Below are 55,106 nucleotides of genomic sequence, written 5' to 3' on the forward strand. Positions count from 1 at the left end.
CGGCGAGGCGGTGCGGGGCCTCGAAGTAGACCAGGGTGCGCTTCTCCGCGGCGGCCTCGCCCAGCCTGGCCCGTCGCTCGCCGGCCTTGCGGGGCGGGAAGCCCTCGAAGCAGAAGCGGTCGACGGGCAGGCCGCTGAGGGCGAGCGCGGTCAGCACGGCGGACGGCCCGGGGACGGCCGTCACCCGGATGTCGCGCTCCACGGCCGCCGCGACCAGCCGGTAGCCGGGGTCGGACACCGAGGGCATCCCGGCGTCGGTGACGAGCAGCACCCGGGCGCCCTCCTCCAGGGCCTCCACCAGTTCCGGGGTGCGGGCCGACTCGTTGCCCTCGAAGTACGACACGACCCGGGCGGTGGTGGTCACGCCCAGGGCCTGGGTGAGCCTGCGCAGCCGCCGGGTGTCCTCGGCGGCGATCACGTCGGCCCCGGCCAGCTCTGCGGAGAGCCGGGGCGGGGCGTCGGCGACGTCGCCGATGGGGGTCCCTGCGAGTACGAGTACGCCTGCGGCCGGTCCTGCGGAGTTGGTCACCGCCCCAGTCTCCCACCCGCGGCGGTCACCCGGCCGGGTGCGCGGACTGTCGTACGGTGCGGGGCGACCGGGCCCCGGCGGGTACTCCGGCCGCCCCGCACGTACCCCCGGTTGGCCCGGTCCTCAGCACATACACATGCGGCTTCCCTACGATGGCCCGGTGACGAGTGACACCGCGACGCACGCGCACCGGGTCGAGGACGTCCCCGAGGCGGCGGAGCAGAGCCCCTGGCAGCGGCAGCTGCGCCGCTTCGGCTACGCCGACCGCCCGCGTTCCGATGTGCGCGAGCGCCTGGTCCCCCCGTTCCCCGAGCCGGGGACGCGGGCCTGGGCGGCGCTCGGCATGGGCCCGGCGTCGGCGTACCGGCTGGCCCGCTGGACGGGCTGGGGCGGTCCACTGCTGGTGGCGCTCTTCGCGGGCCTGCTCCGGTTCTGGAACCTGGGCAGCCCGCACGCGGTGATATTCGACGAGACGTACTACGCCAAGGACGCCTGGTCGCTCCTGCAGTACGGCTACGAGGGCAGCTGGCCGGACAAGGCGAACGACCTGATCCTCGCCACCCCGCCGTCCATCCCGCTCTCGGAGGCGCCCTCCTACGTCGTGCACCCCCCGGTCGGCAAGTGGGTGATCGCCGCCGGCGAGTGGATCTTCGGGCTGAACCCCTTCGGCTGGCGCTTCGCGATGGCGGTGCTCGGCACGCTGTCGGTGCTGATGCTCTGCCGGATCGGTCGCCGGCTCTTCCGCTCCACGGCGCTGGGCTGCCTGGCGGGCGGCCTCATGGCCGTCGACGGCCTGCACTTCGTGATGAGCCGCGTCGCCCTGCTCGACCTGGTCGTCATGTTCTGGGTGCTGGCGGCCTTCGGCTGCCTGCTGATCGACCGCGACAAGGCCCGGGCCCGCCTCGCGGCCGCCCTGCCCGAGGGGCGCCCGGACGACCACGTCGCCTCCTTCACGTGGCTGGGCGTCCGTCCGTGGCGGATCGCGGCCGGGATCTGCCTGGGCCTGGCGATCGGCACCAAGTGGAACGGCCTGTACGTGCTGGCCGCCTTCGGCATCCTCACCGTGCTGTGGGACGCCGGTGCCCGCCGGGTCGCCGGTGCCCGCTACCCCCGCCTGACGGCGTTCTGGCTGGACGGGCTGTGGGCGGGCCTGTGCATGGTGGGCACCGCCGTTGTCATCTACCTGCTCTCCTGGCTCGGCTGGTTCACCACCGACAAGGGCTACGACCGCGCCTGGGCCAAGGGCGACGGCGGTTTCCTCTCCGACTCCTGGGCGGCGCTGCGCAGCCTGTGGCACTACGAGTCGCAGGTCTACGACTTCCACGTCAACCTGCACTCCCCGCACACCTACCAGTCCAACCCGTGGAGCTGGCTGGTCCTGGGCCGCCCGGTCTCGTACTTCTACGAGTCGCCCAAGCTCGGCGAGGACGGCTGCACCGCGGCCGGCGGCTGCGCCCGCGAGGTCCTGGGCATCGGCACCCCACTGCTCTGGTGGGCCGGGTGCTTCGCCCTGCTGTACGTCCTGTACCGCTGGGCCTTCCGCCGCGACTGGCGCGCCGGTGCGATCGCCTGCGGCATCGCCGCCGGCTACCTCCCCTGGTTCCTCTACCAGGACCGGACGATCTTCCTCTTCTACGCGGTCGTCTTCCTGCCCTTCCTCTGCCTCGCCCTCGCGATGATGATCGGCGCGATCCTCGGCCCACCGGGGGCGAGCGAACGCCGCCGCATGTGGGGCGCGGTCGGCGCGGGCACCCTCGTCCTGCTGATCGTCTGGAACTTCATCTACTTCTGGCCGCTGTACACCGGCCAGACGATCCCGATGGACGCCTGGCGCGACCGGATGTGGCTCGACACCTGGATCTGACCGGTCCCTTCCGGCGGGCTCCCGGCCCGGTGACCGTTTGCGGAGGTCAGGGCGCAGCCCTAGCGTGGGAGGTCCCGAGGGAAGCCACGTATGTCCGCCCCCGATCGAATCAACGCCGCCCAGGCGTCGGCGCTCGACCGCTCCGGCGCGGCACTGGCGGTGGTGGACGCGGAGGGCACGGTCACCCGGTGGACGGAGGTGGCCCGGCGGCTGCTGGGGTACGCGCCGCAGGACGTCCTCGGCAGGCCGGCGTCGACCCTGCTGGAGCCCGGGGAGGAACCGGACGGCTTCACCGCTGAGTGGGCCGGGTCGGCCGCGCTGCGGCACCGGGACGGCCACCGGCTGACCGTGAACCTGCGGGTGTCCGGGCTGCCGGGGCCGGCGGGGACGGTCGACTGGCTCGTGGCGACGGCCGGGATCGCGCCTTCCGTGCTGGAGTCGGCGGCGGAGCTGAGCCCCTTCCCGATGGCGATCTGGGACGGCGACCTGCGCACCGCCTGGCTGAACCAGGCCCTGGCCGACCTCTTCGGCCTCTCCCGCGAGGAACGCCTCGGCCGGCACCTGGACGAGTCACCGCTCTACGAGAGCGCCGCCCAGGTCAAGGAAGTGCTGCGCGAGGTCCTGGAGAGCGGCGTCCCGGTGGTCGACCGGGAGCTGAGCCAGCTGGACCGGCTGCGTCACCGGGCGTACACGCTCTCCGCCTTCCGGATCGAGGACGTCAGCGACGGCCGGCCCGGCGTCTGCTCGGTCAATGTGGACGTCACCGAGAGCCGCCGGACCAGGGACCGCATGACGGTGCTCGGCCGGGCGGCCACCCGCATCGGGACCCATCTGGACGTGCTGCAGACCGCGCAGGACCTCGCCGACCTGCTGGTGCCGTTGCTCGCGGACTACGCGACGGTCGACCTCGCGGAGTCGGTCCGGCTCGGGGACGCGCCGCTCGCGCGTCTGGGCCCGATGGCGAGCGGCAACGTCCCGGTCTTCCACCGGGCGGGGATGGCCTCGGTCCACGACGACTTCCGGGAGTCGATCTACGCGCGCGGCAGCCCGGTCTTCGTCCCCCCGCGCTCACCGTTCGTCGAGGTGCTGTCCTCCGGCCGGACGTACATGGAGCCGCACCTGAAGTCGGAGTCCGGCAAGTGGCTGGAGGCGGACCCGGAGCGGCTGGAGCGGGTCCGCGCGCTCGGCATGCACAGCCTGCTCGTCCTTCCGGTCCACGCGCGCGACGAGATCCTCGGCGTCGTCGTGCTCGTCCGCAGCAGGAACCCCCTGCCGTTCGACGAGAACGACCGGACGCTCGCGGAGGACCTGGTCAGCCGGGCGGCGCTGAGCCTGGACAACGCCCGGCGCTACACACGCGAGCACACGATGGCCCTGACGCTCCAGCGCAATCTGCTCCCCCGCAATCCGAGCGCCGGGTTCTCCCTGGAGACGATCTGGCGCTACCTCCCGGCGGACACCCAGGACGGCGTGGGCGGCGACTGGTTCGACGTGATCCTGCTGTCCGGCGCCCGGGTGGCCCTGGTCGTCGGGGACGTCGTGGGGCACGGGCTCAACGCCGCGGCGGCCATGGGGCGGATCCGTACGGCCGTGAGCACCCTGGCGGGCCTGGAACTGCCCCCCGACCGGTTGCTCTCCGCCCTGGACGACCTGGTCGTCCGGCTGGGTTCCGAGGACTCCGACGAGGTGTCGCCTGCCACCGGGATCCTCGGCGCGACCTGTCTGTACGCGGTCTACGACCCCACCTGCGGGCACCTCACCGCGGCCCGGGCCGGACATCCGCCGCCGGCGATCGTCGCCCCGGACGGCACGGTCACCTTCCCCGACGTCCCCTCCGGTGCCCCGCTCGGCGTGGGGCTGCGGTCCTTCGCCTCGGTCGACCTGCTGCTGCCCCCGGGGAGCGTGATCGCGCTGTACACCGACGGGCTCGTCGAGACCCGGGACGGTGACATCGACGACGGGCTGGAGCGCCTGCGGTGCGCGCTCACCCGGCCGCCGGGCACCTCACTGGAGGACCTGTGCGCCGCGGTGGTCGACCTGCTGCCCAAGAGCGGACAGGACGACGACGTCGCACTGCTGCTCGCCAGGACCTGCCGGCTGAGCCCCGACCGCGTGTTCGGCCGCGAGATGCCCGCCGATCCGGCCGCGGTCGCGGGCGTGCGCGCCGAGGCGGCCCGGCAGCTGTCCGAGTGGGGCCTCGGCCGGGTGCGGGCGGCCGCCGAGCAGATCGTCGGGGAGCTGCTGGCCAACGCCGTCCGGTACGGGAACGGGCCCGTCCGGCTAAGGCTGATCCGGCACATGAAGCTGGCCTGCGAGGTCTTCGACACCAGCCCGGGGCCGCCGTTGCCGCGCCACCCGGAAGCGACCGACGAGGGCGGCCGCGGACTCGTGCTCGTCGCGGAGCTGTGCACCCGGTGGGGCGTCCGCCGGACCGGGGACGGCAAGATCGTCTGGGCGGAGCTGGCCCTCCTGGACTCGGAGCGGCTCCCGCCCGGGCCGGAGAAGTGACCCCGCCGCACCGGACGGTTGCGAGAGATCTCGACCAGCGCGCATTCCCCGTCGATGGGAAGCGCGTTCCGAAGCTGTGACCCGATAGAGCACCTGTGTCTTTCCCCGTCCCGTAGAGTGCGCTTGCAGGACCATTTTTTGAACGCGTTCAGGAGGATCACGGGGAGGGTCGGTGCCATGCGCCGAGGAATGAAACTGGGGATCATCGGCACGCTGTTCGCGGGGCTGGTGGGAACCGCGGGGTACGGGGCGTACAACATCTATGACGGCCTGTCCGGGGGCGGAGGCCTCTCCGCGCAGGCCGCCCCCGTGGAGACCGGGCCGCCGACGGCGGCGGAGGTGAAGAAGACCGCGGCGGACTTCCTTGCCGCGTGGGCCAAGGGGGACACCGCGGCGGCGGGGGCGCTCACCAACGACGCCGCGACGGCCTCCGAGGAACTGTCCGGGTACCGGCAGAAAGCGCATGTCTCCCGCGTGCGCCTGACGCCCGGCGCGGCCCAGGGCGACCTGGTGCCCTTCAAGGTCGTGGCCACGCTCTCCTACAAGGGCAGGTCCTCCACCTGGTCGTACTCCTCGGCCCTCACCGTCTTCCGCGGCGAGACCACCCATCGCCCCCTGGTCGACTGGAAACCCGCGGTGATGCACCCCAAGCTGACGGAGGGCCAGTCACTGGAGACCGGCGAGGCCGCGTCGCCGCCGATCATCGTCGTCGACCGGAACGGCAGGGAGCTGGACGCCGGCAAGTACCCGTCACTGGCGTCGGTGCTGCCGCAACTGCGCGAGCGCTACGGCGCCAAGCTGTCCGGCGGCAAGCCGGGCATCGAGACCTGGGTGGACGGCGGCGACGGTCCCGGGCAGACGCTGCACGTGATCACGAAGGGCACGCCCGCGAAGCTCCCCACCACCCTGGACGCGCGCCTCCAGACCGCCGCCGAGCAGGCGGTGAAGAGGAGGAGCCAGTCCTCGGTGGCCGCGGTCAAGGCCGGTACGGGCGAGATCCTGGCGTTCGCCAACAACCCGGCGACCGACAACAACAACGCCTTCAACGCCCAGGTCGCCCCCGGTTCCACCTTCAAGGTCGTCACCGCCACCGCGCTGCTGGAGAAGGGCGTGTCCCCGGGCACGCCCGCGCCGTGCCCGGCGACCGCCAACTACAACAACGGCAAGATGTTCCACAACGTGGAGAGCTCCTCCGACCCGTCGGCGACCTTCCAGCGGGACTTCGCGATCTCCTGCAACACCGGATTCATCAAGCTCGCCGGCCACCTCAGCGAGTCCTCGGTCCCCTCGGTCGCCCAGCGCTACTACGGCTTCGGCCAGACCTGGAACGTCGGCGTCCCGGCCTGGGACGGCCGCGTCCCAGGCGGAAGCGGCGACGAGATGACCGAGGAGATGATCGGCCAGGGCCAGATCCAGATGAGCCCGCTCAACATGGCCTCCATAGCCGCCACCGTGCAGAACGGCGTCTTCCGTCAGCCCCGGCTGGTGGCGGCCGGTCTGATCGACGGTTCGCTCGCGAAGGCGCAGACCGGCCTGCCGTCCGGTGTGCGGAGCAGCCTCAAGTCGATGATGCGGCTCACCGCGTCGAGTGGTACCGCGTCCGGCGCGATGCGCGGGGTCTACGGGGACGTCGGCGCCAAGACCGGCTCCGCCGAGGTCGGTGACCAGCAGCAGCCCAACGGATGGTTCGTCGCCTACCGCGGCGACGTCGCGGCCGGCGGAATGGTCCTGGAGGGCGGCCACGGCGGCGACTCGGCGGGTCCCATCGTGGCCTCGGTGCTCAAGGCCACGTCGTGACCCGGGCGTCGGCCACGCCCAAATGGCTTGGCGCCCCGCCCCCGCCGGGGGCTAGCGTGCCGGTCATGTCGACTTCAGCTACCGCTCACCCCCGGTTCGCGGAGGCGCTCACCGCGCTGGGGCTCCAGGTCCCCGTGCGCGCCTTCCCGGACGCGACCCGCACCGCGGCGCAGGCCGCCGAGGCGATCGGCTGCGAACTCAGCCAGATCGTCAAGTCGCTGATCTTCGCGGCGGACGGGGTCCCGGTGCTGGTGCTGATGGACGGCGCCTCCCGGGTCGACGTGGAACTGGTCCGGGCCGAACTGGGCGCCACGGAGGTGCGGCGGGCCGACGCGGACCTGGTGCGCGAGACCACGGGGTACGCCATCGGCGGCGTGCCCCCCTTCGGGCACCGGACGCGGACCACCGTCCTCGCCGACCGGCGGCTGCTGGAGCACGAGACCGTGTGGGCGGCCGCCGGCACCCCGCACACCGTCTTCCCGATGGCGCCCGCCGACCTGGTGAAGCACGCCGGAGCGACCCTCGCCGACGTCCGCGAACGCACCGCGTGACACCCCTGATAGCGGCGGCCGTCCTGCTCGCGGCGGTCACCCACGCCGCATGGAACGCCATCGCGCACGGCATCAAGGACCAGCTCGTCGCGTTCACCCTGGTCGGGGGCGGCGGAGCGATCTGCGGCGCACTGATCGCCGCGTTCGCGCCGCTGCCCTCGTCGGGGGCCTGGCCGTACCTGATCGCGTCGGTGGCGATCCACATGGCCTACATGTACCTGCTGATGAAGTCCTTCACGCTGGGCGACTTCGGGCAGGTCTACCCCATCGCGCGGGGTGTCGCCCCCATGGTCGTGACGGTGCTGGCGGCCGTCTTCGTGGGCGAGGTGCCGGACGCCCTGCAGACCGCGGGCGTCCTCGTCGCCTCCGCCGGGCTCGGGGGCGCCGCGCTGTGGGGGATGCGCGGCCGCCGCAAGGACTGGCCGGCGGTCGGTGCGGCCCTGGGCACCGGCCTCACGATCGCGGCGTACACCGTGGTCGACGGCGTCGGCGTCCGTGCCTCGGGCTCCGCCCCGGGGTACGTCGCGTGGCTCCTGCTCATCCAGGGCACCCTGCTCGCCGCCTGCGCCCTGGCACTGCGCCGCGGAGCCCTCCTCGCGGAGCTCCGCCCGGTCGCCGCCCGGGGGTTGCTCGGCGGGGTCCTCTCGATGTCCGCGTACGGACTCGTCCTGTGGGCCCAGACCCGGGGCGCCCTCGCGCCGATCGCGGCCCTGCGGGAGACCTCGATCATCGCGGGGGCGGTGATCGGGGCGGTCTTCTTCAAGGAACGGCTCGGACGCACCCGTATCGTCGCGGCGCTGGTGGTTGTGGCCGGGATCAGCTTGATGCTGCACGCGTAGCGGGGGCCGGTTGTCGTGTGCGGCGCCGCTGTGGTTGTTCTGTTGCGGCTTTCTCCCCCGCCCTCCCGCCTCCCCAGCCGAAGGTTGGGGGAGGCGGGAGGGCGGGTGGACGCCCGCCGCAGGCGCAAACACCCCGCACACAACCGGCCGCGAGGGGCACCCCGGGCGTCAGTCGAGCGCGGCGCGGAACGCGGACCCGTTGATCAGGATCCCCCCGTCCACCGGCAGCGCCAGACCCGTGATCCAGGACGCGTCCCGGGACGCCAGGAACGCGACGGCCGCCGCGATGTCGTCCGGCTCCCCGACCCGCCCCAGCGGGTACACCTTCGAGAGCCGGTCGAGCGCGTCCTCGCGCCCCGCCCACGCGGGCGTGCGCACCGTGCCGGGGGCGACGAGGTTGACCCGGACGCCGCGCGGGGCGGCGTGCACGGCGAGGGTACGGGTCAGCGAGGCGAGGCCCGCCTTGGCGGCGCTGTAGGCGTGGTTGCCGAAGTTCATGTGCCCGTTGACGGAGCCGATGCTGACGATCGCCCCCCGCCCGCCTCCGCCAGCAGCGGCAGCGCCGCGCGGGCGCACCGCATGGCCCCGGTGAGGGTGACCTCGATGTCCTCGTACCACTCCGCGTCGGGCACGTCCTCGAACCGCGGCGGATCCACATGGCGGGCGTAGGCGTTGTTGACCAGCACATCGAGCCGCCCGAAGCGCTCGACGGCGTGCGCCATGGCGGCGTCGACGGCGGCCTGGTCGACGACGTCGCACGGGACCGCGTCGGCCGCGCCGCCGGTCTCCTCCCGGAGGGCCGCCGCCGTCGCGGAGGCCCGCTCCCCGTCGAGGTCGGCCAGGACGACGGACGCGCCCTCGGACATCAGGCGCCGGGCGGTCGCCGCGCCGATGCCCTGGGCACCCCCCGTGACGACGGCGACGTGTCCCTCGAACCTGCGCATGGCGTCATCCCCTCGGGATCCCCGTGAAGAGGTGCGAGGGGCCTCGTAGCAAGCGATTTCCGAGGCGCTGCCCTCTCGCCTCCTTACTCGCGCGTAGCGTAACGTGCCTGCACACCAAAGGGGAGCGGAAAGGCACACCATGGCGCTGGACGCGGACGTCATCGTCGTCGGAGCGGGGCTGGCCGGTCTGGTCGCGACGGCCGAACTGGCCGACGCGGGCCGGAAGGTCCTCCTGCTCGACCAGGAACCCGAGAGCAACCTCGGCGGCCAGGCGTTCTGGTCCTTCGGCGGGCTGTTCCTCGTCGACTCCCCCGAGCAGCGCCGGATGCGCATCAAGGACAGCCGCGAACTGGCCCTGCAGGACTGGATGGGCACCGCCGGCTTCGACCGCGCCGAGGACCACTGGCCGCGCAAGTGGGCCGAGGCGTACGTGGACTTCGCCGCAGGCGAGAAGCGATCCTGGCTGCACGCTCAGGGCGTGCGCTTCTTCCCGGTCGTCGGCTGGGCGGAGCGCGGGGGCTATCTCGCCACCGGGCACGGCAACTCGGTGCCGCGCTTCCACATCACGTGGGGCACGGGTCCCGGCGTCGTCGCGCCGTTCGCCCGCCGGGTGCGGGAGGCGGTCGCCAAGGGCCTGGTGGAGCTGCGCTTCCGGCACCGCGTGACGGCGCTGACGACGACGGGCGACGCGGTGGACGGCGTGGCGGGCGAGGTCCTGGTGGACAGCGACGCCGAGCGCGGCCAGGCGAGTTCGCGGGAGATCCGCGCGGAGTTCCAGCTCGGGGCGCAGGCCGTGATCGTCACCTCCGGCGGCATCGGCGGCAACCACGACCTGGTGCGCAAGGCCTGGCCGGAGCGCCTGGGCAAGGCGCCGGAGAAGCTGCTGTCGGGCGTGCCGGCGCACGTGGACGGCCTGATGCTGGGGATCGCCGAGGCGGCCGGCGCGCACCTGATCAACGGCGACCGGATGTGGCACTACACCGAGGGCATCGAGAACTGGAACCCGATCTGGGCCAAGCACGGCATCCGGATCCTGCCCGGCCCGTCCTCGCTGTGGCTGGACGCGACGGGCAAGCGGCTGCCGGTGCCGCTCTTCCCGGGCTTCGACACGCTGGGGACGCTGGAGCACATCATGCGCTCCGGGCACGAGTACACGTGGTTCGTCCTCACCCAGAAGATCATCGAGAAGGAGTTCGCGCTCTCGGGCTCCGAGCAGAACCCGGACCTGACCGGCAAGAGCGTGCGCGACGTGCTCAAGCGCGCGCTGCCCGGGGCGCCGGGCCCGGTCGAGGCGTTCAAGAAGCACGGCGTGGACTTCGTCGTGGAGGACGACCTGCCGGCGCTGGTGCGCGGCATGAACGCGATCACCAAGGACGAGCTGATGGACGAGACCGCGCTGCGCCGAGAGATCGAGGCCCGCGACCGCGAGATCACCAATACCTTCACCAAGGACCTGCAGGTCACCGCGATCCGCGGGGCCCGCAACTACATCGGCGACAAGCTGATCCGCACCGCCGCCCCGCACCGGCTGCTGGACCCGAAGGCCGGCCCGCTGATCGCCGTGCGGCTGAACATCCTGACCCGCAAGTCGCTCGGCGGGCTGGAGACCGACCTGGACGGACGGGTGCTGCGCGCCGACGGTGAGCCGCTGCCCGGACTGTACTCGGCGGGCGAGGCGGCCGGCTTCGGCGGCGGCGGGGTGCACGGCTACCGCTCGCTGGAGGGGACCTTCCTCGGCGGCTGCATCTTCTCCGGCCGTACGGCGGGCCGCGCGGCGGCGAAGGCGACCGCCTGACCGCACCGGACGCCGGCACCGACCCCGGTCCCGGGGCGCCGCGCGCGCGAGGCACCATGGGGGGAGCAGATACGGCGGCGCATGGTGGGAGCACGGACTGTGGTGGACGTCCACGGGGCGGTGGCGGAAGGCTTCGAGCCGGTCCGAGAGGCATTCGTCCGGAACTTCGAGGAGCGGGGCGAGCTCGGCGCGGCCGTGGCGCTGTACCGGGACGGCCGCAAGGTCGTGGACCTGTGGGCGGGCGCGGCGGCGGCCGGCGGGGCCGGGAACGGGGCCGCGCCGTGGGCGGAGGACACCGCGCAGGTGGTGCGCTCGGCCACGAAGGGCGTGGCCGGCGCGTGCCTGCTCCTGCTGCACCAGCGCGGTCAGCTGGACCTGGACGCGCCCGTGGGCACGTACTGGCCCGAGTTCAAGACGGCCGGCAAGGAGCGCGTCACGGTGCGCGACGCCTTGGCGCACCGGGCGGGTGTGCCCGCGCTGGACACCCCGCTCGGCCCGGGACAGGCGCAGGACGGCGTCAGCGGGCCGCGGGCGCTCGCGCTGCAGGCCCCGTTCTGGGCGCCCGGCACGGACCACGGGTACCACGCGCAGACGTACAGCTGGCTGATCGGCGAGCTGGTGCTGCGCGCGAGCGGCGGCCGTTCCATAGGCCGCTACGTCGCGGAGGAGATCGCCCGCCCGCTCGGCCTGGACCTGTGGGTCGGCCTGCCGCCGGGCGAGGAGGCCCGGGTCGGGCGCATCGCGGCGGTGGAGACCCCGCCGCCCCCGGCCGCGGCAGGGCTGCGGGCCCGGCCCAAACGCAACGTGGCCGAGGCCTACGAGGACCCCGAGTCGCTGACCCGGCGGGCCTTCGGCGCGATCGACCCGCTGCCCGACGAGAACGACCCGGCGTACCACGCGGCCGAGCTGGCGGCCTCCGGAGGCATCGCCACCGCCCGCTCACTGGCCCGCTTCTACGCCGCGCTGATCGGGGAGGTCGAGGGCCCCGGCGCCCGGCTCTTCGCCCCGGCGACGCTCACCTCGGCGCGCACCCCGGAGTCCGAGGGCCCGGACCGCGTCCTGGTCGTGAACACCCGCTTCGGCCTCGGCTTCATGCTGCACGGCCCGTCCGCCCCCTTCCTCTCCCCCGGCTCGTTCGGCCACCCCGGCCGGGGCGGCTCACTCGGCTTCGCCGACCCCGGCGAGGGCGTCGCCTTCGGCTACGTCACCAACGGCATGCAGAAGAACGTCACCGCCGACCCCCGCGCCCAGGCCCTGGTCCGCGCGGTACGGGAGTGCCTGCGCTGACACGCGGCCGGAAAAGTTGCCCGGGCTCCGGGACCCGCGAACGATGGATGGGTGAGCGACGGCGCATACCTCCGGTTTCCGCATGTCCACGGCGAACGGCTGTGTTTCGTCGCCGAGGACGACATCTGGGTCGCCCCCCTCGGTGAGGGGCGCGCGTGGCGGGTGACGGCCGACCGGACACGGGTCGGCCATCCGCGTTTCTCGCCGGACGGGTCGGTGATCGCCTTCAACAGCTGGCGCTCCCTCGACCCCGAGGTGTATCTCGCGCCGGTGGAGGGCGGTCCGGCCCGCCGGCTGACGTACTGGGGCAGCACCGACACGCGCGTGCGCTCCTGGACCCCGGACGGCCGGATCCTGGCGGTCTCCTCACACGGGGAACCGTTCTCGCACTACACCTGGGCCTACGCCGTGTCCCCGGACGGGGCCCCCGGCAGCCGGCTGCCCTGGGGCCCGGTGTCGGACATCGCCGTGCGGGACACTGCCGCGGGCGAGCACCAGACGCTGCTGCTGTCGGCGACGGCGCCGCACGAGCCGGCCTCGTGGAAGCGCTACCGGGGCGGGGCGACCGGGCGGCTGTGGCTGCAGTGCGGGCGTCTGGTGCCGGAGATCGACGGGCATCTGGAGTCCCCCATGTTCGTCGGGGAACGGATCGCGTTCCTATCCGACCACGAGGGCGTCGGCAACCTGTACTCCTGCCTGCCGGACGGCACGGACCTGCGGCGGCACACCGACCACGCCGACTTCTACGCCCGGGCCGCCTCCACCGACGGCAGGCGCGTGGTCTACCAGTGCGCGGGCGAGGTGTGGATGGTCGAGGGGCTCACCCCCGACTCGGTGCCGCACCGGGTCGAGGTCGACCTCGGCGGACCGCGCGCCGGGCGGCGGCCGTACCAGGTCCCGGCCTCGGCGTACCTGGACGGGCTGACCGTCGACCGCACCGGCCGGGCGAGCGCGGTGTGCGTGCGCGGCAGCCTGTACTGGCTCACCCACCGCGACGGGCCCGCCCGCACCATCGCCGACGAACCGGGGTCCCGGGTCAGGCTGCCGGTCATGCTGGGCGACACCGGGCGGATCGCCTTCGTCACCGACGCCGAGGGCGAGGACGCGATCGAGATCGCCGCGCTGCCGGGGCGCCCGGCGGCGCTGGCCGCCGCCGACATCGCCGACGCGGACGACGCGGTCGCGCAGGCGCTGCGCGCACCGGAGACGGCGGCGGAAGCGGACGACGGCGCGGGCCCGGACGAGGGGCACACCGTCCCGCGGCCGCCGTGCCACAGCGGTGGCACCCGCCTGGCCTGCGGACTGCTCGGCCGCGTCCACGAACTGGTGCCCTCCCCCGACGGCCAGATCCTGGCCGTCGCCTCCCACGACGGGCGCCTGCTCATGGTCGACGCGGAGTCGGGCCTCGTCGCCGAACTCGTGCGCTCCGACAACGGCCCCGTCCGCGACCTGGCCTTCTCCCCGGACTCGAACTGGATCGCCTGGTCCCACCCGGTCATCGGCCGTTCCCTGCGCAAGATCCGGATCGCCCGGCTCTCGCCGGACCCGGAGACCGGCAGGCACACCGTCATCGACGTCACCAACGGCCGCTTCGAGGACGAGCAGCCCGTCTTCACACGTGACGGCCGCTATCTGGCCTTCCTGTCCTGGCGCGGCTTCGACCCGGTGTACGACGTGCACACCGGCGACCTCTCCTTCCCGCTGGGCTGCCGGCCGCACCTCGTACCACTGCACTCGGCGACGCCCTCGCCCTTCGCGCTGCCGGTGGAAGGACGGCCGCCCGGTGGCGGGCTGGACCCGACCGGCTTCGCCGAGGGGCCGCTGGCGGTCGAGGCGGCCGGGCTGCCGATGCGGGTGACCCCCTTCCCGGTGCCCGCGTCGAAGTACAGCTCCCTGGAGGCGGTGCGCGGCGGGCTGACCTGGCTGCGCTGGCCCATCTCGGGCGCGCTCGGCGAGACCTTCGTCAACCCGACCGATCCCTCCGCCCGCCCGACGCTGGAGTACTTCGGGCTGGCCAAGTCCAAGCGCGTGGAGCTGGTCCGGCACATGGACTGGTACCGGGTCAGCGGCGACGGCACGCAACTGGTGGTCTTCGACGAGGGCGACCTGACCGTGGTCCCGGCGTACGAGCCGGGCGACCTGGACTCCACCGTCTACATCGACATGCGCCGGATCCTGCACGAGGCGAATCCGCCCGCCGAGTGGCGGCAGGCGTTCGACGAGGCCGGGCGGATCATCCGCGACTACTTCTGGGCGCCGGACATGTGCGGCATCGACTGGCCGGCGATCCTCGACCAGTACCGCCCGCTGGTCGAACGGGTTGCCACACCCGACGAGTTCGCCGACCTGGAGCGCGAGGTCCTCGGTGAGCTGGGCACCTCGCACGCGTACGTCGCGCCCGCGCGCCGCAGCGAGGGACCGCCGCACTACCAGCGGCCGATCGGGCTGCTCGGCGTCAACTTCACCCACACCAAGGACGGCCGGTGGGTGGTGGGCCGCATCCTGCCCGGCGAGTCCTCCGACTCCAAGGCGCGTTCGCCGCTGGCCGGCACCGGCATCCTGGAGGGCGCCGCGCTGACCCACGTCGACGGCCGCGCCGTCGACCCGCTCGCCGGGCCCGGACCGCTGCTGTCGGCCGCGGGCGGCACCACGGTGGAGCTGACCTTCTCCCCGCCCGACGGCGGCCATCCGCGCCGGGTCGCGGTGGTGCCGCTGGTGGACGAGCGGCCGCTGCGCTACCAGGACTGGGTGGCCAAACGGCGCGCCGTCGTACGGGCGTTGAGCGAAGGGAAGTGCGGTTATCTGCACATCCCCGACCTGGGGGGCTCGGGCTGGGCGCAGTTCAACCGCGACCTGCGGATCGAGATCGCCCACCCGGCGCTCATCGTCGACGTGCGCGGCAACGCGGGCGGCAACATCAGCGACCTGGTGGTGGAGAGCCTGACCCGCAAGATCCTCGGCTGGGACCACACCCGCCACGCGCAGCCGGTGAGTTACGCGGGCAACGCGCCGCGGGGGCCGATCGTGGCGCTGGCGGACGAGGCGACGGCCTCCGACGGCGACATGATCACCGCCACGTTCCGGCTGCTGGCCATCGGCCCGGTGGTGGGCCACCGCACCTGGGGCGGCGTGGTCGGCATGACCGGCCGGCACCGCCTCGGCGACGGCACGGTGATCACGGTGCCGATGAACGCCGCCTGGTTCGAGGCCTACGGATGGTCGGTGGAGAACTACGGCGTGGAGCCGGACATCCCGGTCATCCGCACTCCGCTGGACTGGGCGGAGGGCCGGCGCACCGACCTGGAGATGGCGGTGCAGACCGCGCTGGACCTGCTGGAGAAGCACCCTGCCTCCACGCCGCCCGACCTGTCCGACCGTCCGGACCGGCGGCGGCCCCCGCTGCCCCCGCGCGGCTGAACCCTCAAGACCGAACCCCCGCCACCCCGTTCCCGGACGACGGAAGGGGCGCGCCCTGTGCGGACGCGCCCCTCCACGTTCACGCCTGATCCACGCGGGTCAGGTGTCCCAGTCCTGCCGCTCGTCCATCTCGTCCAGCGACTGCTGGCGGCCGCCCTTGGGCATCGACTGCGGGGACTGCTTGGACGACTGGCCGTGGCCGGGCTCGCGGTGCTGCTGCTTGCCCTGCTCACGCATCGGCTGGCCGGCCACGCCCTGGGAGCGCTCGCGGGTCTGGCCGATCCGCTCCTGGGTCTGGGGCTGAGCCTGCGGGCGGTGCTGCTGCCCGGCCTTGCTTCGCGTGGGGTCGTTCTTGCCCATGATCACTCCTTCGTGATGTATGGAATGGGCCTCGACCAGGCTGACACGGCTGGACACAGTACGCACTTCGGACGAGCGCGGTGCGTGAACGCCGCTGGTCAGACGGGCCTTTCCGACCGGGCACGCTCGTCGGCGGCACCGCCGCGTCCCACGAGCCCGTGCCGGATGCCGCCCGCGGCGGCGATCCTCGGCTCCAGGCGGCGCATTTCGCGCTGCCCCAGGGCGCCCCCGATCAGACCGGGCAAGTAGCCGCGCACGGACTGCGTTCCGCGCAGCCACCACTGGGCGTAGACGTGCGGCGAGCGGCGCGCGATCCCGTCCGCGATGCGCTCGACGGCGGGTTCCAGCGGGTAGGTGCGATTGGCCGGCCAGGGCAGCCGCCGGCGGGCCTCGCGCATCACGTCGTCCTCGTCGGCGCCGCGCACCATGTCGGTGTCGGTCCAGCTCAGGTACCCCACACCGACCTTGACGCCCTTGAAGCCCACCTCGGCGCGCAGGCAGTGCGCGAAGGACTCGACCCCCGCCTTGCTCGCGCAGTACGCGGTCATCAGCGGCGCCGGGGTGATCGCGGCGAGCGAGGCGATCTGCAGCAGGTAGCCGCGCGAGGCGATGAGGGCCGGCAGGAAGGCGCGCGCGGTGACCACGCTTCCCAGCAGGTTGACCTGGATGACCCGGTCGAAGTCGGCGGGGTCCACGTCCAGGAACGGACCTCCCGTCGCCACACCGGCGTTGGCGACCACGGCGTCGACGCGGCCGTAGCGCTCCACGACCTCCTCCGCGACGCGCGCCATCGCCTCCCGGTCGGTGACGTCGGCCGTCCAGTGGCCGGTGTCGGGCCCGATCTCCTCGGCGGCGGCCTTGAGTTCGTCCGGCTCCAGCCCGACGAGCGCCAACCCGGCGCCGCGCGCGGCGAGTTTGCGGGCGAGCAGCGCGCCCACCCCGCGGGCCGCGCCGGTCACCACCACGACCTGGCCGTTCAGCGACCTGCTCATGCCGTCTCCTCCTTGACCTGCGCCTGCGGCCGCAGATGGTCCTCGATCAGGGTGCGCACGACGCCCGCGACCGCGGCCGGGGCCTCCAGGGGCGTCATGTGGCCCAGGCCCGGGAGTTCGGTCAGCCCGGCGAAGTGGGACAGCCGGGCGGCCAGGCCGTGGGCGTGCACCGGCGGGGTGAGCTTGTCGGCGCCGCCCACGAGCACGGCGGTGGGCGCGCGCAGCGCCGAGACGCGCGCGTCCAGGTTGAGTCCGGCCAGCACACGGCCCCACGCCGCGCGCTGCCTGCGTCCGCAGGCGTGCACGATGCGGGCGGTCGCGGCCACCAGTTCCCTGCTCGACGCCGCGCCCAGGATTCCGTACTTGAGCGCGGCCCGGGTCACCGCGGACTGCGGGCCGAGCGGTGCCGAACTGACCAGCAGGAAGCGATGGAAGGCGTCGCGCACCCGCTTGCTGCGCACCCGCGGCGGCAGCACCAGCGTCTCGGCGAGCAGCCGCCCGCTGCCGGTGCTGGCCAGTAGCACCGCGGCGGTACGGGACTGGACGGCCGCCCGGTCACCGGCCGCCATCGCGGTCATGCCGCCCATGGAGTGGCCGACCAGCACCACCTTCTCGTCGCCCTCGACGACGGTCTCCAGGACCGCGGTGAGGTCGTCGGCGAGCGCATCCGTGCTGTAGCCGCCCCGGCGCGGGGACTCGCTGGCGCCGTGGCCGCGCTGATCGTACGCCACGACCCGGTACTCCCCGGCGAGTTCGTGGATGAGCGGGGCCCAGAACAGGGTCCTGCAGGTCCAGCCGTGGATCAGCACCACGGTGGGCGCGGTGCCGGCCTCGGGACCGTACTCCTCCACGTGGATCCGGGTGCCGTCCGCGGACCGTACGGAGTGCGTACGGCGGGCCGCCGGAAGGTCGAAGACGGTCGCGGTCACGAAGCCACCTCCACACGCGCCGGCCGCTGCTGGGGGGCATCGGCAGTCACGATCTCGTACTCCTCGAGTTTCACCCGGCGCGTGGCGCGCCGGAATTCCGCGGTCGTACCGGGCCAGACCGTGGTGTTGCGGCCCTGGTCGTCCAGGTACCAGCTGACGCAGCCACCGGTGTTCCACACCGTGCGGACCATACGGCGCTGCAGTTCCTCGTTCCAGGACCGCACGGCGTCCGGGCGGGCGTCGAGCGCGGCGGCCCCGGTGGTGTCCAGGGCGCGCAGGTACTCGGCGACGTAGTTCAGCGAGGACTCGATCATCAGGATCATCGAGCTGTTCCCGAGCCCCGTGTTGGGCCCGATGATGAAGAGCAGGTTGGGGAAGCCGTCGACGGCGCAGCCGCGCAGCGCGGCCATGCCGCCCTTCCAGTGCTCGGCCAGCGAGCGGCCGTCGGCGCCGAACACCCGCTCGCCGATGGGCATGTCGGTTACGTGGAAGCCGGTGCCGAAGACGATGGCGTCGACCTCGCGCTCGGTGCCGTCGGCCATGACGATGGTCGAGCCGCGCACCTCCTTGAGCGCGGAGGCGACGACCTCGGTGTTGGGCGTGGCGAGCGCCGGATAGTAGTCGTTGGACAGCAGGATGCGCTTGCAGCCGATCCGGTAGTCGGGGGTCAGCTTGGCCCGCAGCGCCGGGTCCTTGACGGCCTTGCGCATGTGCGAGGCGGCGATGGCCTGCGCGCCGCGCATCATCGCCGGGCGCTTGGTGAACGCGCCGACCTGGAACTCGCGGATCAGCCAGAGCAGTCCGCGCCGCGCCCTGGCGGTGGCCGGCACCTTGCCGTGCAGCCACTGCTCGGCCCGGCTGATGCCGCGGTCCATGCGCGGCATGACCCAGGGGGGCGTCCGCTGCACCACGGTCAGGCTCTCCACCTGCGGCTGGATCGCGGGCACGATCTGGATCGCGGAGGCCCCGGTGCCGACCATCGCGACCCGCTTGCCCGTGAGGTCGAAGTCGTGGTCCCACTGCGAGGAGTGGAAGACCCGCCCTGGGAAGGCGTCGAGGCCCGGGATGTCCGGCAGCTTGGGGTCGGACAGCGGTCCGGTGGCCGAGACCATGACGTCGGCGGTGAGTTCGCCGCGCGAGGTGGTGATGTGCCAGTGCCGGGCGCCGGCGTCCCAGCGGGCCTCGGTCACCTCCGTGCCCAGGCGCAGGTGCGGCCGGAGGCCGAAGGTGTCGGCGACCCTTTCCAGGTAGGCCCGGATGTGCGGCTGGCCGGAGAAGGTGCGCGGCCACTCGGGGTTGGGCGCGAAGGAGAACGAGTACAGGTGCGAGGGCACGTCGCAGGCGCACCCCGGGTAGCTGTTGTCCCGCCACGTCCCGCCCACCGAGTCCCGGCGCTCCAGGACGACGAAGTCCGTGATCCCCTCGCGTCGCATCCGCACGGCGGCGCCGAGTCCGCCGAACCCCGATCCGATCACCGCAACCCGCACGTGTTCACTGTGCCCGGCCATACCGCCGCCTCTCGGTGCCGCCCCTTTGCCGAATCGCGCCAGTGAACACTGGCACGATTCGGAGCGTAGACCAGAAGGCGTTACCAGCGGTAGAGGTCGGGCAGCGCGATGTGACGCGCACACCGCATAGGCTGATCGACGTGGCAACGGAAGAGCGCGAATACCGGATGGACGAGCTGGCGGAGGCCGCCGGTGTCCCGGTCCGTACCGTCCGCTTCTACCGGGAGCGCAAGCTGCTCCCCGCCCCTCGCCGCGAGGGGCGGATCGCCTGGTACAACGACCACCACCTGGCCCGGCTGCGGACCATCACGGCACTGCTGGACCGGGGCCACACCCTCGGCGGCATCGCCGAACTGATGGACGCCTGGGAGAACGGCCGCCACGACGTCGGCGAACTGCTGGGCCTGGACCCGGGCCTGCCCACCCGCTGGTCGGAGGAGGAGTCGCTGCGGCTCACCCCCGAGGGCCTCGCCGACCACTACGGCGACCAGGCCACCGCCGAGAACCTGGCGACCGCGCTGGACATCGGCTACATCGCCGTCGATGGGGACGACGTCGTCCACGTCAGCCGCCGGCTGCTGGAGGCGTCGGCCGCGCTGGTCAGGGAGGGCATCCCGCTCGCCGAGGTGCTCGCCGCCGGGCGCGACATGCGCGGCCGCATGGACCCGCTCGCCGAACTCTTCGTCGAGCTCGCGCGCACCTACGTCCTCCCGGACGCCGAGGCCGACCTGCAGTCCGGTGACACGACCCGGCTGACCGAGGCGATCGCCCGGTTGCGCCCCCTGGTGCAGGCCGTCGTCGAGGCGGAACTCGCCCTGGCGATCGACCGCAGGCTGCGCGAGGAGCTCAAGCGGTAGCCCGTACGGGCGCGTGGCCGGGCGGCGTCCCCGGGCGCGCGCGAGGGTGGGACCATGGCCGCCACCGTCCCCGCCACCGACCGGCCGCCCTCCCTGAGCCGCCGCCAGACCAACGTCGTGTTCGTGACGATCGTGCTCGGCATGCTGCTGGCGGCCCTGGACCAGACGATCGTCTCCACCGCGCTCCCGACGATCGTCGCGGACCTGGGCGGCGCCGGCCACATGGCCTGGGTGGTCACCGCCTATCTCCTGGCGGAGACCGTCTCCACCGTCCTGGTGGGCAAGTTCGGCGACCTCTTCGGCCGCAAGGTGGTCTTCCAGATCAGCGCGATCGTCTTCGTCGGCGGCTCGGTCTTCGCGGGCGCGGCCAACAGCATGATCATGCTGATCGCCGCACGCGCCGTCCAGGGCGTCGGCGGCGGCGGGCTCATGGTCACCGCGATGGCCCTCATCGCCGACGTCATCCCGCTGCGCGAACGCGGCAAGTACCAGGGCGCGCTCGGCGCGGTCTTCGGTGTCACCACGGTCGTCGGCCCGACCCTCGGCGGCCTCTTCACCGACCACGCCACATGGCGCTGGTGCTTCTACGTCAACGTCCCCATCGCGATCGTGATGGTCGTGATGGCCGCCCGCACCATCCCCGTCGTCCGGGCCGCGGTCCGCCCCGTCATCGACTACGCCGGCATCGCGCTGGTCGCCCTCGGCGCCTCAGGACTGGTCCTCGCCCTGGAGTGGGGCGGCAACGAGTACGCCTGGGACTCCGCCGTGGTGATCGGGCTGTTCGCCGCCTCGGCCGTGCTGCTGACGGCGTTCGTCCTCGTCGAGCTGCGCGCGAGGGAACCGATGCTCCCCATGCACCTGTTCCGCAATCCGGTCTTCGTCGTGTGCTCGATGCTCAGCTTCATCGTGGGCTTCGCCCTGCTGGGCGCGCTCACCTACCTGCCGACGTACCTGCAGTTCGTCGACGGGGTCTCCGCCACCGAGTCCGGCGTCCGCACCCTCCCCCTGGTCGCCGGCCTGCTCGGCACGTCCATGGCCTCGGGCACCGTCATCAGCCGCACCGGGCGCTACAAGGCCTTCCCCATCGCCGGCACGGCCGTCATGGCGGCGGGCCTGTATCTGATGTCCACCATGGACCGGGGCACCGGCCCCTGGCTCGAATCCCTCTACATGCTCGTCTTCGGCCTCGGCATCGGCCTGGCCATGCAGGTGCTGACCATCGCGGTCCAGAACACCGTCGCCTACGCGGAGCTGGGCACCGCCACCTCCGGCGTCACCTTCTTCCGCACGCTCGGCAGCGCCTTCGGCACCGCCGTCTTCGGCACCCTGTACGGCAACCGGCTCGGCCCGCGCCTGTCCGCCGCCCTCGCCGAGGTGCCCGGCGTCCCGGCCTCCGCCGCGCAGAGCCCGCAGGCCCTGCGGGCGCTTCCCCCCGACCAGGCCGCCCCGATCGTCGACGCCTACGCCGACGCGATCCAGCACGTCTTCCTGTGGGTCGCCCCGGTCGCCCTGGCCGGCTTCGTCATCGCCTGGTTCCTCAAGGAGGTGCCGCTGCGCGACAGCGCCCGCGCCGGTGTCTCCGACATGGGCGAGGGCTTCTCCGCCCCCGACTCCCCCGACGCCGTCGTCCAGCTGGAACGGGCGGTCGCGGGCGTCATGCGCCGCGAACACGCCGCCGAGCCCGGCGTCAGCCTCCGCATCCTCGCCGACTCCGGCTCCCGACTCACCCCCGGTGAGGCCTGGTCGCTCGGCCAGATCCACTGGCGCGACCGCTTCCAGGGCGGCACCTCGCTCGACGCCGTGGCCCGCGCGCACCACATGCCCGGTGAGGTGCTCGAACCCGCCTTCGCCAGGGTGGCCCGCGGCGGCTACGCCCGGATCGACGGCGACACCCTCACCCTCACCCCCGCCGGCCGCGCCCAGCTCGACCTGCTCGCCGCCGCCTGGCGCCGCTGGCTGGACTCCCGGCTCGACGACTGGACCCTCGCCGACCCGGCCGACCGCGCCCTCCTGGACCGCGCCGTCGACAGCCTCGCGCGCAAACTCCTGGAGGAGAGCGAGGCCGACCGGCACCCCGCCCCCGTGTGAAGGCCCGCCCGTCAGGAGGGCGAGGGGGCGGCGCGCATCCGTACTGTGGTCGTATGACTCTCGATCTCGATGCCTATCTCGCCCGCATCGGCTGGTCCGGGGAACGCCGGCCCACGGCGGAGGTGCTGCGGTCCGTGCACCGCGCCCACATGCTGGGCATCCCGTTCGAGAACCTCGAACCGGTCCTGGGCCGGGCACCCTCGCTCGCGCTGCCCGATCTTGAGGCCAAGCTCGTCCGCGGCGGCCGCGGCGGCTACTGCTATGAGCACAACACCCTGTTCGCCGCGGTGCTCACCGCTCTCGGGTTCCGGGTCACGCTGCTCACCGCGCGCGTGCTGGTGGGGGCGAAACCGGGAGACGTCCGTCCCCGTACGCACATGCTCATGCTCACCGAGGTGCCCGGCGAGCCGGTGCCGTACGCGAGCGATGTCGGCTTCGGCAGCATCGGCGCCCTGCTGGAGCCGTTGCCGCTGGTCGCGGACGCGGAGCTGCACGACTCGCCGCGCCGCCACCGGCTGGTCCTGGCGCCGCACGACGGGCCGCTGGAACTGTGGAAGCTCCAGGCGTACCGGTCCGGCGCCGGCGACGACGGCTGGGAGGACCAGTACGCCTTCACGGTCGAGCCCTTCCAGGCCCCCGACTACGAGGTCATCAACTGGCACGTGGCGACCAACCCGCGCTCCCCCTTCTCCCGCGGCGTCTACGTCCAGCGCACCACCGGCGACGCGCATCTGTCCCTGACCGGACGCCGCCTGACGGAGACGGCGGCCGACGGCACCCGCAAGGAGCGGGAACTGGCGGACGCGGACGAGGTGCTGCGGGTCCTGGCGGACGACTTCGCCGTGAGGCTCCCGGAGGGGACGCGACTGCCGGAGTGACCCGGCGCTACGACGCGTCCTCGCCCTCGGCGAGGGTGTGCGCCACCAGCGCGTTGGCATGGCCGTGCCCGAGGCCGTGCTCGGTCTTCAGCCAGCCGACGAGCTCCATGTGCCGGGTCAGCGGGGAGGAACGGATGAGCTCCTTCCATTCCCCGATCGGCCGGCCGTACTTCTTCTCGATCGAGGGGAAGTAACTCGCGGGGCCCTTCACGTTTTCTGTCATGCCTGGTGGACCGCGCGGATGCGGCGATCCCATCGGTCCGGCCATGTGACCCCCGCCACACTGAACGGGGGTGCGGGCGGACGACCACTCCCCGCCTCAGGTGAATCTCGCCGGTTACCGGGACGGACCCGGCCGCGCCGATCCTACGGTGGCGATCGGGACCGATGCCAGGGGAGCCGACCGGGGGTGGCCGCGTGACGTCCAAGGACCAGCGCTCGGTGAGCATGACGATCTTCGGGGACCTGCTCAAGGCGCTGCGCGAGGGCCGGGGGCTCACCCTGGACGCGGTGGCGGCGCACACGGGCTACTCGAAGTCGCAGACCGTCAAGATCGAGTGCGGGGAGCGCATCGCCAGCACGGTGTTCATCGAGAAGGTCGAGCAACTGCTGTGCGCCCCCGGGGTGCTGAGGGCGGTGGCGCCGCATCTGTCCCGGGAGAAGCTGCCCGTGGGGTACGGGGAGTACGCGGAGGAGGAGGCCCGCGCGGTCAGCCTGGGCGCATACGACGCCCATGTCATCAAGGGCCTGCTGCAGACCGAGGCTTATGCGCGCGCAGTCTTCGACGCCCGCTGCCCGGCGCTGGAGGAGGACGAGGTCGAGCGCTGGACCGAGGACCGACTGGCCCGCCAGGCCCTGATCACCCGCAGGCCGGTGTGCACGATCTCCTTCGTCCTGGAGGAGTGGATCCTGCGCCGCCCGGTGGGCGGACGGGCCGTGATGAGGGAACAGTTGCGGCACCTCGTCGAGGTGGGGCAGCGGCGCAACGTCCAGATCCAGGTGATGCCGGCCCGCTACGAGGCGCACGCCGGACTCGACGGTTCCTTCACCCTCCTGGAGAACCCCGAACGCCAGTTGCTCGCCTACGCTGAAGGTCAGGTCGGGGGCCTGCTCACCGATGACCGGAATAGGGTCAGCTTGCTCCACCAGCGCTATGGCATGATCCGGGCGCAGGCCCTCACGCCGGAGGACTCCGCGAAGTTGATCGAGCAGATTGCGGGTGAACTGTGAGCGATCTCGTGTGGTTCACGTCCAGTTACAGCGGCAGCGACGGCGGCGATTGTGTGGAAGTCGCGGTCCGCCCGGCCTCGGTGCACGTACGGGACTCCAAGGACAGGTCCGGCCCCGTGCTGATCTTCGAGCCGGACGCGTGGGCCGCGTTCGTGGTCTTCGCCGCCCAAAAACCTGATCCACAAGGATAGTTACCAACCAGTAATCCGAACGCCAGTTTCCGCTCACCCGTACGAGCAAACGTACGGTGCATGACAACTCCCAAAACCCTCAGCTGGAGACGTGGCGCCGTCGCCGCGGCGATCATCGCCGCCGGGGTGTCCGGCCTCGCCCTCCCCGCCGACGCGCACGCCGCCGAGCGGACCGGCATCACGGCCACGGCGGCCACTCCGGCCGCCGCCACCGCCGCCACGGCGGCCGCCTCGATCGACCACGAGACCTGGCTGCGGGACGTGCGCTCGGTGATCGACCAGGCGCACACGTACGTCCAGGGCCGCACGGCCGCCCGGAAGCCGGGCGAGAAGCTCGCGATCGTGCTGGACATCGACAACACGTCGCTGGAGACGTACTTCGACTGGTGGTTCCCACCGGCCGTGGCGCCGACGCGCGACCTCGCGCAGTACGCGGACGCCCGCGGCGTGGACATCTTCTTCGTCACCGCCCGGCCGGACTTCATCTACCCGGCCACCTACTACAACCTCGACCACGAGGGCTATCCGGTCGCGGGCCTGTACGGCCGGTCGATCCCGGACCTCTTCGAGGAGGTCAGCGCGTACAAGACGGCGCAGCGCGCCGCCATCGAGCAGCGCGGCTACACGATCATCGCGAACATCGGCAACAACACCACCGACCTGGTGGGCGGCCACGCCGAGCGCACGTTCAAGCTCCCGGACTACGGCGGCCTGCTGGACTGACGCGGTCGGCGCGATCGGGGGACGCCCGGGGGATGATCGTTCCCCGGGCGTTCACCATGCCCTCACGCAGCGGCTTCGTACGGGCTCGACCTGCGGCTTAGCGTCGCGAGGTCCCGTTCGCCCGATGTAGACGAGGTTTGAATGTCGCTCCGGCACGCAATCGCAGCGCTGGCCGTCGTACCCGCGCTCGTGGTTCCCGCGACCGCCCAGGCTGCCACGGCCCACCACGGCCACGGCCGGGCCCACCCCCACAAGGCCCCGTTCGACCTCCAGGCCCACCGCGGCGGCATCGGCATGACCACCGAGGAGTCCCTGGAGGGCTTCGGCAAGGCCCTGCGTCTCGGGGTGACCACCCTGGAGCTGGACACCCACGTCACCAAGGACCAGAAGGTCGTCGTCAACCACGACCGGCAGATCAGCGCCCAGAAGTGCAAGGACACCGGTCCCGTGACGCCCGGTGACCCGATGTACCCGTACGTCGGCAAGTACATCAAGGACCTGACGCTGGCCCAGATCAAGACGATGGACTGCGGCTACCAGCAGCTGCCCGGCTTCCCCGAGCAGGAGCAGATCAAGGGCTTCCGCATGGTGGAGCTGAAGGACGTCCTCAACCTGGTCAAGAGCTACAAGGCCAAGAAGGTCAAGCTCAACATCGAGACCAAGGTGGAGGCAGGCGCCCCCGAGCAGACCGCGCCGCGCGAACTGTTCGTGCGCCGTGTCTTCGAGGAGATCCACCGTTCGGGGATCGAGAAGCAGGTCACCATCCAGTCCTTCGACTGGGGCGCCCTGAAGGAGATGCACAAGCTCGCGCCGACGTACCCGCTGGTGGCGCTGACGAACTACGACTTCCTCCAGGTCGGCAAGCCCGGCGCCTCCCCGTGGCTCGGCGGCATCGACGCCGACGACTACGACGGCGACTTCGTCAAGGCCGCCGCCGCCATCCCCGGCGTCAAGGCGCTGTCGCCGGTCTACGGCATGCCGCAGAACGGCACCGTCGCGGACCCGAACTTCACGTTCTACGTCACCGAGAAGATGGTGGACGACGCCCACGCGCGGGGTCTGAAGGTCATCCCGTGGACCTGTGACGACCCCGCCACCGTCGAGGCCCTGATGGACATGGGCATCGACGGCATCATCACCAACTACCCCAACCACGTCCGGGACATCATGGCCGAGCGCGGCATGCGCCTGCCCAAGGCCTACCCCGCCCCGCGTCCCTGACGACCGGCTCGCCCTACGCAGCCGTGCGCCCCGGAGCCTGCCGGTTCCGGGGCGTACGCCTGCCGCAGGCCGGACGACGCCGGCGGGACCCGGCCTCACGTGGTCGAGGCGGCGCGCTCCTCCGCGGGGCTGAGCAGGTGCTCCTCGGGGTGGACGCACTTGTAGAGGCACTGGGTGCGGGACATCGCGAAGACGCCGTAGGTGAGCACGGCGAACCCCGCCAGCGCCGGCAGCAGCCAGAATCCGGTGCGCGGCTGCTCACCGTAGAGCGTCACCCCGAGGCAGAAGCCGACGATGGCGTCGCCGAGCGTCAGGGCGGGCTGGGAGGCGATCAGCGGTCCCCCCTGCATGGCGGTCCCCAGCAGGAACAGCGAGAACCCGCCGGCCGCCGCGAAGGCGTAGGTCTGCCAGGACAGCAGCCAGGCGGCGACGCCCTGGCGCTCCAGGATGTCCATGGACGACTTGATCAGCGCGGCCGTGAGGGCGTTGCCGACCGCCGCCGCCCCGCCCAGGCAGGCGGCGCGGGTCAGGCCGACGGGCCGCCGCAGGCCGGCGAGCACCAGCACGGCACCGAGCCCGCCGACGATCAGCAGGGTCGGCACCCACCAGATCCCCGGCACCTGCTCCCGCCCCCCGCTGGGCGCCATGGAGAAGAGGAAGAGCGCCAGGCCCCCGGCGATGCAGGCCACGCAGATCCAGGCCTTGCGGGACAGCTCGACGTGGAAGACGACGCCGCCGATCACCAGGGCCAGCGGCAGTTCGAGGATGAACACGGGCTGGACCGCGGCGAGCGAACCCGTGCCCAGGGCGAGCGCCTGGAAGACCGCGGCGAAGATGACGCCGAGGATTCCGGCGAGCCAGACCGGGGTGCGCAGCAGGTCCTTGATGAGGCCGAGGCGCAGGGACTTCGACGCGGGGACGGTGAGCACCGCGCGTCGTTGCAGGACCGTCCCGAAGGCGTTACTGCAGGCCGCGAGGACGGCGAACAGGATGGAAATCATGACGTCGGCACCACTCCCGCGCTCTTCACCGCGGTCGTCCCCGTCCGGCGCCCGGTGCCGGACGACGCTTGCTCCGGTTCCCCGTTACCCGGCCACTCGGCTTCGTTTCGTCCGGTTTTCCGGGTGAATCGACAGTCTAACGTCGAACGTGCGCCGGGGCCCGTGCGGTCCCGTGATCACAGCGCGGCACGACTGCCGGTGTCCACCGCCTGCGTGGCGTGCGCCCCGCGCAGGGCGTCGGAGCGCACCTCGTCGGCGGTGAGCACATAGCCGGTCGTCGAGTCGGTGGTGGAGCGGGCGAAGACCACCCCGTAGACGCGTCCCGCGGTGTCCAGCAGCGGGCCGCCGGAGTTCCCGGGGCGCACCACGGACCGCACCTGGTAGATGTCGCGGGTGACGGTGCCGTCGCCGTAGATGTCCTGGCCGGTGGCGCGGATGCGCCCGGCCACCGTCGCGGCCCGCAGGTCGAGGCCGCCGTCCTGCGGGTAGCCCGCCACGACCGCGCCGTCGCCCCGTACGGCGTCGTCGGTGAAGCTCAGCGCGGGCGCGCGCAGCCCGGGGACGTCCAGGACGGCGATGTCCTTGCCCGGGTCGAAGAGCACGACGGTGGCCCGGTACGCCCGCCCGACCCCGCCGATCTGCACGGCGGGGGCGTCGACCCCGGCCACCACGTGGGCGTTGGTCATGACGTGCTCGTCGGCGTAGACGAAGCCGGTGCCCTCCTGGCCCTGCCGGCGGCCGTCCACGAAGGCGACGCCCTCGATCTTGACGGTGCTGCGCGCGGCGGCGCTGCTGGCGGCCGCGGTGACGCTGTCCCCGGAGGGTTCGGGCACCCCGTTGACGGGCTCGGACTCGAAGGGGTTGAAGACCTGCGGGAAGCCGGCGTCGGCCAGTGCGCTGGTCGCCCTGCTGAACCAGGTGGGGGCCTGCCGGGGCATGGTGTCCTGGACCGCGCCGAGCACCGCGGATCCGCGGATCGACTGGGCGAGCATGCCCGACGAGGAGGCCACCAGCACGCTCGCGGCCACCCAGGAGACCAGCAGCACGGCCACCGCGTTCGCCACCGCGCCGCCCGCCCCGTCGAGCCAGCGCAGCGGTCCCCAGTCCAGTCCGGTGCGCACCTTCCAGGCGATCCCCGAGGCGACGGCATGACCTCCCGCCGCGGGCACCAGGACGGTCAGCAGCGCGACCAGCGTCGCCCGAGGCGTGCCCGGCTCGACGTACTGCAGCACGTACGGCAGCAGCCAGACGCCGACCACCGCACCGCCGAGGAAGCCCGCGAGCGAGATGCAGCCCGCGACCAGACCGCGCCGGAAGCCGGAGACGGCGTAGGCGACGGTCAGCACCAGCAGCAGCAGGTCGAGCAGGTTCAACCGAGGGGCCTTTCGACGAAACCGTGTGGACCAGTAAAAACGCACATTAACTGACCATAGGTTCCCTTTTGTGGCGCACCGCACGCGGAGTCCGTCACATCTGCCTCGGGTTCCCCGGATCCCCGTGGAATCACATGGAAAAGGCCCGGCGCGGCTTCCGTATGCAACTACGGACGCCGGCGCCGGGCCGTTCACCGCACCGCACCCCGTCCCCACGGGTCGGCGCGTGCGGGACCTTCCCACCGCTCAGGGGCGGCCCCGCAGTCTCGGTTCTCCTACATGTGGACGACCGGAGCGGCCTCGGCATTCCCGTCCTGAGCAGGAATTCCGCGCCGGTACAGCATGAGACTGGTCACCAGGCCGGCGGCGAAGAAGGCCGCGGCCCACCAGTAGGCGGTGGAGTAGCCCTCCAGAGCGGCCTCGGCCTTCACCAGGGGATCGGTGCGGTGGGCGAGGGCGTAGTCGGTGGCCGCGCCGGTGGCCAGGGTGTTCAGCAGGGCGGTGCCGATCGAGCCGCCGACCTGCTGCATGGCGTTGACTGTGGCGGAGGCGACACCCGCGTCCTCGGCGCCGACACCGGCGGTGGCCAGGTTCATCGCGGGCGGGAAGATCAGGCCCATGCCGAGGCCGATCACCAGCAGCGGCGGCAGTACGTCGGCCGCGTACCCGCTGTCCAGGCCGAGCCCGGTCAGCCATGCCAGGCCCGCCGCGGCGAGGCCGAAACCGGCCGGCACGACCGGCTTGGGGCCGATCCGGGGCACCAGCACGGTGGTGGCGACCTGCGCGCCGACCATCAGGGCGCCGACCAGCGGGAGGAAGGCGAAGCCCGTCCTGACCGCGGAGAAGCCCAGGGTGAGCCGCAGGTAGTAGGTGAGGAAGAGGAAGACCGCGAACATGCCGGCGCTGGAGACGAGCGAGGCGGCGAAGGAGGCGCCCCGGTTGCGGTCCAGCAGCACACGCAGCGGCAGCAGCGGGTGCTGGGCGCGGGTCTGCCACCAGGCGAAGGCGGCCAGCAGCACGGTGCCCGCGGCGAGGCAGCCCCAGACCTGCGGCGAGCTCCAGTCGTGGCTCTCGGCGTCGGAGAAGCCGAAGACGACGGCGAAGAGTCCGGCGGAGACCAGGAGGGTGCCGGGCAGGTCGATCGTCGCGCCGGGCCGGCGGCTCGCGCGCTGCAGCAGGGCCGTGCCGCCGAGGAAGGCGGCCAGAGCGAAGGCCAGGTTGACGTAGAGGGTCCAGCGCCAGGTCAGGTACTCGGTCAGGACGCCGCCGAGCAGCAGGCCGACGGCCGCCCCGGACCCGGCGATGGCGCCGTAGATGCCGAAGGCGCGGGCCCGCTCCTTGGCGTCGGTGAAGGTCGTGGTGAGCAGCGACAGCGCGGCGGGGGCCAGCAGCGCGCCGAAGGCGCCCTGCAGGGCGCGGGCGGTCACCAGCATCTCGAAGCCGCCGGCCGCGCCGCCGAGCGCGGAGGCCCCGGCGAAACCGGCGACACCGATCAGGAAGGCGGTCTTGCGGCCGAAGAGGTCCGCGATCCGGCCGCCGAGCAGCAGCAGGCTGCCGAAGGCGAGGGCATAGGCGGTGACGATCCACTGCCGGTTGCCGTCGGTGAAGCCCAGGTCCGCCTGGGCGGAGGGCAGGGCGATGTTCACGATGGTCGCGTCGAGCACGACCATCAGCTGGGCGATGCCGATGACGGCGAGGACCCACCAGTGACGCACCGCCGGGGCGTCCGGCGCGGTCGTCTCGGCCGCGGCGGGGGGCTCGGCGGCGCCGGTCCGGAGGTCGGCGGTGCTCTGGGACATGGCGGACGCGCTCCAGTCGGTCGCGGGGAGGGCAGGAACCGGTCGAGGGCACCGGGAGGCCAGCGCGATACGAAACCGTTTCGTACGCGTCGAGACTAGGGGCCGCTTCATCGAAACGCAAGTGTTTCGATCGCATGCGTGCAAGGGGCTGCCTAGAGTGGGTGCCGAAGACCGAGGAGGTGCGGGTCGTGACCGAGCAGCACACGGGAGATCGCCCGGAGCAGGCGATCCTGGAACGGATCAGCGCGATGGTCTCCGACGAGAGGGCACTGCGCGAGCTCCTCACCGAGGGGCGGATAGACGGCGACACCGAGCGGGCGCGACTCGACGCGCTGGAGCGCGAGCTCGACCAGTGCTGGGACCTGCTGCGCCAGCGCCGCGCCAAGGCCGAGGCGGGCGGGGACCCCGGCGAGGCCAGGGTGCGCCCCTCCGAGACCGTGGAGGGTTACCAGTCGTGACGACCGACGCGAAGGTGACGGACTCCCCCGGTTCGCGCCGCTACGAGGCGCACGTCGACGGCAAGCTGGCGGGGTACGCCACGTACATCCGCACGCCCGAGATGATCGCCTTCCTGCACACCGAGGTGGAGCCGGAGTTCGAGGGCCGGGGCGTGGGCTCCGCGCTCGCCCGGCACGCGCTGGACGAGGCGCGCGAGCACGGCCAGAGCGTGCTGGCGGCCTGCCCGTTCATCGCGGGCTGGATCGCGCACCACCCGGACTATCTGGACCTGGAGTACAAGCCGCGCAGCACGGTCAGCGACTGATGCCGAGCGCCGGCAGCACCACCGCGTCGATGTAGCGGTGCATGAAGGCGGCGTCGACCTCCACGTCCTCCAGCAGGCGGCGGGTGATCACGGCGCCGAGCATCATGTGCGGCATGAAGCCGGCGGCGGGGACTGCGGCGTCGATCTCACCGCGGCCGGCGGCGCGCTTGAGCAGCTGCTGCACACCGGTGAGCTCGGGCTCGATGAGGTGCTGGCGCATCGCCTCGGCGAGGTCGGGGTTGGTCGCGGAGGCGTGGGCCAGGCCCCGGATCAGCGGGGTGTCCACGTCCGAGCCGTCGCCGATGCGGCCGGCCAGCTCGTGCAGATCGCCGGGGAGCGAGCCCGTGTCGACGTTCTCGACATGGACCGGCTTGGTGCACCTGAGCGCGGTCACGACCAGCTCCGGCTTGCTCTTCCACTGGCGGTAGAGGGTGGCCTTGCTGGAGCGGGTACGGGTGGCGACCGCGTCCATCGTCAGCGCGTCGTACCCGACCTCGCGCAGCAGTTCGATCACCGCGCCGTACAGCTCCTGCTCCCGCTCCGGCGTCAGCCGGGTGCGGCGCGCCGGTGCGCTCGCGTCCGTGGTCATGTTGCCTGCTCCGTCTCTCGTCCCCTGCGAAACGGCTTCGTACCCCAACGACAATATGACACCGCCCACCGAAACCGAAACGTTTCGATGGGCGGTGCGCCGGACGCGGACGCCGGACCCGGCGCCCTGCGGTGTCAGGCCAGCGAGGCCGTGAGCGTGATCTCCGTGCCCGCCAGCGCCTTGCTCACCGGGCAGTTCGCCTTGGCGTCCTCGGCCGCCTTGACGAACTCCGCCTCGTCGATCCCGGGCACCTCGCCCTGGACGGTGAGGTGGATGCCCGTGATGCCGGTGCCGGGCTTGAAGGTGACGTCGGCCTGGGTACGCAGCCGGGTCGGCGGGGTCCCGGCCTTGCCGAGGCCGGCCGACAGGGCCATCGAGAAGCAGCTGGAGTGCGCGGCGGCGATGAGCTCCTCGGGGCTGGTCTTGCCGCCCGGCTCCTGCGAGCGGGCGACCCAGGTCACCGGGTACTCCCCGATGCCGGAGGAGTCGAGGGTCACGACCCCGCTGCCCTCCGTCAGACTGCCGTCCCAGACGGTGTGCGCGACCCGCGTGGTGGAGTGCGGCGTGGTGGACATGGTGGATCCTCCCAAGTGCGGCGTACGGCTGCGGCGGCTCCAAGTCTTCACCACCGGGTGCCGCTTCGCGAAGCGATCTCCCCGCGCCGGGCGGGCGTGTTGCCCCTGTCAAACGTACCGTCACCCACAAGAGTGGCTGTACGCAGGGATTTCACGGACCCGCCCCCGGCCGCTGTGCCGCCGTCCTACGTTCGGCACCTGGGACACGGACGACAAGGAGTAAGCCAGGTGGCCGAATCCGTGCGGGTACCGATCCTCGCTTCGTGGGAGCGCTGTCAGACCGCCGGCCTCGACCCCGAGCGGTTCGACGTCCCGTACACCGACGACGTCGACCCGGCCGGGGCGCTGGTCCGTGCCGCGGGGCCGGTGCTCGACCGGCTCGCCGGTACGCTCTCGGGCTCCCGCACCGCCGTCCTGCTCACCGACGACCGGGGGCTGGTGCTCGACCGCCGGGCCGCCGAGCCGCCGCTGCTGCCCGCCCTCGACCGGGTCGGGCTGGCCCGGGGCTTCAGCTACCACGAGCTCGACGCCGGTACGAACGGGATCGGCACCGCCCTCGCCGCCCGGCAGCCCGTCCGCGTCTCGGGCCAGGAGCACTTCTCCGCCGTCCTGCGCGACTTCACCTGCTTCGGTGTGCCCGTGCGCCACCCCGTCAGCGGCCGGGTGGAGGGCGTCCTCGACCTCACCAGCCTCTACGGCGACGCGCACCCGCTCATGGCGGAACTCGCCCGCGGCTGCGCCCTCGCGATCGAGCAGCGGCTCCTGGAGGAGTGCGGCGAACGTGAACGCGCCCTGCTGCACAGCTGGCTGACCACCGAGCACCGGCCGGCCGGCCCGCCCTCGCTGCGGTTGGACGGCGCGGGGCGCATCCAGTCCGTGGGCCCCCCGGCCGGGCTCACCGGCCGGGACGAGTCGGCGCTCGCCGAGACCGCGGCCGGGCTGATCGCCGCCGGACGGCACGAGGCGCTCGAACTCCCCCTCTCCCACGGCCGAACGGCCCACCTGCTCTGCCGGCCGCTGGCGGGCGGCGCCGTCGTGGAGGTCAGCGTGCCCGAAGTCGCCGACGCCCACGGCGTCACGCCGGGCGCGCCCCGTCGCCGCCCGCTGCTGGTCGGCGAGCCGGGGGTCGGCCGTCTCGCCGTCGCCGCGCGCCGCCGCCTGCAACTGCTCAGCGACGCCGCCCTGCGGATCGGCACCACCCTCGACGTCGTCCGCACCGCCTTCGAACTCGTCGAGGCCGCCGTGCCCCGCTTCGCCGACCACGCGACCGTGGACCTGCTCGAACCGGTGCTGCGCGGCGCCGCCCCGCAGGGCACCGGAGCGGAGTTGCGCCGGGTGGCGGCGAGCGGCTCCGGGCCGGGGCCGGAGGGCTGCGCGAGGCGCCCGGCGGGCGACGGCGAACCCCCGGGTGCGTACGACCCGCACGCCAGGGGCGAACCGATTCGCCTCCCCCCGGACAGCCCCCAGGCCAGAGCGCTGGGCGGCACGACGGCGGTCCGCTACGCGGCCCCCGGCCCCGACGGCGAGCCGCACGCCGTCATCGCCGTACCCCTGCGCGCCCGCGATGCCCTGCTCGGTGTCGCCACCTTCCAGCGCGCCCCGCGGGCCGAGCCGTTCGCCGACGACGACCTCACCCTCGCCCGGGACCTCGCCGCCCGCGCCGCCGTCTGCATCGACAACGCCCGGCTCTTCACCCGCGAGCACCACCTCGCCCTGGAACTGCAGCGCAGCCTGCTCCCGCACGGGGTGCCCGAACAGCTCGCCGTGGACGTCGCCCACCGCTACCTCCCCGCGCGGGGACGGGTCGGCGGCGACTGGTTCGACGTCATCCCGCTCTCCGGGGCCCGGGTCGCGCTCGTCGTCGGCGACGTCGTCGGGCACGGGATCCACGCGGCCGCCGCCATGGGCCGGCTGCGCACGGCCGTGCACAACTTCTCCGCCCTCGACCTGCCGCCGGACGAACTGCTCGGCCGGCTGGACGACCTCGTCGTCCGCCTCGACGACGAGAGCGGCACCGATTCCGGCCTGGCCGGCGCCACCTGCCTCTACGCGGTGTACGACCCGGTCGCGCGCCGCTGCCAGCTCGCCCGCGCCGGCCATCCGCCGCCCGCGCTGCTCGGCCCGGACGGCGAGGTGCGCTTCCCCGACCTGCCCGCGGGACCGCCGCTGGGACTCGGCGGACTCCCCTTCGAGACCGCCGAGTTCGCGGTGCCCGAGGGCAGCGGCCTCGTCCTGTACACCGACGGCCTCATCGAGGGCCGGCACCTCGACCCGGACACCGGGATGCTCCGGCTCGGCCGTGCCCTGGCCGCCGCCCCGCGCGGCTGCCCGCCGGAGGAGGTGTGCGCGTCCGTCGAGTCCGCGCTGCACCCCGTGCCCTCGGCCGACGACGTCGTCCTGCTCGTCGCCCGTACCCGGGCCCTCGACGACCGGCAGGTCGCCTGCTGGGAGGTGCCCGACGACCCCGCGGCCGTCTCCGCGCTCCGCTCGGCCATCACCCGCCGGCTTCAGGCCTGGAACCTGGACGAACTCGCCTTCACCACCGAGCTGATCGCCAGCGAGCTGATCACCAACGCCATCCGCCACGGCGCCGGTCCCGTACAGGCCCGGCTGCTCCGCGACCGGGCGCTGGTCTTCGAGGTCGCCGACGCCAGCGACACCTCACCGCGGCTGCGCCGCGCGGCCACCACCGACGAGGGCGGCCGCGGGATCTTCCTCGTCGCCCAGCTCTGCCGGCGCTGGGGCACCCGCTACACCGAGCAGGGCAAGGTCATCTGGACGGAGCAGCAACTGCCGGTCTGAGTCCGGTGCGTCAGCGGGCGCAGGGGTGGGCGTCGTACGGGGAGGCGTGTGCGGGCGACCGCGTGATGTCGCGTGCAGACAATTCTCTGCAGAGAGTCCTCTGCAACACTAGGCTGCCCGCGTGACCGACGAACCCGAACGCATCCCGGCCGCCGGACCCGCGCGGCGTCTTGACGCCCGCAGCCTGCGAGGGCTGGCCCACCCGCTCCGGATGAGCATCCTGGAGGCGCTGAACCTGGACGGCCCCGCGACGGCCACCGGCCTGTCCCGGCGGCTCGGCGAGAACACCGGCACCGTCAGCTGGCACCTGCGGCACCTGGCCGAACACGGCTACATCGAGGAGGAGACCGGACGCGGCACGAAACGCGAGCGCTGGTGGCGTGCGGTCGCCGACGCGCACCTGCTGAACCCCGCGGAGTTCCACGACGACCCCGGCACCCGGGACGCGCTCGCGGTCTACCTGCGCCGACTGGCACAGCAGTTCTTCACGCGCACCATGACCTACCTCGACGAGGACTGGGACCCCGCGTGGCAGCAGGCCTCCACCCTCTCCGACTGGCGCGACCTGCGGTTGACCCCCGCCGAACTCGCCCGGCTCAACCGGGACCTGATGGCGGTCGTCGCCCGCCACGCCCCCGGCCCGGGCATGGAGCCGTCCCCCGGGGCGCTGCCCGTCATCGTGCAGATCCAGTCGTTCCCCCGCGAAGAGCGGGGCACGGCATGACGGGTCGTGGGCGCGGAGGTCTGCTGCGGCACCACCGCGACTTCCGGCTGCTGTGGTGCGGCGAGACCACCGGCAAGCTCGGCTCGTCCGTCACCGCGGTGGCCATGCCGCTGGCCGCCGTGTCCACGCTGCACGCCGGCACGTTCACGGTCGGCCTGCTGAGCGCCTGCACCTGGCTCCCCTGGCTGGTCGTCGGCCTGCCGGCCGGCGTCTGGGTGGACCGCTTCCGCCGCAGGCCGATCATGCTGGCCGCCGCGGGGGCGTCGCTCGCGCTGTTCACCGCCGTTCCGGTGGCCGGACGGCTGGGAGAGCTCAGCATGGGCCTGCTCCTGGCGGTCACAGTCCTGGCCGGGACGGCCGCGGTGTTCTTCCAGACGGCCTACAGCGCCTACCTGCCCACCCTGCTCGAACCCGCGGACCAGCCCGAGGGCAACGCCAAACTGCAGGGCAGCGCCGCGGCGGCGCAGATCGCCGGCCGGGGGACGGGCGGTCTCCTCGCCCAACTGGTGGGCGCGGTGGATGCGTTGTACGTCAACGCCGCGACCTTCCTGGTCTCGCTGCTGTGCCTGGCCCGCATCGGGCATCGCGAGCCGCGCCCCGGGCCCGCCGCCGGAGCCGCGCGGCGCGCGACGATGACGAGCGACATCCGGGCGGGCCTGCGGCTGGTCGCCGGCGACCGGTGGCTGCGGACGCTGACGCTGTTCGGCGCCGTCTCCAACCTCGCCCTGATGGCCTACCAATCGATCCTGGTGCCCTTCCTGGTGCGGGAGGTCGGCCTGAGCCCGGGCACCGTCGGCGCCATGGTCGCCGCCGCGAGCGCGGGCGGCGTCGCCGGGGCCTTCGTCGTCCACCGGGTCGCCGCGCGGACCGGCACCGCCCGCGCCACCCTCCTCTTCGAACTGGGGCTGGCCGTGCCCGCCCTGCTCATCCCGCTCACCACCCGCGGGGCCGGAGTGCTCCTGTACACGGCCGGGGGCTTCTGCGTATCGGCGGGGGTGGTCGCGGGCAACGTCATCAAGGCGGGCTTCCAGCAGAGTCACTGCCCGCCCCACCTGCTCGGGCGGATCACCGCGGGCACCACGTTCCTGAACTACGGCACGCTTCCCGTCGGCGCGCTGCTGGGTGGCGCGCTGGGCTCCCTCCTCGGGCTGCGCACCGCCCTGTGGATCACCACGGCGGGGGTGCCGCTCGCCGGGCTGGTCCTGCTCCTGTCCCCGCTCCGTACGGTCCGGGACCTGCCGGCGAACGCGCTCCCCGCGGGCGACGCCGCGCCGGTCGGGGCGGGTGCAGCCGGGTGAGCCCGTGCGGGTGGAGCGCGGGAACACGGTGGTTCCAGCTGTGCGCCGGCGCCGGGTTGCCTACGGTGGAACCATGACCACGGCGGCAGACAGCAGCACGAACACGACCACGGACACCTACGACGTCATCGTCATCGGCGGGGGCCCCACCGGGGAGAACGTCGCCGACCGCACCAGGCAGGCCGGGCTGACCACCGTGCTGGTCGAGGCCGAGCTGGTCGGCGGTGAGTGCTCGTACTGGGCGTGCATCCCCAGCAAGGCGCTGCTGCGCCCGCAGGCGGCCCTGGACGCCGCGCGCGCGGTGGCCGGATCGCGGGAGGCGGCCGGCGGACGGCTGGACGCGGCCGCGGTGCTGGCCCGGCGCGACTGGTGGACCGGCAACTGGAAGGACGACGGGCAGGTGGGCTGGCTGGAGTCGGCCGGCATCGACCTCGTCCGCGGTCTCGGCCGGCTCGACGGGCCGCGCCGGGTCGTCGTCGAGACCCCGGACGGCGGCGAGCGCGTTTTGACCGCCCGGCACGCCGTGGCGGTCTGCACCGGCACCCGCGCGCAGCTGCCCGATCTGCCCGGCATCGCCGACGACCACGTCTGGACCAGCCGCGACGCCACCAGCGCCCCCGAGGTGCCGGGCCGGCTGGTGGTCGTAGGCGGCGGAGTCGTCGGCGTGGAGATGGCCACCGCCTGGCGGTCGCTCGGCTCCGAGGTGACCGTGCTGGTCCGCGGCACCAGGCTGCTGCCGCGCTGGGAGCCGTTCGCGGGCGAGCTCGTCGCGGACGGGATGCGCGCCGCCGGGATCGACATCCGCACCGGCGTGTCCGCCACCGAGGTGCGGCGCGAGTCGGATCCCGGGCCGGTCACCCTGGCGCTGTCCGACGGGTCGGAACTCGTCACCGACGAGGTCCTGTTCGCCACCGGCCGCACCCCGCACACCGACGACCTGGGCCTGGAGACCGTCGGCCTCACCCCCGGCTCCTGGCTGGAGGTCGACGACACCTGCCTGGTCAAGGGCATCGACGGCGGCTGGCTGTACTGCGCGGGCGACACCAACCACCGGGCCCTCCTCACGCACCAGGGCAAGTACCAGGGCCGTATCGCCGGCGCCGCCATCGCCGCCCGCGCCAAGGGCGAGCCGCTGGACACCACCCCCTGGGGCGCCCACTCGGCCACCGCCGACAACGTCGCCGTCCCACAGGTCGTCTTCACCGAGCCCGAGGCCGCCGCCGTCGGCATCACCGCCGAGCAGGCCCGGCGGGAGGGACGCCGCGTCAAGGTCGTCGACTACGAGATCGGCAACGTCTCCGGCGCCGGTCTCCACGCCGACGGCTACAAGGGACACGCCCGCGCCGTCGTCGACGTCGACCGGGGTCACCTCGTAGGGGTCACCTTCGTCGGCCCGGCGGTCGGCGAGCTGCTGCACGCCGCCACCATCGCCGTCGCCGGTGAGGTGCCGGTGGAACGGCTCTGGCATGCCGTACCGGCCTTTCCGACGATGAGCGAGGTGTGGCTGCGGCTGCTGGAGACCTACCGGGACGCGCCGGACGGCGACGGGTGACGGACGGAGCGGCCCCGGGCGCCTGCCGATAGGATCGCGCCCTGCTCGTCGAGTCCAGGTCGAGGGGACTGCTCAGGTGGGGATTTTCCGGCGCGGGCCGAAGCGTGACCAGCGGGACACACCCCGCGATCCCGAGTACGCCTTCTTCTCGGTGCACGAGGGAGCGCGCTTCCGGGGCATCGTGCGCGAGTCGTTCGCCGAACTCGGACTGGAGGTCACGGTCTTCGCCGACATGGTGACCGACGACTCCGGCCGTCGCTTCGGGCTGGGCAACCTGGCGGCGCTGTGCCACAACGACCGCCGCGGCCCGCGCGTGTGGCCGCAGCTGTCGCGGGAGCACGTCGGCGCGGTGTTGCGGACCCTCGACGGGCCGTCGCCGCTGGAGACGATGCCCGCCGAGGAGATCCGCGAACGGCTCTACCCGCGCCTGGTCACGCCGGACGCGATCGACCCGGAGACCTTCCGCTACGCCCGGATCGCCGCGCCCGGGCTGCTGGAGGTGCTCGCCCTGGACCTCCCGGAGAGCGTGATGACGCTCGCCGACCACGCCCTGGCCCCGCTGGGCGACGCGCCCGAGCTGCGCGGCCGGGCCCTGCTCAACCTGCGCGACCTGCCCGTGGAGCGGCACGAGGTGGTCCGGCACGCCGATGTGCGCTTCGACGTCCTCGTCGGGGACTCCTTCTTCACCGCCTCCCGGGTGCTGGTCCTGGACGAGCTGGTGGAACGGGTCACCGGGGAGCCGCTGACCGCCGACGGCGCGCTGGTCGCCATGCCGTTCCGGCACCAGCTGGCCTTCCACGCCATCCGCGACAGCGCCGTCATCCCCGCGCTCAACGGCATGGCGGGCTTCGCGGCCGCGGGCCACGAGGACGCCGTGGGCCCCATCAGCCCGTACGTCTACTGGTGGCGGGACGGCATGCTGACGCAGCTCAGCCGGAAGGACGGCGACGGGCTGCTGATCACCGTCGGTGAGGACTTCCAGGACGTCCTCGAACGACTGGTGCCCGACCAGGCGGGCGACGAGAGATGAGCGGCACGGAGCAGGGCGAGACCACCGTCAGACCGCTGATCGGCGCAGGTCCCGCGGGGCCCGCGCCGGAGTACGCGGAGCTGTTCCCCGAGGACCCGCCGGACACGTCGGGCGACACGCGCGAGCTTCCGCCGCTGACGCCCGACCGGGCGCAGGAGCCGCGGCGGCACCCGGACCACGCGCCCCGGGGGACGCGCAGAGCGGCGGCACGCTCCCGCCGGCGTACGCGCACCGTCGTCGCGGTGGCCGGCGCGGCCCTCGGCGTCGGCGTACTGGCCCTGCTCGGGCAGCTGATGACCGGCCCGGGCGAGGCCGATCGTGTGCTGCCCCAGCCCAGTTCCTCGCCGCCGCGGCTCGCGCTGCCCAGCCTCGTGGCGTCCGACGGCACGGCGACCGCGCCCTCGGCGTCCGGGACGGCCCCGTCCTCCCGGGCGGGCGCGAGCGGTGGCGCCTCCCCGTCCGTCTCCGGTTCCGCGTCCGGCGCGGCGGCGAACCCCTCAGCGGGCACGGCGACCGCCTCCGGCGGGGCGGCCACGACCGCGGCCGCCGGTTCCGGCGCGGTGCTCAAGCCCGGATCGCGCGGCCCGGAGGTCGTGGCGCTGCAGCAGCGGCTCGCCCAGGTCCAGCTCTACGACGGCCCCGCCGACGGCAAGTACGACGGCGGCGTCAAATACGCCGTCCAGCGCTACCAGCAGGGTTACGGCGTCACAGGCGACGCCTCCGGCGTCTACGGCCCCGCCACACGCCGTTCGCTGGAGTCGGTCACCTCCGCGCCCTGAGGCAGCAGCGGGTTCGCCAGCGGCAGGTAGCGCGCGGCGGCGCCGTCCGCGCCCGTCCAGCGCAGCAGCAGATTGGTCTTCGCGGGGATGTGCGGGGCGGCCAGCAGCTCCCGTACCGGCGCCGGATCGCCGTGCTCGGCGGCCCAGTCGGCGAGGAACGCCCGGGCCCGCGACCACAGCACGGGGGTGAGCGCGGGGTGGCGTTCGGCGACGGCGCCCGCGATCTCCAGCAGGTTGTTGGTCACGAGGCAGTAGACCAGGCGCTCCCAGCCGTGGGCGGCGTCGACGCCGGGACCGGGGGCGTCCGGCCGCCCGTGGCGGCGGAGCAGTTCGCGGTGCCGGTCCTCGACCAGCTTGACGCCCTCGTGGTCGCGGAAGAGCGCCTGGCCGGGCACTCCGTCCCCGTCCACGGCGACGAGCACGTTCTGCAGGTGGCACTCCAGCACCGCCCCGTGCCGGAAGTACGTGTGCAGGACGGGCGGCACGACCTGCCGCAGGTATGCCTCCCACCAGGCCAGCGCGCCCTCCGCGGTCAGGCCCGGCACGCCGAGCGGGCTGCCCTCGTACCCCTCGGCGACGGCGGCCGCCAGCAGCGGGGTCAGGCCGGGGCGCACGTGCGCGCCGAGGCCGTCGCGGACGAGCACGGCCAGCGCCTCGTACGCGTCCCGGCCGCCGAGACCGGCGGTGCGGTAACCGCGGTCGGAGAGGATGTCCGCCTCGGGGACGGTGCGCAGCACCTCGTCGACCGGCCCGAGCCAGCGCAGGTCGTGCCACCACAGCCGGCGGATGTCGTTGGTGATCCGCACGTCGAGGCTGAACTTGAGGAACAGGTCGGCGTCCGGCAGGTACACCGTTCGCAGGGAAGCGGTCGGCACGGCGGGGACGGCGGTGCGCCCCAGGCGCAGCAGGCGGCCGTCGTGGAACGCGGGGAGGTCGCCCAGCAGGGCGAGCTGCCACGGGTGGGCGGGCAGCACCCGGTACCCCTCGGGCACGTCCGGGTACAGCCGGTCCAGGACCGAGGTGTCGCCCTCCCCGGCCAGCAGGTCCGCGCGGACCGCGAGCAGCGTGAGCGGGAAACTCGTGTGGGCCTCCGCCGCGTAGGGCAGCCAGCTCTCCGGGGGGCCGCCACCGCGGGTCTTGGGGGCGGGGTGGTGGCGGTGACCGGCCACCAGGGCCTGCTCGGAACGCAGATACGGGTCGGCCGGCGGCGGTGCGTGCTCACGGGCCTCCAGCAGGGCGGCGAGCACGTCGCGGCTGTCGGTGATCTCGCCGGGCAGCACGGTGCCGGCGACGCCGGTGCGGGCGGTCAGCTCCGCGGCGGCGACCTCGACGAGCGCCTCCAGCGCGAGCGGCCGCCAGCCGTCCTCCGCCGTGCGGAGCTCGGGGCCGGCGGGATGGCGGCCGGCGCGCACCCGCAGCAGCCGGCCGGTCGCGGGCAGCAGGTGGACCGGCCGGCCGTCCGCGTCGCCCGCCGCCTCGGCCACCTCGCGCAGCAGGCAGTTCAGCAGGGCCGTCGCGGAGATCGCGTCCGCGCGGTCCCAGGCGTCACCCACGATGACCGGTCTCCGCTGGTCGTCCCGCTGGTCGCTGCACGGTCAGCCGCCTCCTGCGTAGGGTAGGGACCCATCATGTACCCGGACTCGGCGGCTGCGACGCGGCGCCCCCTGGAGACGGCGTTCGCCACCGAGCTGGCCACGCTGCGCCCCGGTCTGCGCGACGTGTACGCCGCGGCGCTCCCCGGTGCCCGCGCCGCCGTCCTCGGCCGCCTGTGGCGCGCCCTGCTCCTGGAACCCCTGCCCGGGATCGCCTCGCGCGGCCCGGACCGCGTGCGGTTCCACGACGGCCGGGTGCTCACCGGGCCGCGGCGGCTGCCGCACGACCTGGGCACGCCGAAGGACGACCCGGCCCTGCGCCTGGACGGCCGGCGCCACGACCACCCGGCGGCCCTCGTGGAGGCCCTCGGGCTGCCGGGTTCCGGCCTCCTGCGCGAGGAACTCGACCACAGCGTGGCCTCGCTGGCCCTGTCGCGGGCCGGCGCCGCGGGCGCGGAGGGGAACGGCGTCGAGCCGCTGCCGCTCACGTACTTCGAGCAGAGCGTCGTCGACGGCCACCCCTACCACCCGTGCTGCCGCAGCCGTCCCGGCTTCTCCCTCGCCGAGCAGCTGGCCTACGGCCCCGAGCACCGGCCGGTCGTCGGCCTCGACCTCGTCGCCGTCCCGGCCGCCGGATGCCTGGTCGCGGGAACGTGGCCGGACCGGCTGCGCGAGGGCGACCGGCTGCTGCTGCCCGTCCACCCCTGGCAGACCCGGCACATCCTGCCCGCCCTGGGCCTGCGGCCGTACGCCCGGGCGGCGATCGCCGCACGGCCGCTGATGTCGGTACGCACCCTCGCGCCGCTCGGCGGCGGGCCGCATCTGAAGACGGCGCTCAGCATGCGGATGACCTCGGCCGTCCGCGACATCTCGGCCCGCTCGGTGAACGACAGCGCCGCGCTGTCGGAGCTGCTCGACGAGCTGACGCGGCGGCTCCGCGGCGGCGTGCTCCGCATCACCCGCAACCTCGCGGCGGCCGCCGCGGTCGTCGGCGGCGAGCCCAGCCCCGACCTCGCGGCCCTGCTGCGGGAGTCCCCGTCCGGCTTCGCCGACCCGGCGGCCGGGGAGGCCGTGCTGCCCGTCGCAGCCCTCACCGCCCGCCCCGCCGACGGCGGGCCGCCGCTGCTCCACTCGCTGCTCGCGGCCTCCGGCCCCGGCGCCCCGCAGGACGGCACCGCCTGGCTCACCGCCTTCGCCCGGCTCACGCTCCCGGCCGTACTGCGCCTGCTGTCCTGGGGCGTCGCCCTGGAGGCGCACGGGCAGAACCTCCTGGTCGTCCTCGACCGGCACGCCCGGCCGCTGCGGCTGGTCTACCGCGACCTCGCCGACGTCCGGATCAGCCCGGCCCGGCTCGCCCGGTGCGGCATCACCGCGCCCCCGCTCGGACGCGGCCTCAGCGACGACCCCGCCGTCCTGCACGCCAAGCTCTACGGCTCGCTGGTCGCCACCACCTTCGGCAGCCTCGTCTCCGCCCTCGGCGAGGCGCACCGCCCCACCGAGGCACGGCTGTGGGCGGCGGTGCGGGCGGAGGCCGTCCGGGCGTGTGACGCCCTCCCGGACGGACCGGACACCCGCGTCGACCGCACGGCCCTGCTGTCCGCCCCCGAACTCCCCGTCAAGGCACTGACCCTGATGCGGCTGGAGACCCCGGCGGCGAGCAGCGGCGACCAGTGGGCCCGGCTGCCCAACCCCCTGCTGTGACGGCCGGTTCGGGGCGTGCCGATCCGGGACCGGGCGCTGCCCGGAGCGAGCCGGGCCGCCCGCACGGCCACGTGCCGGGGCCGGTCCGGCGGGGTACGGCACGTGGCCGGGGGGCTCGGGTCCGTGCCCCGGGATCAGTTGTCCGCGGCGCCGAACCCGACCGCCTCGTCGACGGGGCCGCCGCCTCCACGGCCGCCGACGCCGGGGCCCCCGCCCCCGTCATCCCCGGATGACGCCCGCCGCCCGCGCCGCCGCCAGCCACTGCGGGAACTCCTCCATCAGCGCCCCGTACAGCTCGGCGTCCGACGCCGCCGCGGGCTCCTCCCCCGCGGCGTGGAACCCGGCGTTGTCGACCAGCCGCTTGGCGGGCACCGGCAGTTCGTCGAGCTTGCGCAGGAAGTCGAACTCCTTGCCCGCCGGGTCCCCGAAGCCGACGAACTGCCAGAAGACCGGCAGCCCCGCCGCCGAGCACAGCAGCCGCTCCGCGGCCGTGCGCGAGGACGGGCCGCCGTCCGTCTGGAAGATGACGAACGCGGGCCGCGTGGATCCGGACGCCCGGTAGTGGTCGATCACCGCCTGCATCGCCAGGTGGTAGTTGGTCCGTCCCATGTGGCCGTAGCTCTCGTGGAGCGCGTTGATCCGCCCCTCGTAGCCGTCGAGCCCGATCTCGGCGACGCCGTCCACCTCGGTGGAGAAGAAGACCACCGGCACGACCCCGTCGTCGTCGAGGTTCGCCGCGAGGCCGAGAGCCTGCTCGGCCAGGTGCTGCACCGTGCCGTCGCGGTAGTGCCGCCGCATGCTCCCGGAGCGGTCCAGCACCAGGTAGACCGCGGCCCGTTCCCCCGCGACACCGGCCTTCTCCAGCGACACCCGGGCACCCTTGTACAGGTTCACCAGCCCCGGCGCCGCCGCCTGCACCTTCTCCAGATCGATGGCCATTGCGCCCCCGCCCCTCACGTTCGCGTCTCCCTCCCCGATCGTGCCACCTCCGCCCTGCGGGGTCACCCCGTCGGCCGCCGGAGGACGGTCAGGTGACGCTCCACAGGCGGCGGTAGAAGGCGGTCCGCTCAGGGTCGGGTGCGATGCCGTACGCGTCCAGGAGCAGGCCCTCCCAGCCGGGGCCGTAGTTCCACTCGGTGCTCCAGGTGGCGACGGCCAGATCGGCCCAGCGGTCGGCGACCCCGAGGGCGCCCATGTCGACGTGCCCGAGCCAGGCGCCGTCCTCGCCCAGCAGCGTGTTGGGTGCGCAGGGGTCGCCGTGGCACACGACGAGACGCTCGACGGGCGGGGCCGCGGGCAGATCCGCCGGCACCTGCCGGCCCGCCCGCCGGGCGCGTTCGAGACGGGTACCGACCGACCACTCGTACGGGCAGCCGTCCACCGGCAGCCGCTCGTGCAGCGCCCGCAGCCCCGCGCCCAGGGCACGCACAGCGGTGGCGGGATCCGCCGTCCAGCGCGGGCTGACGGCACTCTCCCCGGGCAGCCCGCGGGTGACCAGCCAGGCCCCGTCCCCGTCCGCCCCGTGTTCCAGCACGGGTGGCACGGGTGTGAAGCGGCCCGCCCACTCCAGGCGCTCCGCCTCGGCCGCCAGGTCCGGCCCCGAGCCCGCCGGCGCCCACTTGGCGAACAGCCGGTCCTCCCCCGTGCCGAGCTGGAAGGTCACCCCGCCCGACTCGTTCCGCCACACGGGCAGCAGCGTCCGCCCATCCGCCAGCGCGCCGATCCGCGCGGGCACCAGCACCTCGCCGTCCGGCGGCCCCGAAATCTCCACCGGTGCATGCTGCCCGCGAACGCACCTGGAGGCGAGCCGATTTCACGGACGACCGCTGCGCCGCCCCCCGCCGGATGGCACGCTGTCGGCAATCGCACATGGGGGAGCGCCGACGCGAGGGGCGGGCATGCGACGAGGAACAGTGGGCGCGCTGGGCACCGCGGTGGGGCTCGGACTGCTGAGCGGGTGCAGCCCGGCGAACCTGCCGCTGGTGGCGGCCTGGATGAGCCAGGACGGGAAGCCGGTCGCGAGGGTGCAGCCGTGCAGCGGGGACCACGCCTCGTCCGTGGCACTGCACAGCTGGGAGGAGCGGGAGTCCGGCAGCGCAGCCGCCGCCCCGTCGGGCGGGACACCGGACAGCGGCTGGGACATGTGGTCGTCCGCCCCCATCGGCCGCACGACCTTCGCCCTCTTCTCGCCACCGCCCTCGTGGCACGTGGACACCAACGGCACACAGGCACTGCTGCCCGGCCGCACGTACTACCTGTCGTTCTTCGGCCCCCGCGGCGGGAACGCATACGACGGCTACGTCTACTTCACCGCGGCCGACCTCGCCTCCCTGGGCCCCGGCCGCGTCTGGGCCGACGAGCGCGCCATGACCCGGGACGAATTCACCGAACTCGTCGACGACTCCTGCTGACGGCGACGGCACGCCACGAGACGTCACGACACGACACGGCCCCGGTGGGTGATCCGCCGGGGGCGCGGGCCGCCGCACCCGTGGCCTGCGGGTGCGGCGCCCCTTTCCCGATCCGCGGTCCTGCCGTCCGGTCAGCGGACCCGGATGAAGACCACGTCGTATCCCTGGTTCGTACCGCGGTTCTTGACGTACACGCCGTCCTTGCCGCCGTTGGGGTTGCCGGTGTTCCCCTCGACGGTGGTGAAGGAGGAGCCGCCGCTCACCGTTCTGACGATGCCGATGTGCTCCTGCCCGTCGTTGAAGTTGCTGCCGCCGTTCCAGTCGAAGGCCACGATGTCGCCGGGCTGCGGATTGGCCGTGACCGAGAGGTGGTAGTTGCCGGCCCGAGCCTGCTTGACCCAGCCCGAGACATAGCTGTTGCGGTAGGAGGTGGCCCCGGTCTGCCTGGCCACCCAGCTCACGAAGGTGGCGCACCAGGCGTAGTTGTTGGTGGACAGGGAGAGCCCCACGGCCGCCCCGTAGCTGTTCGCCCGGGCGCTGCCCTCGACCGTGCCCACCTCGGCCGCCGCCACGTCGAGGATCTTGGCGTACCCGCCGCCGGGCGGCGGCGAGGAGGGCGGGGTGACCGCGCCGTACAGGGCGGCCTTGGTGTTCGGGCCCACCTGCCCGTCCACCGAGAGCCCCTTCTCGGCCTGGAAGTCCCGCACCGCGCTGTCGGTCAGCGGCCCGAAGTCGCCGTCGACGGCGAGATCGGCGCCGTGGTGGTTGAGCAGGCTCTGCAGCTCGGTGACACAGCCGCCGCGCTGGCCCTTCACGATGTTCGCCGGGCAGGACGAGGAGTTCAGGTTGATCGGCGCCGGGGCGCCGTTGCCGCCGCCACCGCCGATGTTGGAGTACAGGGCGGCCTTGGTGTTCGGCCCGACCTCGCCGTCGACCGACAGGCCGTGCGCGGACTGGAACGACCGCACGGCCGCCAGGGTCAGGGGCCCGAACTCGCCGTCGACGGCGAGGTGCTGGCCCTTGCCGTTGAGCAGGGCCTGCAGCGTCGCGACGCAACCTCCGGTCTGCCCCTCCACGATCACCGACGGGCAGGACGACGACCGCAGGTCGAGACCGGTGGACGGCGACTCGTCGGTGTCGTAGAGCTCCCGCTTGGTGTTCGGCCCCACCTGGCCGTCGACGGACAGGCCGTTCGCGGACTGGAAGCTGCGGACCGCGTTGTACGTCTCCGGCCCGAAGTCGCCGTCCACGGTCACCGCGTAACCGAAGTGCCGGAGCAGCCGCTGGAGTTCGGTGACGCATCCGCCCTTGTTGCCCTGGACGATGTTCGCCGGGCACGAGGAGGATGTCAGGTTGATCGGTGCGGGTGCCGTGCCCCCGGTCGCGTACAGCTTGCTCTTGGTCTCGGGGCCCACCAGGCCGTCCACGGCGATCGCGGTGGCGGACTGGTACTGGCGTACCGCGTGGAGCGTGTTCGGCCCGAACTCGCCGTCCACCGCCAGACCGGCGCCGTGGGCGTTGAGCAGGTTCTGCAGCTCGGTGACGCAGCCGCCCACCTGGCCCTGCTGGATCACGTTGGGGCAGGACGAGGAGGTCAGCTTGATCGGCGCGGGCGCCGCCATCGCCGGGCCGGCACCGAACAAGGTGGCCGCCGCCAGGATCACCGCGGCCGCCGCGAGCCCCGCGAACCGGGCGCGCCGGCCGGGTCTCGCACCCGTGGCCGCTCGCGTCAGGCCGGGCGTCCCGTCGGCGGTATCAACTAATGCACCACTCATGACTGCGCTATGTCTCCTTCTCCGGATCAGGGTTCGCCGGCCGGACCGATCGACCGACCGGAGCCACACACAGTGCTGGGCCTCGTCGTACGCGGAAGGTGCCGCACGCCCGGAAAGACGCTTGCCGCGACCCGGGATCCGGTGGGTCGCCGAGGGCGCCGACGACGTTGCCCGGACATCGGGCTGTCACACCGCGCACGACGGTGACAGCTGGTGCCCCTGCGCACAATGCCGTGCGGCACAACTGACCGGATTCCGCTGTCGCGGTCAGGCGGATGCCCGCGCCGGGGCCGTTACCGCCGCGGGGCGTCGGGACACGAGCCGTCCGACTGCGTCATCGACCATCCGTCCCCGCGCACATGGACGCTCGTGCGCGCGAGGGAGCGTCGCGCGGTGGCGGGAGGGGCCGCGGAGGCGCCGTCCCCGTTCGGGTCCGCGGGCAGCGCGGCGAACGGCGGAGTCACCTGGGCCACCGTGCACGCCAACTGGAGCATGGCCAGGTGGCTGAGGGGAGGGACGTCCTCGGGGAGCTGGACGGAGACGGTGTTGCCGTCGCCGACCGTCACCTCCGGCGCGCCCTTCAGACGGGGCAGCTCCGTGGTGGCCGTCGCGGCCTCGCCCGTGGTCGGTCCGCCGAACAGCAGGCGCACGACGGCCGCGAAGTCAGCGGGGTCGCCGGTCTTGCGGAGATAAGGCCTCAGATCACCGTCGTGCAGGAAATAGAGGGGGACGGCGGCGGGCACCGCGGACTCCGGAACGGGCGAGAACACACCGCTGGCCGGTTCGCCGGCCTGGATGACGCCGGACGAAGGGACTCCGCACGCCGACAGCGTGAGCGCGGCGGCGATCCCGGCCAGCAGCGCCGGTACGCGCGTGCCCTTCACCGGGCACCCGCGGCGCAGTCGTCGGCGGCCGCGCCGTCGGCGGAGTCGCGGTGCAGAGGCAGTTCGACCGTGAACGCCGTGCCGCCGCCGGACAGGTTCGCCGCGCTGACGCGTCCTCCGTGCAGGCGCACGTTCTCCGCCGTGATGGCCAGGCCCAGCCCGCTGCTCTCGCTTCTGGCCCGCGAAGTGCTCGCCTTGTAGAAGCGCTCGAAGATGTGCGGCATGGCCTCCTCGGCGATCCCCGCTCCGTTGTCGGTCACCTCGATGACGACCCACGCCACGTCCGCTCGCTCCTCTCTCACGCTCATGGTCAGCCGCACCGGCGGCGCCCCGTGCCGCAGCGCGTTGCCCACCAGATTGGCCATCACCACGTCGAGCCGGCGCGGATCCACGCGCGTCCGGAGTACGCCCGGTCGGGGGACGTGGGTCTCCACTCGGCCCTGCCAGCCCCGAGCGGCGAGGGTGTGCTGTACGAATTCGGCCAGGTCGATCTCGTCCAGGCTGAGTTCGGCCGCGCCCGCGTCGAAGCGGGAGATCTCCATCAGGTCGTTCACCAGCCCGCTCAGCCGACCGGTTCCCTCGCTGATGAGCCGCAACGCCTCGCCGGTGTCCCGGTTCACGTGCAGCGCGTTCGCGTCCAGTACGTCGGTGACCGCCGACATCGCGGCCAGAGGCGTCCGCAGTTCGTGGGAGACGTCCGCGACGAAGCGCCGCGCCTGGGCCTCCAGGCGCCGCAGCTCCGCGACCGACCGCTCCAGGGCGGCCGCCGTGTCGTTGAAGGACTGCGAGAGGTCGGCCAGTTCGTCGGAACCGTTGACGGCCAGCCGGACGTCGAGGTGCCCCTCGGCCATCCGGCGCGTCGCCCGGCGCAACGCCCGCACGGGACGGAGCACGCCGCGCGCGGCCAGCAGTGCCAGCACGACCGCGAGGCCCAGTGCCACCAGGGTGGCGTGTTCGATGGCGCTGACCATCGTCTCGACGTAGGCCTGTTCGGTGTCCTGTGGCACCACCAGGTACATCACGAGCCCCGAGAGCCTGGACTCCGTACCCTCACCGCTGTTGTACGTGACCGGCATTCCGACGACGAGGTAGGGATGCCCATCGGCCTTCACCCGCTGGAACACCGCGGCGCGTTTGGTTTCCACTGACCGGCGCAGTTCCGGGCTGAGCTTGTCGAAGTCGGCACTCGGCGCCCAGGCGCGCAGGCCGCCGTACGTGGCCAGTACCCGCCGCCCTGGCGACTGGTTGGCCTCGAGTACCTGGTGCACCGCCCTCTGCAGGGCCTTCTGCACATGCGCCTGGCTCGGCGCCGGGGGAATGTAGACGGACATGGCGTCGACGCTGGCCCGGAACTGCCGGATGACGGAGTCCTGGCTCTGCTGCAGCACCCCCGTGCGCGCCTCCCGGAAGGCGACGGCTCCGGTGCTCAGGGCTCCGGCCATGGCCACCAGGACGAAGGCCACCACCAGGCGGGGCCGCAGACCCCGCAGCGGAAGCGGGACCTTCGCCAGGACCGCCCGATAAAACCGCGCCGGCCCGGGGCCCTGCCCGGCTGCGACGGCCTTGCGCTTGCGTACGTGCTTGCGTGCCCGTACGGATCGCTGGCCGCTCACGGGGAACCGAAGCGGTAGCCGAAGCCGCGTACGGTCTGGATGTACCGGGGATCCCCGCCCAGCTCACCGAGCTTGCCGCGCAGTCGCTTCACGCAGGCGTCCACGAGCCGTATGTCCCCGTAGTAGCTGTGCTCCCAGACCGCCTCGAGCAGCTGCTGGCGGCTGAAGACCTGTCCGGGCGAGGCCGACAGGGTCAGCAGCAGCCGGAGCTCGGAGGGGGCGAGCGCGACGGGTGCACCGCGGTGTGTCACCACGAGCCCGGCCCGGTCGATGACCAGCTCGCCGTGCGACTCCGCCCTGGGCCGGACGGCATCGGAGACCGACGCGTCCTGCCTGCGCAGTACGGCCCGTATTCGCGCGTCGAGCACCCGGGCCTGCACGGGCTTGACCACGTAGTCGTCGGCGCCGGCCTCCAGCCCCACGACCACGTCGATGTCGTCCCCCTTGGCCGTCACCATGATGATCGGCACCTGGTCGCGGTCCCTGATCCGCCGGCATACGTCGAGGCCGGAGATACCGGGCAGCATGAGATCGAGCACGACGACGTCCGGACGGAAGGGACCGAGCTGTTCCAATCCCTCTTCGCCGGTTCCGGCGGCGAAGACGTCATGGCCCTGGTGTCGCAGACCCAGCTGGACGGCCTTACGGACATCTGGGTCGTCTTCGACAATAAGGACTCGCGGCACGCCGACAGTCTAAGCAGATCGCGACCGGCGACCGTCCCGGGAAAGGGCCGCCCCAGGGAGCTGTTACAGAAGGGTCACACCCGGGGGTGCGCGGGCGGTTTCCGGTCGCCGGGACCGCCGGAAGACCACTCGTTACCGTTCCGTTATCACTCGCGCTCATGGCGATCATCTGAAATGACCAGTTTGAGCTGCCATGTATTCGGCACGACAGCGGGAATTCGCACCGCCCACCGGCAGCGCCGCGGCCCCCCACCACGACGGCCGTCGGCACCGGTCATCCCACCGCGGCGGACGCCACCGGTCCTCCCGCCTCCGGAGCGGCCCGCGCCGCCGGGGCCGGGGCTATCTCGTCGGCACCCTGGCGGTCGCCGGCCTGCTCGGCTCCGGTGTGTTCTTCCTGGGCGGCGCGCGCAGCGACGCTTCGAGCGGTTCGCCGCACCCTCGGAGCGTGGTGCACACCACCCCCACGCCCACTCCGACACCCACGCCCACCCCCACTCCGACCCCGACCCCGACCCCGACCCCGACGCCGACCCCGACCAAGATCGACGTTCCCGCGACGGGTGCCGGCACGTTCGTCACCGCGCGGGCCGGCGGCGAGAAGGTGGGCCGCGGTCCGTCACCGCTCCGCTACGTGGTGCAGGTCGAGGTCGGCCTCGACATCTCGCCGGCCCAAGCGGCGAACGAGATCGCCGACATACTCGCCGCCCCCCGAGGCTGGACCCACAACCCGGCCTACGCGTTCCAGTTGGTGAGCGCGGGACAGCCCCACGACCTCACGGTGAGGATCGCGACACCGGGGACGGCGGACGCCCTGTGCTGGGCGGGCATCCACCAGAACACCGAAGGCGAGTACAACTGCGAGGTTTCCGATGGCGTGGTGGTGAACCTCAAGCGCTGGGTCGAGGGCTCGCCCACGTTCGACGGCCCGATCCACGACTACCGGGCGCTGATCATCAACCACGAGATGGGGCACTTCCTGAACTACGGGCACACCACCTGTGCGGGGCCCGGGCAACTGGCCCCCGTGATGATGCAGCAGATCAAGGGCCTGCACGGATGCATCGCCAACGCCTGGCCCTACGACAGGAACGGTCACTTCGTCACCGGGCCGCACGTGCAGTGAGCCGGCGACGGCCGGCCCTCCCGGCGGTTGCGGAAAACAGCTTGAACGGACTGTGACCACCTGGTGGTCCACGCCGGGCCCCAACCGGCTGTTACAGCCTGGTCATCATCCGGGCCAGCGGCCATCACCTACGGACGCCAATCTCGAACGCAGTCACGGCGCCCCGTGGTCGTGAAGGCCATCAGACGCTCACAGTGCCGTGTCCCCGGTGCGCCGGTGCAGTCGGCGTGGGCAGAGCCCACGACGCCCGCGATTCCGCGGATCGCCCTCTCCGATCGACACGATGGAACGATGTGACTCCCATACTCAGGATGCGTACGGTCCGACCTGTTGCTGCCGCGGCCGTAGCCGGTGTGCTGGCGCTCGCCGGGTGCTCCCAGAACGACAAGGACCCCGCCGCACCCCGGACCGCCCCCTCCGCCGGCACCGCGGCGTCGTCGGCGGCCGCAAACGGCGAGCTGGCGATTCCTCCGGGCGCCGACGCGACAGCCAGGCAGGAGTACGCGTATCAGAACGCCCTCGCCTCCTGCATGCGGGCGAAGGGCTTCACCTACACCGCGCACGTCACGGACTACAAGGCCATGGACTCCGGGCCCGACGGCGAGGATTACGACCTGGCGAAGAAGTTCCGGGAGAAGTACGGGTTCGGCAAATACGCCGCGGCCGTCTACCCGAACGACGCCAACGCCCCCGGCACGGATGCCTTCTCACAGAGGTTCGCGTCGAATCCCGATGAGGCGTATCTGAACGCGCTCCCCCCGGCCCAGCGGAAGGCCTACGACCAGGCGATGGGCGACGTGAGGCTTGTGAAGGGCGAGAAGCAGCAAACCCCGGGATGCCAGAAGGACGCACATCTGAAGGCCTACGGGCCGACGAAGTCCAAGGCCGAACTCGCCCGTGAAGGGGACGCGTTCGCGGCCCGGGACCGCGAGGCGAAGCAGGCCCTCGACGGGGACCCGCAGCTGATCTCACTGGCGCAGGAGTTCGCGTCCTGCCTTCGCGGCGAGGGGATCGCTGTCACCACCACGCAGCCGACCTCCATCGGGGACATGGTGAAGTACCAGGTAATGCAGACTCCGGTGGGCGGCATGCAGAACATGGACCAGGAGACCGCCAGGGCCAAGCTCACCCAGGAGATCAGTACCGCCCTGAAGGACCTGGAATGCGGCAAGAAGTTCCGGGCCGCGTACTTCCCCAAGCTGGCCAAGCACCCCTACGCCGGAGGGGTCGGATGAGCCGCCTCCGCAGCGGTCCGGCGCGCCGCAGCAGGCAGGTCTCAATGATCGTCGGCGTGGTGGCCGCAGTCGGCGTGGGCGGCTGGCTCACCGGTATGCAGATGCAGTCGCCCGCCGACGCCGCCGCCGCGCACCAGCCGCCGAAGGCCGGACCGGTGACGGTCGCGGTGGCGCGGCAGAAGCTGACCGCGACCGTGGTCGCCCAGGGGCAGGTGGAGTTCGGGGCACCGCAGGGGATCTCGCTGTCAGGGCCCGTGGGCTCCTCCGGGGACGACGCGACCGGCCAACGGGTCACCAAAATGCCGGCCAAGGAGCAGACCCTCACCGAAGGCAGCGTCCTGATGCAGGTCAGCGGCCGTCCGGTGTTCGTGCTGCGCGGCTCGGTGCCGATGTACCGCGCCCTCGGGCCGGGCAGTTCGGGCGACGACGTCCGGCAGCTGCAGAGCGCCTTGCGCAGGCTCGGCCACGACCCGGGGGCCGTCAGCGGGAACTACCGGCAGGGCACGGCGGCTGCGGTGGAGCGCTGGTACGAGAGCAAGGGTTACGAGCCACAGCGCCCCAGCGTCGCCGACCGGCAGCAGCTCGCCGCCCTGGAGGCGGCGGTGTCGTCGGCCCAGCTGGCGCTCCTCGACCTGCAAACGGGCGGGGGCGGCGGCACGGACGGCGGCACGACGACCGCATCAGGGTCGGGCGAGGCCGCGGACCTCCGGCTGCGCGCCGCGCGACAGCAGCTGAACCAGGCCAATGCGGCGCTGGACGCGTTCAGGGCCGCGTACGGCACCAAGGTCCCGGCGGGCGAGCTGGTCTTTCTGCCCAAGCTGCCGGTGCGGGTGGACAAGGTCAAGGTGCACCTCGGCGACGCCCTGGACGGCGAGGTGGTCACCGTGACCAGCTCCGACGTGGTGGTGCAGGCCGTGGTGCCCGGAACGGACGGCGCCGCACTGCGCGAGGGCATGCAGGCGCGGATCGAGACCGCGGACGGCCGCAGGGTCCGCGGTGTCGTGTCACAGATCGGCGGCGCGGGTGCCGCCGAGCAGGGCGGCGACAAGGCCGGCGCCGGAACGGGTGACGGCGGGAAGACCGGCATGGACGGGGCGTCCGACACCGGCGCGGACCCGGCCGATCCGTCGGCACCGGTGCCGTTGGTGATATCCGTACCCGACCCCGGGCCGCTGAGAAACCTGTCGGGTGGCATCGCCAAGGTGACCATCGAGGTGGGCGCCTCGAAGGGATCCGTGCTGGTGGTGCCCGTGGCGGCGGTGCGCACCAGCGCCGACGGCAAGGCCCGGG

Annotated in this window: 46 protein-coding genes and 1 pseudogene (1 of these 47 only partly in view); 28 read left to right on the forward strand and 19 right to left on the reverse strand. The window is 73.1% G+C overall.

Features of this window, described 5'->3' with window-relative positions; genetic code table 11:
- A protein-coding gene (gene rsmI, locus ACWDAS_RS17125) for a 16S rRNA (cytidine(1402)-2'-O)-methyltransferase (protein ID WP_450391042.1) crosses the window boundary here: on the reverse strand, window positions 1–529 show its 5' portion. The gene continues 356 nt to the left of window position 1, outside the view; the window shows 529 of its 885 coding nt (coding positions 1–529); the start codon lies at window positions 527–529; its stop codon lies beyond the left edge, outside the window.
- 160 nt (window positions 530–689) lie between these two features.
- Between rsmI and ACWDAS_RS17130 the strand changes: the two genes are divergently transcribed.
- The 5 genes from ACWDAS_RS17130 (at window position 690) to ACWDAS_RS17150 (ending at window position 8,088) form a co-directional block, all read left to right on the forward strand.
- Window positions 690–2,393 carry a dolichyl-phosphate-mannose--protein mannosyltransferase gene (locus ACWDAS_RS17130; RefSeq protein WP_450391045.1) on the forward strand — a complete coding sequence of 568 codons (1,704 nt, stop codon included), beginning with the start codon at window positions 690–692 and terminating at the stop codon, window positions 2,391–2,393.
- Window positions 2,394–2,483: 90 nt separating this feature from the next.
- Window positions 2,484–4,901 (forward strand): SpoIIE family protein phosphatase, encoded by a 2,418-nt coding sequence (locus ACWDAS_RS17135; RefSeq protein ID WP_450391048.1) that lies wholly within the window; start codon window positions 2,484–2,486, stop codon window positions 4,899–4,901.
- A gap of 177 nt (window positions 4,902–5,078) precedes the next feature.
- The gene (locus ACWDAS_RS17140) at window positions 5,079–6,698 is read left to right on the forward strand and encodes a penicillin-binding transpeptidase domain-containing protein (protein ID WP_450391051.1); all 1,620 of its coding nucleotides are present in this window, start codon (window positions 5,079–5,081) and stop codon (window positions 6,696–6,698) included.
- A gap of 65 nt (window positions 6,699–6,763) precedes the next feature.
- The gene (locus tag ACWDAS_RS17145; protein WP_450391053.1) at window positions 6,764–7,249 is read left to right on the forward strand and encodes a YbaK/EbsC family protein; all 486 of its coding nucleotides are present in this window, start codon (window positions 6,764–6,766) and stop codon (window positions 7,247–7,249) included.
- The gene (locus ACWDAS_RS17150) at window positions 7,246–8,088 is read left to right on the forward strand and encodes an EamA family transporter (protein ID WP_450391056.1); all 843 of its coding nucleotides are present in this window, start codon (window positions 7,246–7,248) and stop codon (window positions 8,086–8,088) included. Before ACWDAS_RS17145 ends, ACWDAS_RS17150 begins: the two co-directional genes overlap by 4 nt.
- Before the next feature lie 168 nt (window positions 8,089–8,256).
- On the opposite strand, the pseudogene ACWDAS_RS17155 reads toward ACWDAS_RS17150, so the two are convergent.
- Window positions 8,257–9,032 (reverse strand): annotated as a pseudogene (locus ACWDAS_RS17155) (SDR family NAD(P)-dependent oxidoreductase).
- Between the two features lie 139 nt (window positions 9,033–9,171).
- Here ACWDAS_RS17155 and ACWDAS_RS17160 point away from each other — a divergent pair.
- From ACWDAS_RS17160 to ACWDAS_RS17170, 3 genes are all read left to right on the forward strand, one after another.
- Complete coding sequence (locus tag ACWDAS_RS17160; protein ID WP_450391057.1) at window positions 9,172–10,827, forward strand: FAD-binding dehydrogenase; 1,656 nt, start codon at window positions 9,172–9,174, stop codon at window positions 10,825–10,827.
- 81 nt (window positions 10,828–10,908) lie between these two features.
- On the forward strand, window positions 10,909–12,114 hold the full coding sequence (locus ACWDAS_RS17165; RefSeq protein WP_450391059.1) for a serine hydrolase domain-containing protein: 1,206 nt from the start codon (window positions 10,909–10,911) through the stop codon (window positions 12,112–12,114).
- A 51-nt stretch (window positions 12,115–12,165) separates the two neighbouring features.
- A complete protein-coding gene (locus ACWDAS_RS17170) occupies window positions 12,166–15,531 on the forward strand; it encodes a S41 family peptidase (RefSeq protein ID WP_450391061.1) in 3,366 nt (1,121 codons plus the stop codon).
- Between the two features lie 99 nt (window positions 15,532–15,630).
- Here the strand turns inward: ACWDAS_RS17170 and ACWDAS_RS17175 are convergent, their stop codons facing one another.
- The 4 genes from ACWDAS_RS17175 to ACWDAS_RS17190 form a co-directional block, all read right to left on the reverse strand.
- Complete coding sequence (locus ACWDAS_RS17175) at window positions 15,631–15,891, reverse strand: hypothetical protein (RefSeq protein WP_450391064.1); 261 nt, start codon at window positions 15,889–15,891, stop codon at window positions 15,631–15,633.
- A 98-nt stretch (window positions 15,892–15,989) separates the two neighbouring features.
- Complete coding sequence (locus ACWDAS_RS17180) at window positions 15,990–16,883, reverse strand: SDR family oxidoreductase (protein ID WP_450391065.1); 894 nt, start codon at window positions 16,881–16,883, stop codon at window positions 15,990–15,992.
- Entirely contained in the window at window positions 16,880–17,812 is a 933-nt protein-coding gene (locus tag ACWDAS_RS17185; protein ID WP_450391066.1) for an alpha/beta fold hydrolase, read from the reverse strand. The genes ACWDAS_RS17180 and ACWDAS_RS17185 overlap by 4 nt, the downstream gene beginning before the upstream one ends.
- Window positions 17,809–19,320, reverse strand: a complete 1,512-nt coding sequence (locus tag ACWDAS_RS17190) for a flavin-containing monooxygenase (protein ID WP_450391068.1) — start codon at window positions 19,318–19,320, stop codon at window positions 17,809–17,811. Before ACWDAS_RS17190 ends, ACWDAS_RS17185 begins: the two co-directional genes overlap by 4 nt.
- Window positions 19,321–19,487: 167 nt before the next feature.
- Here ACWDAS_RS17190 and ACWDAS_RS17195 point away from each other — a divergent pair, with 167 nt between their 5' ends.
- From ACWDAS_RS17195 to ACWDAS_RS17205, 3 genes are read left to right on the forward strand one after another with little or no spacing between them, the layout of a single operon-like run.
- Window positions 19,488–20,177, forward strand: a complete 690-nt coding sequence (locus tag ACWDAS_RS17195; RefSeq protein WP_450391180.1) for a MerR family transcriptional regulator — start codon at window positions 19,488–19,490, stop codon at window positions 20,175–20,177.
- 54 nt (window positions 20,178–20,231) lie between these two features.
- The gene (locus ACWDAS_RS17200; RefSeq protein WP_450391069.1) at window positions 20,232–22,265 is read left to right on the forward strand and encodes a DHA2 family efflux MFS transporter permease subunit; all 2,034 of its coding nucleotides are present in this window, start codon (window positions 20,232–20,234) and stop codon (window positions 22,263–22,265) included.
- A gap of 53 nt (window positions 22,266–22,318) precedes the next feature.
- Window positions 22,319–23,143, forward strand: coding sequence for an arylamine N-acetyltransferase family protein (locus ACWDAS_RS17205; protein ID WP_450391072.1), 825 nt, complete (start codon window positions 22,319–22,321; stop codon window positions 23,141–23,143).
- A gap of 7 nt (window positions 23,144–23,150) precedes the next feature.
- Here ACWDAS_RS17205 and ACWDAS_RS17210 read toward each other — a convergent pair whose 3' ends face one another.
- A complete protein-coding gene (locus tag ACWDAS_RS17210; protein ID WP_450391074.1) occupies window positions 23,151–23,366 on the reverse strand; it encodes a DUF4287 domain-containing protein in 216 nt (71 codons plus the stop codon).
- A gap of 194 nt (window positions 23,367–23,560) precedes the next feature.
- Between ACWDAS_RS17210 and ACWDAS_RS17215 the strand changes: the two genes are divergently transcribed.
- The 4 genes from ACWDAS_RS17215 to ACWDAS_RS17230 all read left to right on the forward strand — a co-directional run bounded on the left by ACWDAS_RS17215 (window position 23,561) and on the right by ACWDAS_RS17230 (window position 26,508).
- Entirely contained in the window at window positions 23,561–24,373 is an 813-nt protein-coding gene (locus ACWDAS_RS17215; protein ID WP_450391077.1) for a helix-turn-helix domain-containing protein, read from the forward strand.
- Complete coding sequence (locus tag ACWDAS_RS17220; RefSeq protein ID WP_450391080.1) at window positions 24,370–24,564, forward strand: DUF397 domain-containing protein; 195 nt, start codon at window positions 24,370–24,372, stop codon at window positions 24,562–24,564. Before ACWDAS_RS17215 ends, ACWDAS_RS17220 begins: the two co-directional genes overlap by 4 nt.
- Before the next feature lie 60 nt (window positions 24,565–24,624).
- Window positions 24,625–25,287 (forward strand): HAD family acid phosphatase, encoded by a 663-nt coding sequence (locus ACWDAS_RS17225; RefSeq protein ID WP_450391083.1) that lies wholly within the window; start codon window positions 24,625–24,627, stop codon window positions 25,285–25,287.
- Between the two features lie 141 nt (window positions 25,288–25,428).
- Entirely contained in the window at window positions 25,429–26,508 is a 1,080-nt protein-coding gene (locus ACWDAS_RS17230) for a glycerophosphodiester phosphodiesterase family protein (protein ID WP_450391086.1), read from the forward strand.
- 95 nt (window positions 26,509–26,603) lie between these two features.
- Here ACWDAS_RS17230 and ACWDAS_RS17235 read toward each other — a convergent pair whose 3' ends face one another.
- The 3 genes from ACWDAS_RS17235 to ACWDAS_RS17245 all read right to left on the reverse strand — a co-directional run bounded on the left by ACWDAS_RS17235 (window position 26,604) and on the right by ACWDAS_RS17245 (window position 30,681).
- On the reverse strand, window positions 26,604–27,509 hold the full coding sequence (locus tag ACWDAS_RS17235) for a DMT family transporter (RefSeq protein ID WP_450391089.1): 906 nt from the start codon (window positions 27,507–27,509) through the stop codon (window positions 26,604–26,606).
- A 176-nt stretch (window positions 27,510–27,685) separates the two neighbouring features.
- Window positions 27,686–28,882: a MarP family serine protease gene (locus ACWDAS_RS17240; protein WP_450391092.1), complete on the reverse strand. Its 1,197-nt coding sequence runs from the start codon at window positions 28,880–28,882 to the stop codon at window positions 27,686–27,688.
- Window positions 28,883–29,157: 275 nt separating this feature from the next.
- Window positions 29,158–30,681: an MFS transporter gene (locus tag ACWDAS_RS17245; RefSeq protein WP_450391095.1), complete on the reverse strand. Its 1,524-nt coding sequence runs from the start codon at window positions 30,679–30,681 to the stop codon at window positions 29,158–29,160.
- Window positions 30,682–30,869: 188 nt separating this feature from the next.
- On the opposite strand from ACWDAS_RS17245, the gene ACWDAS_RS17250 reads away from it, so the two are divergent.
- Both ACWDAS_RS17250 and ACWDAS_RS17255 read left to right on the forward strand, forming a co-directional pair.
- Entirely contained in the window at window positions 30,870–31,139 is a 270-nt protein-coding gene (locus ACWDAS_RS17250; RefSeq protein WP_450391098.1) for a DUF2630 family protein, read from the forward strand.
- Entirely contained in the window at window positions 31,136–31,444 is a 309-nt protein-coding gene (locus ACWDAS_RS17255) for a GNAT family N-acetyltransferase (RefSeq protein ID WP_450391101.1), read from the forward strand. The genes ACWDAS_RS17250 and ACWDAS_RS17255 overlap by 4 nt, the downstream gene beginning before the upstream one ends.
- Here ACWDAS_RS17255 and ACWDAS_RS17260 read toward each other — a convergent pair.
- Both ACWDAS_RS17260 and ACWDAS_RS17265 read right to left on the reverse strand, forming a co-directional pair.
- A complete protein-coding gene (locus ACWDAS_RS17260; protein ID WP_450391104.1) occupies window positions 31,434–32,033 on the reverse strand; it encodes a TetR/AcrR family transcriptional regulator in 600 nt (199 codons plus the stop codon). The genes ACWDAS_RS17255 and ACWDAS_RS17260 overlap by 11 nt on opposite strands.
- Window positions 32,034–32,167: 134 nt before the next feature.
- Window positions 32,168–32,608 (reverse strand): OsmC family protein, encoded by a 441-nt coding sequence (locus tag ACWDAS_RS17265; RefSeq protein WP_450391107.1) that lies wholly within the window; start codon window positions 32,606–32,608, stop codon window positions 32,168–32,170.
- A gap of 228 nt (window positions 32,609–32,836) precedes the next feature.
- Between ACWDAS_RS17265 and ACWDAS_RS17270 the strand changes: the two genes are divergently transcribed.
- The 6 genes from ACWDAS_RS17270 (at window position 32,837) to ACWDAS_RS17295 (ending at window position 40,793) form a co-directional block, all read left to right on the forward strand.
- Window positions 32,837–35,410, forward strand: coding sequence for a SpoIIE family protein phosphatase (locus ACWDAS_RS17270; protein ID WP_450391110.1), 2,574 nt, complete (start codon window positions 32,837–32,839; stop codon window positions 35,408–35,410).
- Between the two features lie 121 nt (window positions 35,411–35,531).
- Window positions 35,532–36,134 (forward strand): helix-turn-helix domain-containing protein, encoded by a 603-nt coding sequence (locus tag ACWDAS_RS17275; protein WP_450391113.1) that lies wholly within the window; start codon window positions 35,532–35,534, stop codon window positions 36,132–36,134.
- Complete coding sequence (locus tag ACWDAS_RS17280; protein WP_450391115.1) at window positions 36,131–37,432, forward strand: MFS transporter; 1,302 nt, start codon at window positions 36,131–36,133, stop codon at window positions 37,430–37,432. The genes ACWDAS_RS17275 and ACWDAS_RS17280 overlap by 4 nt, the downstream gene beginning before the upstream one ends.
- Window positions 37,433–37,505: 73 nt before the next feature.
- Window positions 37,506–38,984 carry a dihydrolipoyl dehydrogenase family protein gene (locus tag ACWDAS_RS17285; protein ID WP_450391118.1) on the forward strand — a complete coding sequence of 493 codons (1,479 nt, stop codon included), beginning with the start codon at window positions 37,506–37,508 and terminating at the stop codon, window positions 38,982–38,984.
- A 76-nt stretch (window positions 38,985–39,060) separates the two neighbouring features.
- Complete coding sequence (locus tag ACWDAS_RS17290) at window positions 39,061–40,014, forward strand: hypothetical protein (protein WP_450391121.1); 954 nt, start codon at window positions 39,061–39,063, stop codon at window positions 40,012–40,014.
- Window positions 40,011–40,793: a peptidoglycan-binding domain-containing protein gene (locus ACWDAS_RS17295; RefSeq protein ID WP_450391124.1), complete on the forward strand. Its 783-nt coding sequence runs from the start codon at window positions 40,011–40,013 to the stop codon at window positions 40,791–40,793. The genes ACWDAS_RS17290 and ACWDAS_RS17295 overlap by 4 nt, the downstream gene beginning before the upstream one ends.
- On the opposite strand, the gene ACWDAS_RS17300 is transcribed toward ACWDAS_RS17295, so the two are convergent.
- Window positions 40,742–42,346 (reverse strand): IucA/IucC family protein, encoded by a 1,605-nt coding sequence (locus ACWDAS_RS17300; RefSeq protein WP_450391126.1) that lies wholly within the window; start codon window positions 42,344–42,346, stop codon window positions 40,742–40,744. The genes ACWDAS_RS17295 and ACWDAS_RS17300 overlap by 52 nt on opposite strands.
- A gap of 75 nt (window positions 42,347–42,421) precedes the next feature.
- Between ACWDAS_RS17300 and ACWDAS_RS17305 the strand changes: the two genes are divergently transcribed.
- Window positions 42,422–44,086, forward strand: a complete 1,665-nt coding sequence (locus tag ACWDAS_RS17305; protein ID WP_450391129.1) for an IucA/IucC family protein — start codon at window positions 42,422–42,424, stop codon at window positions 44,084–44,086.
- A 219-nt stretch (window positions 44,087–44,305) separates the two neighbouring features.
- Here ACWDAS_RS17305 and ACWDAS_RS17310 read toward each other — a convergent pair whose 3' ends face one another.
- The gene (locus ACWDAS_RS17310; RefSeq protein ID WP_450391132.1) at window positions 44,306–45,025 is read right to left on the reverse strand and encodes a vWA domain-containing protein; all 720 of its coding nucleotides are present in this window, start codon (window positions 45,023–45,025) and stop codon (window positions 44,306–44,308) included.
- 88 nt (window positions 45,026–45,113) lie between these two features.
- Window positions 45,114–45,857 (reverse strand): phosphotransferase, encoded by a 744-nt coding sequence (locus ACWDAS_RS17315; protein ID WP_450391135.1) that lies wholly within the window; start codon window positions 45,855–45,857, stop codon window positions 45,114–45,116.
- Between the two features lie 127 nt (window positions 45,858–45,984).
- Here ACWDAS_RS17315 and ACWDAS_RS17320 point away from each other — a divergent pair, with 127 nt between their 5' ends.
- Window positions 45,985–46,497 (forward strand): hypothetical protein, encoded by a 513-nt coding sequence (locus ACWDAS_RS17320; RefSeq protein WP_450391138.1) that lies wholly within the window; start codon window positions 45,985–45,987, stop codon window positions 46,495–46,497.
- A gap of 131 nt (window positions 46,498–46,628) precedes the next feature.
- On the opposite strand, the gene ACWDAS_RS17325 is transcribed toward ACWDAS_RS17320, so the two are convergent.
- The 4 genes from ACWDAS_RS17325 to ACWDAS_RS17340 form a co-directional block, all read right to left on the reverse strand.
- Window positions 46,629–48,272, reverse strand: coding sequence for a peptidoglycan-binding protein (locus tag ACWDAS_RS17325; RefSeq protein ID WP_450391140.1), 1,644 nt, complete (start codon window positions 48,270–48,272; stop codon window positions 46,629–46,631).
- Window positions 48,273–48,565: 293 nt separating this feature from the next.
- The gene (locus ACWDAS_RS17330; RefSeq protein ID WP_450391143.1) at window positions 48,566–49,156 is read right to left on the reverse strand and encodes a hypothetical protein; all 591 of its coding nucleotides are present in this window, start codon (window positions 49,154–49,156) and stop codon (window positions 48,566–48,568) included.
- Window positions 49,153–50,769 carry an ATP-binding protein gene (locus ACWDAS_RS17335; RefSeq protein WP_450391146.1) on the reverse strand — a complete coding sequence of 539 codons (1,617 nt, stop codon included), beginning with the start codon at window positions 50,767–50,769 and terminating at the stop codon, window positions 49,153–49,155. The genes ACWDAS_RS17330 and ACWDAS_RS17335 overlap by 4 nt, the downstream gene beginning before the upstream one ends.
- Window positions 50,766–51,455 carry a response regulator gene (locus tag ACWDAS_RS17340; protein WP_450391149.1) on the reverse strand — a complete coding sequence of 230 codons (690 nt, stop codon included), beginning with the start codon at window positions 51,453–51,455 and terminating at the stop codon, window positions 50,766–50,768. Before ACWDAS_RS17340 ends, ACWDAS_RS17335 begins: the two co-directional genes overlap by 4 nt.
- Window positions 51,456–51,903: 448 nt before the next feature.
- Between ACWDAS_RS17340 and ACWDAS_RS17345 the strand changes: the two genes are divergently transcribed.
- From ACWDAS_RS17345 to ACWDAS_RS17355, 3 genes are all read left to right on the forward strand, one after another.
- Complete coding sequence (locus ACWDAS_RS17345) at window positions 51,904–52,581, forward strand: DUF3152 domain-containing protein (RefSeq protein WP_450391152.1); 678 nt, start codon at window positions 51,904–51,906, stop codon at window positions 52,579–52,581.
- A 311-nt stretch (window positions 52,582–52,892) separates the two neighbouring features.
- The gene (locus ACWDAS_RS17350) at window positions 52,893–53,816 is read left to right on the forward strand and encodes a hypothetical protein (protein ID WP_450391155.1); all 924 of its coding nucleotides are present in this window, start codon (window positions 52,893–52,895) and stop codon (window positions 53,814–53,816) included.
- On the forward strand, window positions 53,813–55,106 hold a 1,294-nt coding region (locus ACWDAS_RS17355), incomplete at its 3' end, for a peptidoglycan-binding protein (protein WP_450391157.1). The genes ACWDAS_RS17350 and ACWDAS_RS17355, both read left to right, overlap by 4 nt.

Source organism: Streptomyces sp. NPDC001070 (genome assembly GCF_053598835.1).

What these genes read in the sequence shown, in the direction of transcription:
- ACWDAS_RS17265 (WP_450391107.1), bottom strand. Translation starts at nt 32,608, where the DNA reads ATGTCCACCACGCCGCACTCCACCACGCGGGTCGCGCACACCGTCTGG.
- ACWDAS_RS17350 (WP_450391155.1), top strand. Translation starts at nt 52,893, where the DNA reads ATGCGTACGGTCCGACCTGTTGCTGCCGCGGCCGTAGCCGGTGTGCTG.
- ACWDAS_RS17260 (WP_450391104.1), bottom strand. Translation starts at nt 32,033, where the DNA reads ATGACCACGGACGCGAGCGCACCGGCGCGCCGCACCCGGCTGACGCCG.
- ACWDAS_RS17325 (WP_450391140.1), bottom strand. Translation starts at nt 48,272, where the DNA reads ATGAGTGGTGCATTAGTTGATACCGCCGACGGGACGCCCGGCCTGACG.
- ACWDAS_RS17160 (WP_450391057.1), top strand. Translation starts at nt 9,172, where the DNA reads ATGGCGCTGGACGCGGACGTCATCGTCGTCGGAGCGGGGCTGGCCGGT.
- ACWDAS_RS17210 (WP_450391074.1), bottom strand. Translation starts at nt 23,366, where the DNA reads ATGACAGAAAACGTGAAGGGCCCCGCGAGTTACTTCCCCTCGATCGAG.
- ACWDAS_RS17180 (WP_450391065.1), bottom strand. Translation starts at nt 16,883, where the DNA reads ATGAGCAGGTCGCTGAACGGCCAGGTCGTGGTGGTGACCGGCGCGGCC.
- ACWDAS_RS17305 (WP_450391129.1), top strand. Translation starts at nt 42,422, where the DNA reads ATGTACCCGGACTCGGCGGCTGCGACGCGGCGCCCCCTGGAGACGGCG.
- ACWDAS_RS17145 (WP_450391053.1), top strand. Translation starts at nt 6,764, where the DNA reads ATGTCGACTTCAGCTACCGCTCACCCCCGGTTCGCGGAGGCGCTCACC.
- ACWDAS_RS17135 (WP_450391048.1), top strand. Translation starts at nt 2,484, where the DNA reads ATGTCCGCCCCCGATCGAATCAACGCCGCCCAGGCGTCGGCGCTCGAC.
- ACWDAS_RS17245 (WP_450391095.1), bottom strand. Translation starts at nt 30,681, where the DNA reads ATGTCCCAGAGCACCGCCGACCTCCGGACCGGCGCCGCCGAGCCCCCC.
- ACWDAS_RS17285 (WP_450391118.1), top strand. Translation starts at nt 37,506, where the DNA reads ATGACCACGGCGGCAGACAGCAGCACGAACACGACCACGGACACCTAC.
- ACWDAS_RS17310 (WP_450391132.1), bottom strand. Translation starts at nt 45,025, where the DNA reads ATGGCCATCGATCTGGAGAAGGTGCAGGCGGCGGCGCCGGGGCTGGTG.
- ACWDAS_RS17175 (WP_450391064.1), bottom strand. Translation starts at nt 15,891, where the DNA reads ATGGGCAAGAACGACCCCACGCGAAGCAAGGCCGGGCAGCAGCACCGC.
- ACWDAS_RS17235 (WP_450391089.1), bottom strand. Translation starts at nt 27,509, where the DNA reads ATGATTTCCATCCTGTTCGCCGTCCTCGCGGCCTGCAGTAACGCCTTC.
- ACWDAS_RS17195 (WP_450391180.1), top strand. Translation starts at nt 19,488, where the DNA reads ATGGACGAGCTGGCGGAGGCCGCCGGTGTCCCGGTCCGTACCGTCCGC.
- ACWDAS_RS17140 (WP_450391051.1), top strand. Translation starts at nt 5,079, where the DNA reads ATGCGCCGAGGAATGAAACTGGGGATCATCGGCACGCTGTTCGCGGGG.
- ACWDAS_RS17190 (WP_450391068.1), bottom strand. Translation starts at nt 19,320, where the DNA reads ATGGCCGGGCACAGTGAACACGTGCGGGTTGCGGTGATCGGATCGGGG.
- ACWDAS_RS17225 (WP_450391083.1), top strand. Translation starts at nt 24,625, where the DNA reads ATGACAACTCCCAAAACCCTCAGCTGGAGACGTGGCGCCGTCGCCGCG.
- ACWDAS_RS17205 (WP_450391072.1), top strand. Translation starts at nt 22,319, where the DNA reads ATGACTCTCGATCTCGATGCCTATCTCGCCCGCATCGGCTGGTCCGGG.
- ACWDAS_RS17200 (WP_450391069.1), top strand. Translation starts at nt 20,232, where the DNA reads ATGGCCGCCACCGTCCCCGCCACCGACCGGCCGCCCTCCCTGAGCCGC.
- ACWDAS_RS17280 (WP_450391115.1), top strand. Translation starts at nt 36,131, where the DNA reads ATGACGGGTCGTGGGCGCGGAGGTCTGCTGCGGCACCACCGCGACTTC.
- ACWDAS_RS17320 (WP_450391138.1), top strand. Translation starts at nt 45,985, where the DNA reads ATGCGACGAGGAACAGTGGGCGCGCTGGGCACCGCGGTGGGGCTCGGA.
- ACWDAS_RS17165 (WP_450391059.1), top strand. Translation starts at nt 10,909, where the DNA reads ATGGTGGGAGCACGGACTGTGGTGGACGTCCACGGGGCGGTGGCGGAA.
- ACWDAS_RS17230 (WP_450391086.1), top strand. Translation starts at nt 25,429, where the DNA reads ATGTCGCTCCGGCACGCAATCGCAGCGCTGGCCGTCGTACCCGCGCTC.
- ACWDAS_RS17295 (WP_450391124.1), top strand. Translation starts at nt 40,011, where the DNA reads ATGAGCGGCACGGAGCAGGGCGAGACCACCGTCAGACCGCTGATCGGC.